This window comes from Pseudomonas mosselii, assembly GCF_003205295.1.
Lineage (GTDB): Bacteria > Pseudomonadota > Gammaproteobacteria > Pseudomonadales > Pseudomonadaceae > Aquipseudomonas > Aquipseudomonas mosselii_B.
This window is the reverse complement of the sequence record NZ_QJRP01000024.1, coordinates 1-56,227: the sequence shown is the minus strand read 5'-3', so window position 1 is coordinate 56,227 and position 56,227 is coordinate 1. Positions and strand designations below refer to the sequence as shown.

At 66.6% G+C, this 56,227-nt stretch carries 51 protein-coding genes (1 of these 51 cut by a window edge); 23 read left to right on the top strand and 28 right to left on the bottom strand.

Going from position 1 to position 56,227, the window contains the following annotated elements; all coding sequences use genetic code 11:
- The 7 genes from ihfA to thrS all read right to left on the bottom strand — a co-directional run.
- Positions 1–99, bottom strand: the 5' end (the start) of a protein-coding gene (gene ihfA, locus DMX06_RS19610) for an integration host factor subunit alpha (protein WP_009394049.1). It extends 204 nt beyond the left edge of the window; only the first 99 of its 303 coding nucleotides appear in the window; the start codon lies at positions 97–99; its stop codon lies beyond the left edge, outside the window.
- A gap of 4 nt (positions 100–103) precedes the next feature.
- Complete coding sequence (gene pheT / locus DMX06_RS19605) at positions 104–2,485, bottom strand: phenylalanine--tRNA ligase subunit beta (protein ID WP_110738973.1); 2,382 nt, start codon at positions 2,483–2,485, stop codon at positions 104–106.
- Positions 2,486–2,516: 31 nt separating this feature from the next.
- Positions 2,517–3,533: a phenylalanine--tRNA ligase subunit alpha gene (gene pheS / locus DMX06_RS19600; RefSeq protein WP_028691467.1), complete on the bottom strand. Its 1,017-nt coding sequence runs from the start codon at positions 3,531–3,533 to the stop codon at positions 2,517–2,519.
- A gap of 111 nt (positions 3,534–3,644) precedes the next feature.
- The gene (gene rplT / locus DMX06_RS19595) at positions 3,645–4,001 is read right to left on the bottom strand and encodes a 50S ribosomal protein L20 (RefSeq protein WP_003250671.1); all 357 of its coding nucleotides are present in this window, start codon (positions 3,999–4,001) and stop codon (positions 3,645–3,647) included.
- Positions 4,002–4,028: 27 nt separating this feature from the next.
- Entirely contained in the window at positions 4,029–4,223 is a 195-nt protein-coding gene (rpmI, locus tag DMX06_RS19590) for a 50S ribosomal protein L35 (protein WP_003250667.1), read from the bottom strand.
- A 63-nt stretch (positions 4,224–4,286) separates the two neighbouring features.
- Positions 4,287–4,838, bottom strand: a complete 552-nt coding sequence (gene infC, locus DMX06_RS19585; RefSeq protein WP_172670897.1) for a translation initiation factor IF-3 — start codon at positions 4,836–4,838, stop codon at positions 4,287–4,289.
- Complete coding sequence (thrS, locus tag DMX06_RS19580) at positions 4,838–6,760, bottom strand: threonine--tRNA ligase (RefSeq protein ID WP_110738972.1); 1,923 nt, start codon at positions 6,758–6,760, stop codon at positions 4,838–4,840. Before thrS ends, infC begins: the two co-directional genes overlap by 1 nt.
- A 333-nt stretch (positions 6,761–7,093) precedes the next feature.
- Here thrS and DMX06_RS19575 point away from each other — a divergent pair, with 333 nt between their 5' ends.
- Together DMX06_RS19575 and DMX06_RS19570 are read left to right on the top strand one after the other, a co-directional pair.
- Positions 7,094–7,399, top strand: a complete 306-nt coding sequence (locus DMX06_RS19575) for a hypothetical protein (protein ID WP_110738971.1) — start codon at positions 7,094–7,096, stop codon at positions 7,397–7,399.
- 163 nt (positions 7,400–7,562) lie between these two features.
- The gene (locus tag DMX06_RS19570) at positions 7,563–7,775 is read left to right on the top strand and encodes a cold-shock protein (RefSeq protein ID WP_007956027.1); all 213 of its coding nucleotides are present in this window, start codon (positions 7,563–7,565) and stop codon (positions 7,773–7,775) included.
- A 248-nt stretch (positions 7,776–8,023) separates the two neighbouring features.
- Here DMX06_RS19570 and DMX06_RS19565 read toward each other — a convergent pair whose 3' ends face one another.
- Complete coding sequence (locus DMX06_RS19565; protein ID WP_110738970.1) at positions 8,024–8,344, bottom strand: I78 family peptidase inhibitor; 321 nt, start codon at positions 8,342–8,344, stop codon at positions 8,024–8,026.
- 289 nt (positions 8,345–8,633) lie between these two features.
- Here DMX06_RS19565 and DMX06_RS19560 point away from each other — a divergent pair, with 289 nt between their 5' ends.
- Entirely contained in the window at positions 8,634–8,846 is a 213-nt protein-coding gene (locus tag DMX06_RS19560) for a hypothetical protein (RefSeq protein ID WP_110738969.1), read from the top strand.
- On the opposite strand, the gene DMX06_RS19555 is transcribed toward DMX06_RS19560, so the two are convergent.
- The 7 genes from DMX06_RS19555 to DMX06_RS19520 form a co-directional block, all read right to left on the bottom strand.
- Positions 8,818–9,828, bottom strand: coding sequence for a nucleoside hydrolase (locus DMX06_RS19555; RefSeq protein ID WP_110738968.1), 1,011 nt, complete (start codon positions 9,826–9,828; stop codon positions 8,818–8,820). The genes DMX06_RS19560 and DMX06_RS19555 overlap by 29 nt on opposite strands.
- A gap of 81 nt (positions 9,829–9,909) precedes the next feature.
- Positions 9,910–10,314, bottom strand: a complete 405-nt coding sequence (gene rbsD, locus DMX06_RS19550; protein ID WP_110738967.1) for a D-ribose pyranase — start codon at positions 10,312–10,314, stop codon at positions 9,910–9,912.
- Positions 10,311–11,219, bottom strand: a complete 909-nt coding sequence (gene rbsK, locus DMX06_RS19545; protein WP_110738966.1) for a ribokinase — start codon at positions 11,217–11,219, stop codon at positions 10,311–10,313. Before rbsK ends, rbsD begins: the two co-directional genes overlap by 4 nt.
- Before the next feature lie 9 nt (positions 11,220–11,228).
- Positions 11,229–12,254: a LacI family DNA-binding transcriptional regulator gene (locus DMX06_RS19540; protein WP_110738965.1), complete on the bottom strand. Its 1,026-nt coding sequence runs from the start codon at positions 12,252–12,254 to the stop codon at positions 11,229–11,231.
- A gap of 4 nt (positions 12,255–12,258) precedes the next feature.
- Positions 12,259–13,251: an ABC transporter permease gene (locus DMX06_RS19535; protein WP_110738964.1), complete on the bottom strand. Its 993-nt coding sequence runs from the start codon at positions 13,249–13,251 to the stop codon at positions 12,259–12,261.
- Entirely contained in the window at positions 13,248–14,801 is a 1,554-nt protein-coding gene (locus DMX06_RS19530; protein ID WP_110738982.1) for a sugar ABC transporter ATP-binding protein, read from the bottom strand. The genes DMX06_RS19535 and DMX06_RS19530 overlap by 4 nt, the downstream gene beginning before the upstream one ends.
- A 158-nt stretch (positions 14,802–14,959) precedes the next feature.
- Positions 14,960–15,904, bottom strand: coding sequence for a sugar ABC transporter substrate-binding protein (locus DMX06_RS19520; protein ID WP_110738962.1), 945 nt, complete (start codon positions 15,902–15,904; stop codon positions 14,960–14,962).
- 341 nt (positions 15,905–16,245) lie between these two features.
- Here DMX06_RS19520 and DMX06_RS19515 point away from each other — a divergent pair, with 341 nt between their 5' ends.
- From DMX06_RS19515 to DMX06_RS19505, 3 genes are all read left to right on the top strand, one after another.
- Positions 16,246–17,334: an asparaginase gene (locus DMX06_RS19515; protein WP_050705237.1), complete on the top strand. Its 1,089-nt coding sequence runs from the start codon at positions 16,246–16,248 to the stop codon at positions 17,332–17,334.
- Between the two features lie 231 nt (positions 17,335–17,565).
- Positions 17,566–17,808, top strand: a complete 243-nt coding sequence (locus DMX06_RS19510) for a DUF1654 domain-containing protein (RefSeq protein WP_050705218.1) — start codon at positions 17,566–17,568, stop codon at positions 17,806–17,808.
- Positions 17,809–17,814: 6 nt separating this feature from the next.
- Entirely contained in the window at positions 17,815–18,504 is a 690-nt protein-coding gene (locus DMX06_RS19505) for an endonuclease (RefSeq protein ID WP_050705217.1), read from the top strand.
- 6 nt (positions 18,505–18,510) lie between these two features.
- Here DMX06_RS19505 and DMX06_RS19500 read toward each other — a convergent pair whose 3' ends face one another.
- Entirely contained in the window at positions 18,511–18,936 is a 426-nt protein-coding gene (locus tag DMX06_RS19500) for a bifunctional (p)ppGpp synthetase/guanosine-3',5'-bis(diphosphate) 3'-pyrophosphohydrolase (protein WP_110738961.1), read from the bottom strand.
- A 400-nt stretch (positions 18,937–19,336) separates the two neighbouring features.
- Between DMX06_RS19500 and DMX06_RS19495 the strand changes: the two genes are divergently transcribed.
- Positions 19,337–20,746, top strand: a complete 1,410-nt coding sequence (locus DMX06_RS19495; RefSeq protein ID WP_110738960.1) for a purine-cytosine permease family protein — start codon at positions 19,337–19,339, stop codon at positions 20,744–20,746.
- Between the two features lie 55 nt (positions 20,747–20,801).
- Here DMX06_RS19495 and DMX06_RS19490 read toward each other — a convergent pair whose 3' ends face one another.
- On the bottom strand, positions 20,802–22,031 hold the full coding sequence (locus DMX06_RS19490; protein WP_110738959.1) for an acyl-CoA dehydrogenase: 1,230 nt from the start codon (positions 22,029–22,031) through the stop codon (positions 20,802–20,804).
- A 140-nt stretch (positions 22,032–22,171) separates the two neighbouring features.
- Here DMX06_RS19490 and DMX06_RS19485 point away from each other — a divergent pair, with 140 nt between their 5' ends.
- The gene (locus DMX06_RS19485) at positions 22,172–23,113 is read left to right on the top strand and encodes a LysR family transcriptional regulator (protein WP_050706105.1); all 942 of its coding nucleotides are present in this window, start codon (positions 22,172–22,174) and stop codon (positions 23,111–23,113) included.
- A 45-nt stretch (positions 23,114–23,158) separates the two neighbouring features.
- Positions 23,159–23,377 (top strand): DUF2970 domain-containing protein, encoded by a 219-nt coding sequence (locus DMX06_RS19480; RefSeq protein ID WP_110738958.1) that lies wholly within the window; start codon positions 23,159–23,161, stop codon positions 23,375–23,377.
- A 607-nt stretch (positions 23,378–23,984) separates the two neighbouring features.
- Here DMX06_RS19480 and DMX06_RS19475 read toward each other — a convergent pair.
- A complete protein-coding gene (locus tag DMX06_RS19475) occupies positions 23,985–25,061 on the bottom strand; it encodes an ABC transporter substrate-binding protein (protein ID WP_110738957.1) in 1,077 nt (358 codons plus the stop codon).
- Between the two features lie 217 nt (positions 25,062–25,278).
- Here DMX06_RS19475 and DMX06_RS19470 point away from each other — a divergent pair, with 217 nt between their 5' ends.
- Together DMX06_RS19470 and DMX06_RS19465 are read left to right on the top strand one after the other, a co-directional pair.
- Positions 25,279–26,931, top strand: coding sequence for a nitrite/sulfite reductase (locus DMX06_RS19470; protein ID WP_110738956.1), 1,653 nt, complete (start codon positions 25,279–25,281; stop codon positions 26,929–26,931).
- Positions 26,915–27,409 carry a DUF934 domain-containing protein gene (locus DMX06_RS19465; protein WP_028691443.1) on the top strand — a complete coding sequence of 165 codons (495 nt, stop codon included), beginning with the start codon at positions 26,915–26,917 and terminating at the stop codon, positions 27,407–27,409. Before DMX06_RS19470 ends, DMX06_RS19465 begins: the two co-directional genes overlap by 17 nt.
- A gap of 65 nt (positions 27,410–27,474) precedes the next feature.
- On the opposite strand, the gene DMX06_RS19460 is transcribed toward DMX06_RS19465, so the two are convergent.
- Positions 27,475–28,335, bottom strand: a complete 861-nt coding sequence (locus tag DMX06_RS19460; protein WP_110738955.1) for an AraC family transcriptional regulator — start codon at positions 28,333–28,335, stop codon at positions 27,475–27,477.
- Between the two features lie 307 nt (positions 28,336–28,642).
- Between DMX06_RS19460 and dkgB the strand changes: the two genes are divergently transcribed.
- The 3 genes from dkgB (at position 28,643) to DMX06_RS19445 (ending at position 31,473) form a co-directional block, all read left to right on the top strand.
- Positions 28,643–29,446: a 2,5-didehydrogluconate reductase DkgB gene (gene dkgB, locus DMX06_RS19455; protein WP_110738954.1), complete on the top strand. Its 804-nt coding sequence runs from the start codon at positions 28,643–28,645 to the stop codon at positions 29,444–29,446.
- Positions 29,447–29,505: 59 nt separating this feature from the next.
- Positions 29,506–30,687 (top strand): MFS transporter, encoded by a 1,182-nt coding sequence (locus DMX06_RS19450; RefSeq protein ID WP_110738953.1) that lies wholly within the window; start codon positions 29,506–29,508, stop codon positions 30,685–30,687.
- A gap of 144 nt (positions 30,688–30,831) precedes the next feature.
- The gene (locus tag DMX06_RS19445) at positions 30,832–31,473 is read left to right on the top strand and encodes a YceH family protein (RefSeq protein WP_110738952.1); all 642 of its coding nucleotides are present in this window, start codon (positions 30,832–30,834) and stop codon (positions 31,471–31,473) included.
- Position 31,474: 1 nt separating this feature from the next.
- Here DMX06_RS19445 and DMX06_RS19440 read toward each other — a convergent pair whose 3' ends face one another.
- Positions 31,475–31,666, bottom strand: coding sequence for a hypothetical protein (locus DMX06_RS19440; protein ID WP_110738951.1), 192 nt, complete (start codon positions 31,664–31,666; stop codon positions 31,475–31,477).
- Between the two features lie 182 nt (positions 31,667–31,848).
- Between DMX06_RS19440 and DMX06_RS19435 the strand changes: the two genes are divergently transcribed.
- The gene (locus DMX06_RS19435; protein WP_110738950.1) at positions 31,849–32,313 is read left to right on the top strand and encodes a nuclear transport factor 2 family protein; all 465 of its coding nucleotides are present in this window, start codon (positions 31,849–31,851) and stop codon (positions 32,311–32,313) included.
- Between the two features lie 670 nt (positions 32,314–32,983).
- On the opposite strand, the gene DMX06_RS19425 is transcribed toward DMX06_RS19435, so the two are convergent.
- Complete coding sequence (locus DMX06_RS19425) at positions 32,984–34,045, bottom strand: sigma-54 interaction domain-containing protein (protein WP_110738949.1); 1,062 nt, start codon at positions 34,043–34,045, stop codon at positions 32,984–32,986.
- Between the two features lie 328 nt (positions 34,046–34,373).
- Between DMX06_RS19425 and DMX06_RS19420 the strand changes: the two genes are divergently transcribed.
- From DMX06_RS19420 to DMX06_RS19400, 5 genes are all read left to right on the top strand, one after another.
- Positions 34,374–35,441, top strand: a complete 1,068-nt coding sequence (locus DMX06_RS19420) for an ABC transporter substrate-binding protein (protein WP_110738948.1) — start codon at positions 34,374–34,376, stop codon at positions 35,439–35,441.
- 15 nt (positions 35,442–35,456) lie between these two features.
- Positions 35,457–36,680: a lipase family protein gene (locus DMX06_RS19415; protein WP_110738947.1), complete on the top strand. Its 1,224-nt coding sequence runs from the start codon at positions 35,457–35,459 to the stop codon at positions 36,678–36,680.
- Between the two features lie 15 nt (positions 36,681–36,695).
- On the top strand, positions 36,696–37,895 hold the full coding sequence (locus DMX06_RS19410; RefSeq protein ID WP_110738946.1) for an LLM class flavin-dependent oxidoreductase: 1,200 nt from the start codon (positions 36,696–36,698) through the stop codon (positions 37,893–37,895).
- Between the two features lie 4 nt (positions 37,896–37,899).
- Positions 37,900–39,453, top strand: a complete 1,554-nt coding sequence (locus DMX06_RS19405; protein WP_110738945.1) for an ABC transporter substrate-binding protein — start codon at positions 37,900–37,902, stop codon at positions 39,451–39,453.
- A gap of 262 nt (positions 39,454–39,715) precedes the next feature.
- Complete coding sequence (locus tag DMX06_RS19400; RefSeq protein WP_110738944.1) at positions 39,716–42,274, top strand: TonB-dependent receptor plug domain-containing protein; 2,559 nt, start codon at positions 39,716–39,718, stop codon at positions 42,272–42,274.
- 147 nt (positions 42,275–42,421) lie between these two features.
- Here the strand turns inward: DMX06_RS19400 and DMX06_RS19395 are convergent, their stop codons facing one another.
- Genes DMX06_RS19395 through DMX06_RS19365 form a run of 7 tightly spaced genes read right to left on the bottom strand, consistent with a single transcriptional unit; the run spans position 42,422 to position 50,672 of the window.
- On the bottom strand, positions 42,422–44,206 hold the full coding sequence (locus DMX06_RS19395; protein ID WP_110738943.1) for a dipeptide ABC transporter ATP-binding protein: 1,785 nt from the start codon (positions 44,204–44,206) through the stop codon (positions 42,422–42,424).
- On the bottom strand, positions 44,203–45,030 hold the full coding sequence (locus tag DMX06_RS19390; RefSeq protein ID WP_110738942.1) for an ABC transporter permease: 828 nt from the start codon (positions 45,028–45,030) through the stop codon (positions 44,203–44,205). The genes DMX06_RS19395 and DMX06_RS19390 overlap by 4 nt, the downstream gene beginning before the upstream one ends.
- Positions 45,023–46,102, bottom strand: a complete 1,080-nt coding sequence (locus DMX06_RS19385; RefSeq protein ID WP_110738941.1) for an ABC transporter permease — start codon at positions 46,100–46,102, stop codon at positions 45,023–45,025. The genes DMX06_RS19390 and DMX06_RS19385 overlap by 8 nt, the downstream gene beginning before the upstream one ends.
- Positions 46,095–47,651 (bottom strand): ABC transporter substrate-binding protein, encoded by a 1,557-nt coding sequence (locus DMX06_RS19380; protein WP_110738940.1) that lies wholly within the window; start codon positions 47,649–47,651, stop codon positions 46,095–46,097. Before DMX06_RS19380 ends, DMX06_RS19385 begins: the two co-directional genes overlap by 8 nt.
- Before the next feature lie 9 nt (positions 47,652–47,660).
- The gene (locus DMX06_RS19375; protein WP_110738939.1) at positions 47,661–48,848 is read right to left on the bottom strand and encodes an LLM class flavin-dependent oxidoreductase; all 1,188 of its coding nucleotides are present in this window, start codon (positions 48,846–48,848) and stop codon (positions 47,661–47,663) included.
- 30 nt (positions 48,849–48,878) lie between these two features.
- Positions 48,879–49,610, bottom strand: a complete 732-nt coding sequence (locus DMX06_RS19370) for a class II aldolase/adducin family protein (protein ID WP_110738938.1) — start codon at positions 49,608–49,610, stop codon at positions 48,879–48,881.
- Positions 49,611–49,625: 15 nt separating this feature from the next.
- Complete coding sequence (locus DMX06_RS19365; protein ID WP_110738937.1) at positions 49,626–50,672, bottom strand: ABC transporter substrate-binding protein; 1,047 nt, start codon at positions 50,670–50,672, stop codon at positions 49,626–49,628.
- Positions 50,673–51,011: 339 nt separating this feature from the next.
- Between DMX06_RS19365 and DMX06_RS19355 the strand changes: the two genes are divergently transcribed.
- From DMX06_RS19355 to DMX06_RS19345, 3 genes are all read left to right on the top strand, one after another.
- The gene (locus DMX06_RS19355) at positions 51,012–52,244 is read left to right on the top strand and encodes an acyl-CoA dehydrogenase family protein (RefSeq protein ID WP_110738935.1); all 1,233 of its coding nucleotides are present in this window, start codon (positions 51,012–51,014) and stop codon (positions 52,242–52,244) included.
- Between the two features lie 162 nt (positions 52,245–52,406).
- Positions 52,407–54,188 (top strand): ABC transporter ATP-binding protein, encoded by a 1,782-nt coding sequence (locus tag DMX06_RS19350; RefSeq protein WP_110738934.1) that lies wholly within the window; start codon positions 52,407–52,409, stop codon positions 54,186–54,188.
- Positions 54,181–56,001, top strand: a complete 1,821-nt coding sequence (locus tag DMX06_RS19345) for an ABC transporter ATP-binding protein (RefSeq protein WP_110738933.1) — start codon at positions 54,181–54,183, stop codon at positions 55,999–56,001. The genes DMX06_RS19350 and DMX06_RS19345 overlap by 8 nt, the downstream gene beginning before the upstream one ends.
- Positions 56,002–56,227: the final 226 nt, after the last annotated feature.

Sequence of the window (56,227 nt, the reverse complement as noted above, 5' to 3'; positions counted from 1 at the left end):
TTCGAAAAACAGCTCGACCAGCTCCTTGGCCTCACGCTTGTTAAGCCCCAGCTCCTCGTACAGCCTTTCGGCCATCTCAGCTTTCGTCAGAGCACCCATGCCGTTATTTCCTTAACGTGGTGTTCAACCTTTGTTCAAGCGAGGTGAGGATGGTTTGCAGGGTTTCATTCACCTCATCGTCGTTAAGAGTGCGCGATGGATGTTGCCAGGTCAAGCCGACGGCCAGGCTTTTTCTATCAGGATCAATGCCTTTACCCTGGTAGACGTCAAACAGCCTGAGGTCTGTGAGCCATTCGCCTGCATTGTCACGAATTACTTCAAGCACGGAGCTCGAAGCTACATCACGACCTGCGATCAAGGCCAAGTCACGGCGGGTTTCCGGGAACTTGGACAGTTCGCTGAACTTCGGCAGGCGGCCTTCGACTACATCGCCGAGCACCAGCTCGAAGACGAACACCGGGCGGTCGAGGCCGAGGGTCTTGGCCAGCTCCGGGTGGATGGCGCCGAGGTAGCCGACTTCCTTGCCATCGCGCTCGATGCGGGCGGTCTGGCCTGGGTGCAGGGCTGGGTGCTTGCCGGCGACGAAGCTGAAGTCGCTCAGGGCACCGGAGTAGCCCAGCAGGGCCTCGACATCGGCTTTGACGTCGAAGAAGTCGATGCCGTCGCGACCGTTCGCCCAGCCTTCTGGCTGGCGGCTGCCGGTGACGACGCCGGCGATCATCGGCTGCTGCTTGAGGTCACCGAGCTGGCCGACGAAGCGCAGGCCGCTTTCGAACAGGCGCACGCGGTCTTGCTGGCGGTTGAGGTTGTGCTGCATCGCCTTGACCAGGCCCGGCCACAGCGAGGCGCGCATGGCGGCCATGTCGCTGGAGATGGGGTTGGCCAGCAGCAGCGGCTCGACGCCTGGGGTGAACAGCTCGAACAGTTTCGGGTCGATGAAGCTGTAGGTGATGGCTTCCTGGTAGCCGCGGGCGACCAGCAGGCGACGCAGGTTCGGCAGCTCGCCGCGGGTTTCCGGGCGGGCTTGCGGGGCCAGGCGGGCCTGCGGGTAGCGCACCGGCAGGTTGTTGTAGCCGTACAGGCGGGCCAGCTCTTCGATCAGGTCGACTTCCAGGCTGACGTCGAAGCGGTGGCTTGGAACGGTGACCGTCCACTGCCCTGCCCCATTGGCGCTGGTTTTCAGCTCCAGGGCGTTGAGCAGTTGCTCGACCTGGGGGGCGTCCATTTCCATGCCGAGCATCTGGGTGATGCGTTCGGCGCGCAGGGTGATCGGCGCGATGTTCGGCAGGTGCTGCTCGCTCACGGTCTCGACTACGGGGCCTGCTTCGCCGCCAACGATCTCGAGGATCAGGGCGGTGGCGCGCTCCATGGCTTCACGGGCCAGTTGCGAGTCCACGCCGCGCTCGTAGCGGTGCGAGGCGTCGGTGTGCAGGCCGTAGGAACGGGCCTTGCCGGCGACGGAGATCGGCTCGAAGAAGGCGCTTTCCAGGAACAGGTCGCGGGTCTTCTCGGTGTTGACGCCGCTGTGCTCGCCACCCATCACGCCGGCAATGGCCAGGGCGCGGGTATGGTCGGCGATCACCAGGGTGTCGGCGCGCAGGGCGACTTCCTGGCCGTCCAGCAGGACGAGCTTCTCGCCCTCCTCGGCCATGCGTACGCGGATGCCGCCATTGATTTCGGCGAGGTCGAAGGCGTGCATCGGCTGGCCGAGTTCGAGCATCACGTAGTTGGTGATGTCGACGGCGGCGTCGATGCTGCGCACGTCGCTGCGGCGCAGGCGCTCGACCATCCACAGCGGGGTCGGCTTGCTCAGGTCGACGTTGCGGATCACTCGGCCCAGGTAGCGTGGGCAGGCGGCCGGGGCGCTGACTTCGACCGGGCGCACTTCGTCGTGGGCGGCCGGTACGGCTGGCACCACAGGGCGGGTGACCGGCACGTCGTACAGGGCGCTGACGTCACGGGCCAGGCCCGCCAGGGACAGGCAGTCGCCGCGGTTCGGGGTCAGGCCGATCTCGATGCTGGCGTCGTCCAGGTTCAAGTACTGACGGATGTCCTGGCCCACCGGGGCGTCGGCGGCCAGCTCCAACAGGCCATCGTTTTCTTCGGTGATCTGCAGTTCAGCCGCCGAGCAGAGCATGCCGAACGACTCGACGCCGCGCAGCTTGGCCTTCTTGATCTTGAAGTCGCCCGGCAGTTCGGCGCCGATCATGGCGAACGGGATCTTGATGCCTGGGCGGGCATTCGGGGCGCCGCAGACTACCTGGAAGGTCTCTGCGCCGTTGCTCACCTGGCACACGCGCAGCTTGTCGGCGTCCGGGTGTTGTTCGGTGGTGAGGATCTCGCCCACCACGATGCCGCTGAACTGGCCGGCAGCGGGGGTCACGCTGTCGACTTCGAGGCCGGCCATGGACAGGCGGGCGACCAGTTCGTCACGGGAGACTTGCGGGTTTACCCAACCGCGCAGCCACTGTTCACTGAATTTCATGCTGTTCTCCTGAAAGTTGCGTCGATTGGGCCTAGCGGAATTGAGCCAAGAACCGCAGGTCGTTGTCGAAGAACAGACGCAAATCGTTGACGCCATAGCGCAGCATGGCCAGGCGCTCGGCACCCATGCCGAAGGCGAAGCCCTGGAACTCTTCCGGGTCGATGCCGGACATGCGCAGCACGTTCGGGTGGACCATGCCGCAGCCCATCACTTCCAGCCAGCCGGTCTGCTTGCAGACGCGGCAGCCCTTGCCGGAACACATCACGCACTGGATGTCGACTTCGGCGGACGGCTCGGTGAAGGGGAAGAACGACGGGCGGAAGCGCACGGCCAGTTCTTTCTCGAAGAACACCCGCAGGAACTCTTCGATGGTGCCCTTGAGGTCGGCGAAGTTGATGCCACGGTCGATCAGCAGGCCTTCGACCTGGTGGAACATCGGCGAGTGGGTGATATCCGAGTCGCAGCGGTACACACGGCCTGGGCAGACGATGCGGATCGGCGGCTGGGTGCTTTCCATGGTGCGGACCTGGACCGGCGAGGTGTGGGTGCGCAGCAGCATGTTGGCGTTGAAATAGAAGGTGTCGTGCATCGCCCGGGCCGGGTGGTGGCCGGGGATGTTGAGCGCTTCGAAGTTGTGGTAGTCGTCTTCGACCTCGGGGCCTTCGGCAATGCCGTAGCCGATGTGAGTGAAGAACTGCTCGATGCGCTCGAGGGTACGGGTGATCGGGTGCAGCCCACCGGTGGTCTGGCCACGGCCTGGCAGGGTCACGTCGATGCATTCGGCGGCCAGGCGAGCGTTGAGCTCGGCCTCTTCAAAACCGGCCTTGCGTGCGTTGAGCACGTCGGTGACGCGTTCCTTGGCGTCGTTGATCAGCGCGCCAACCTTGGGGCGCTCTTCGGCTGGCAGGTTGCCCAGGGTCTTCATCACCTGGGTCAGCTCGCCTTTCTTGCCGAGGAATTGGACCCGGATCTGTTCCAGGGTAGTGATGTCTTCAGCGCGTTCCACGGCCTCGAGGGCTTGGGCGACCAGCGCGTCCAGGTTTTCCATGTACAGACTCCAGATACGAAAATAGGGGAAGAGCTTTTGAAGGCTCTTCCCCTATCCGATGACGTTTTACACCCGACGGCGCAGGCGCCGCCGGATGATTGTCGTGGGTACTTAAGCCAGTACGGCTTTAGCCTTCTCGACAATCGCAGCAAACGCCGCTTTTTCGTTCACTGCCAGATCGGCCAGAACCTTACGGTCGATTTCGATCGACGCCTTTTTCAGGCCAGCAATCAGACGGCTGTACGACAGACCGTTGGTGCGGGCACCGGCGTTGATACGAGCGATCCACAGTGCGCGGAACTGACGCTTCTTCTGGCGACGGTCGCGGTAGGCGTATTGGCCTGCCTTGATGACCGCTTGCTTGGCTACACGGAATACGCGCGAACGTGCACCGTAGTAACCTTTAGCCAGTTTCAGAATTTTTTTGTGACGCTTACGAGCGATAACGCCGCGCTTAACACGAGCCATGAGTAACTTCCTCTATCTTAACCAGAATTAACGAACGCGCAGCATGCGCTCGACTTTTGCCACGTCAGACGGGTGCAGCAGGCTGGCACCGCGCAGTTGACGCTTACGCTTGGTCGACATTTTGGTCAGGATGTGGCTCTTGAAAGCGTGCTTGTGCTTGAAGCCGGAAGCCGTCTTCAGGAAGCGCTTCGCAGCACCGCTCTTGGTTTTCATTTTTGGCATGTTGGAACTCCGCATTCGAATAAAAATTACACAATAATCATCAGGCCTGCCGTGCCCGGGAGATTACTTCTTCTTTTTGGGGGCGATGACCATCATAAGCTGGCGTCCTTCCATCTTCGGATGCTGCTCAACGGTGCCGTATTCCACGAGGTCAGCTTCGACCCGCTTCAACAGCTCCATGCCCAGCTCCTGGTGGGCCATCTCACGGCCGCGGAATCTCAGAGAGATCTTGGCCTTGTCCCCATCGCTAAGGAAACGTACCAGGTTGCGTAGTTTTACCTGGTAATCCCCTTCTTCCGTCCCTGGACGAAACTTGATTTCTTTGATCTGGATCTGCTTCTGGTTCTTCTTGGCTTCGTTGGCCTGCTTCTTCTTCTCGAAGAGGTGCTTGCCGTAGTCCATCACCTTGCAGACGGGCGGTACCGCGTCTGCAGAGATTTCCACCAGATCCAGCTTCGCTTCATCAGCGATACGCAGCGCTTCATCAATCGAGACGATGCCAATCTGCTCGCCGTCAGCACCAATTAACCGAACCTCGCGTGCCGAGATATTCTCGTTGATCGGGGCTTTCGGTGCAGTTCGTTTATCGTTTCTCATTTCACGCTTAATAGTCATTACTCCGATTCTTGGCGACCACGCCGGGAAACCGCTTGCGACAGCAGCTCAGCGAACTGCGCGACGGGCATCGAGCCCAGGTCTGCGCCTTCGCGGGTGCGCACAGCGACGGTTTGCGTTTCGACTTCGCGATCCCCTATAACCAAAAGATAAGGGACCCGCAGCAACGTATGCTCGCGGATTTTAAAGCCGATCTTCTCATTTCTCAAGTCCGACTTGGCACGGAATCCGCTACCGTTCAGGGCTTTTTCCACTTCGAGGGCGAAATCGGCCTGCTTGTCGGTGATGTTCATGATCACCGCCTGGGTCGGCGCGAGCCAGGCCGGGAACACGCCGGCGTAGTGTTCGATGAGCATGCCGATGAAGCGTTCGAACGAACCGAGGATGGCGCGGTGCAGCATCACCGGGCGCACGCGGCTGTTGTCTTCGGCGATGTAGCTGGCGTCCAGGCGCTCGGGCAGGTTCGGGTCGTACTGCAGGGTGCCGCACTGCCAGTTACGGCCGAGGCAGTCGCGCAGGGTGAACTCGATCTTCGGACCGTAGAACGCGCCCTCGCCCGGTTGGTATTCCCACTCCAGGCCCGACTCGTTCAGGGCGTCGGCCAGGGCGCCTTCGGCGCGGTCCCACAGCTCTTCGGAGCCCACGCGCTTGGCGGGGCGGGTCGAGAGCTTCATGGCGACGTCGGTGAAGCCGAAGTCCTTGTATACGTCCAGGGTCAGCTTGATGAAGTCGGCGGCTTCTTTCTTCACCTGGTCTTCGGTGCAGAAGATGTGCGCGTCGTCCTGCACGAAGCCACGCACGCGCATGATGCCGTGCAGGGCGCCGGACGGCTCGTTACGGTGGCAGGCACCGAACTCGGCCAGACGCAGCGGCAGGTCGCGGTACGACTTGAGGCCCTGGTTGAACACCTGCACGTGGCACGGGCAGTTCATCGGTTTTACCGCGTAGTCGCGGTTTTCCGACGAAGTGGTGAACATGTTCTCGGCGTAGTTGGACCAGTGGCCGGAACGCTCCCAGAGGATGCGGTCGACGACCTGCGGGGTCTTGATTTCCTGGTAGCCGTTTTCACGCTGAACCTGGCGCATGTACTGCTCGAGCACCTGGTACACGGTCCAGCCGTTGGCGTGCCAGAACACCATGCCCGGGGCTTCTTCCTGCAGGTGGAACAGGTCGAGCTGCTTGCCGATCTTGCGGTGGTCGCGTTTTTCGGCTTCTTCGATGCGCTGGATGTAGGCGGCCAGCTGCTTCTTGTCGGCCCAGGCAGTGCCGTACACGCGCTGCAACTGCTCGTTCTTGGCATCGCCGCGCCAGTAGGCGCCGCTGAGCTTGGTCAGCTTGAACGCTTTGAGGAAACGGGTGTTCGGCACGTGCGGGCCACGGCACATGTCGACGTATTCTTCGTGGTAGTACAGGCCCATGGCCTGTTCATCCGGCATGTCCTCGACCAGGCGCAGCTTGTAGTCTTCGCCACGCTGGGTGAACACGTCGATGACTTCGGCGCGCGGGGTCATCTTCTTGACGACGTCGTAGTCCGTGTCGATCAGCTGCTGCATGCGCTTTTCGATGGCGGCGAGGTCGTCCGGGGTGAAGGGACGCTCGTAGGCGATGTCGTAATAGAAGCCTTCGTCGATCACCGGGCCGATCACCATGCGGGCGGTCGGGTACAGCTGCTTCACCGCGTGGCCGATCAGGTGGGCGCACGAGTGACGAATGATCTCCAGTCCCTCTTCATCTTTAGGGGTGATGATCTGCAGGGTGGCGTCGTGGTCGATCTTGTCGCAGGCATCGACGAGCTTGCCGTCGACCTTGCCGGCCAAGGTGGCCTTGGCCAGGCCAGCACCAATGGATGCGGCGACTTCAGCTACGGATACCGGCTGGTCGAACGTGCGTTGACTGCCATCGGGAAGAGTAATAATGGGCATGGCGCCTCCTCTCCTAGTGGTGACCCCTACCAAAGGTCACGTGGGTTGGGATGAGCCAGTACAAGATCCGCCCTGCCTTTCCCGCGGGAAAGCCTGCCTCACAGTGGCAGAGACCTTTCGGCCTGCCAGGGACGAACCAGAGTGACTGGAAGGTAAAAGTTGCAGGCCGCCAGTGGCGAGCCGCAAGCCGAGCATGCTAGCACGCGGGTTGCACCGGGTCGCAGAAATATTTGGAAATTACGCCGCCGGGGTGAACTTGTGCGGAAAATTTCCTATCAGACCTTCTGAAGCAACCTACTCTTGATGAGACCTTTACCCAAGGAGTGTTCGGTTATGCGACTTCAGTCCCTTCTGGCTGCCTGCGCCGCAAGCGCCCTGCTGCTGCCGCTGGCTGCCAACGCAGGCAATTTTCCCGCCGGCAAGGAGGCGCCCTACATGGCTCAATGCCAACAGGTGGCGAGCGGCCAGGGCGTGGACGCGGCGACGGCGAAGAAGCACTGCGAATGTGGCGCCAAAGTGATCAAGGAGAAATTCACCGACAAGGAAATCAATGACCTCACCACCGCGGAGGATGGCGTTGACGCCAATCTGATGCAGAAGGCCCAGCAGGCAGTACGGGCCACCTGCACCGCAAAATAGGCAGGGTTGACTGGCCATTGCACGCATCTTTTGCGCTGGATCAACATCCTGCGAAGGTAAAAGGCGCTAGATACGCAGAAATGGACTATAGTGTCGTCGGTGCTGCTGAAGCTACCGCGACACTGCACCCCGATAAAAAATCATGTTTCTGGAGATTCACCCCATGTCCAATCGCCAAACCGGCACCGTCAAGTGGTTCAACGATGAGAAAGGCTTCGGCTTCATCACTCCTCAAGGCGGCGGCGACGACCTGTTCGTACACTTCAAGGCCATCGAAACCGACGGTTTCAAAAGCCTGAAAGAAGGCCAAACTGTTTCCTTCGTAGCCGAAAAAGGCCAGAAGGGCATGCAGGCTGCGCAGGTTCGTCCGGAGTAATTTTCGGATAGCTGCAAAAAAACCCGCCACTTGTGGCGGGTTTTTTATTGGCTGCGCTGCAGCCCGTCGGAATCGGCTACCTTGAATGGTCAGGCTGGCCGCCCCGCCCTGTGGGAGCGGCCTTGTGTCGCGAAAGGGGCGCGTAGCGGCCCCGGGTTCTTCGCCACAACACAGATCGCCGGGGCCGCTTTGCGGCCCTTTCGCGGCGCAAGGCCGCTCCTACAGGGGGCGGCAGCGCCGGGCTTGGATCAACCGCAGTTGACGCGGGTAACCACACCCTTGTCGTCGACATTCAGGTTCAGCCGCTCGGAGCGGTATTCCAGGGTGATCATGTCGTGGGGCTTGAGGATGCGCGCCATCTGCGAGCCACTGGCCTTGCGCGCCTGCTCCATCAACTCTGGCGAGGCCAGCTTGCCGATGGTGAAGTCGGCGCCACTGGCTTCGCAGCGGCCGTCATTGCCGGCCGGGGTGGCCTGGGCACTGCTGCCGCCCGAGGAGCCACCAGTGCTGCAACCTGCCAGAACGGAAGCCACCAGCAAGGTCGCCAGGGAAGCGCGGGTACGGAACATGAATCCTCCTAAATAAATCCGGGAACTGCCTGATGCGACAATTCCTCCAGGCATTTGTTGCACAACCGCACGATTCTGCCTGACTCGGCCACTTGACGCGAAAGGCAATCGTGACCGGATTTTGCACCGAACCGCCGGTTCGGCCAACCGCGCCCCTTATGCTTAAGTCGCAGGTCCTGTCACGCAAAGGCATGATTTACTGCAAGTAAGCGGAGCGCGCAACGCCTCCCCTTCGAACGCCAGGACGCGGTATTCGACCTATCACCCAGGCCCCAGCGAGAACCGCCCCATGAGCAGCCACAGCATCGACGCCGATATCAAGGTCAAGTGGGACGAGGGCCAGAGCGCCTACAGCCCGAGCACGCCCGAAGAACTGATGCTGATCGCCGTCGACCTGCTGGTGCGCGACCGCGGCGGTGACGCGGCGCGCAGCTTCATCGAGCAAGTGCTCGAGCGCCACGCGCCGCATGAGGCTATTTCAATCGAGCCAGGCGGGCGCTGAGCAGATCGAAGAAGCCCTGGGCGTTGCCCTCCTTGATCCACGTCACGTTGGCCGGCTGCTTGAGCACGCCATACCAGTCGGCGACGGTCTGGCCGAAGGTCGGGCCTTCGCGGCTGTCGACCACCATGTGCACCTGCCGACCCTCGAACAGATCAGGCTTGAGCAGGTAGGCAATGACGCTGGCGTCATGCACCGGGCCGCCGGGCATGCCGTAGTTGTCCATGTCGAACTTGATGTAGGCGTTGAGGATATCCACCACCAGCTTGCTGGCATTGTTGTTCACTGCCGCCAGCTGCTTGAGGCGGGCGTCGCTGGTGAGCACCTTGTGGGTGACGTCCAGCGGCAGGTAGGTCAGCTTGACGCCGCTGGCCAGCACCACTTCGGCGGCGTGGGGGTCGGCGAACAGGTTGAATTCGGCAGCCGGAGTGATGTTGCCGCCGTTGAAGTGGGCACCGCCCATCACCACCACTTCCTTGATGCCGTTGACGATCTCGGGCTTCTGGATCAGCGCCAGGGCCAGGTTGGTCTGCGGGCCGAGCATGGCGATGGTGATGCTGTGGGGCTCGGCGGCGCCCAGGGTGTCGATCAGGTATTGCACGGCATTGCCGTTGGCCAGGGGCTTTTTCGGTTCGTGGACCTGGACGCCGGTCAGGCCTTCCTCGCCATGGACGTTGGCGGCGTAGATCGGCGTGCGCACCATCGGCCGCCCTGCCCCGGCGTACACCGGGATCTCTTCGCGGCCGGCCCATTCACGGGCCAGGCGGGCGTTGCGCGAGGTCTTTTCCAGGCGCACGTTGCCGGCCACGGTGGTGATGGCGCGGATCTTCAGCTCCTCGGGCGAGGCCATGGCCAGCAGCAGGGCCACCACGTCGTCGGCGCCGGGGTCGGTGTCGATGATCAGGTCACGGGGCGCGGCCATGACGGCGGTGGCGGCTAGCGCGGACATGAGGACGGCTCCTTGGAGCAGGGTTTTGAGGGACATTCAGCACTCCTTGTTGCTAGGGGATGGATTCAGGGGTGGCCGCTTTGCGGCCTATCGCAGGGCGCAGCCCTCGCATTCGGTCTAGAAGGTAACGCCTGCCACCAGGGCAATATTGCTGTAGGGCTTGCACTCCCCCGTACGCACCACGGCCCGGGCCTGGCGACACAGGGTCTTGAAATCGGCATGGCTGAGCACCTGGCGCTGGCCCAGCTCGCCGCCGGCATGCAGTTGCTCGACCTCGGCCAACCCCGGCGGCAGGGCCTGGAACACCTCTTCGGCCAGCACATGGCGTTCGACCTGCATCTCGCTCAGCACCACGCGCAGCACGCTGGCGAAATCCGGGATGCCCGGCGTCAGCGCCAGGTCGATCAGCTCCACGCCCGGCGGCACCGGCAAACCAGCGTCGCCGATCACCAGGATGTCGCCGTGGCCGAGCCCGGCGATGGTCCGCGACAGGGCGATATTCAACAGCGGCGTCTTCTTCATGGCGTCAACTCCTTCAGGTACGGGATCGACGGCTGCGCGCCGACACGGGTCACCGACAACGCGGCGGCACGCTGGCCAAAGCCGATCGCCTCATCCTCGGGCAGACCGCGCGCCAGGCCCGCGGCAAAGCCGCCGACGAAGGTATCGCCAGCCGCCGTGGTGTCCACCGGCTGCACCTGTGGCGCCGGGAAGTGCCGGCTGCCGGCGCCGTCGACCAGCAACGCACCGTCGCCGCCTAGGGTGACGATCACCTTGCCCGCGCCCAGCTGACGCAGGCGTTCAGCTGCCCGGCGGGCGCTGTCCTGGTCGTCGACCTGCACCCCGGCCAGGGCCTCGGCCTCGCTCTCGTTGGGGATCAGGTAGTCGATGTAGGCGTACCACTCCGCCGGCAGCGGCCCGCTGGCCGGCGCCGGATTGAGGATCACGGTCTTGCCCAGCTCGCGGCCACGGGCCAGGGTCCAGGCCACGGTGGCGGTGGGCACTTCGAGCTGGCAGATGATCACCTCGGCCCCCTGCAACAGCGAGTCGAAACGGCTCACCGACTCGGGCCCGAGCAGGCCGTTGCCGCCGGGAATGACGACGATGGCGTTCTGGCTGGCGGCATCCACCACGATCAGCGCCACGCCACTGGACACGCCCTCGCACAGGCTCACGCCCTGGCAATCGACACCCTCGCGCTTCAACGCCTGGCGCAACTGCTGGCCATAGGCGTCGTCACCGACGTTGCCGACCATCGCCACGCTGGCGCCCAGCCGCGCGGCGGCCACCGCCTGGTTGGCGCCCTTGCCGCCAGGCGCGGTGAAGAAGCTTTCGCCGGGCAAGGTCTCGCCGCCCCGGGGCAGGCGCTGGGCGCGAGCCACCAGGTCCATGTTGAGGCTGCCGACCACCACCACCTTGGCATTCATGGGTATTCCTTAACGGTAATCGTTGAACAGGTCCGGGCGCGGCCCGGTGGATTCACGCAAGACGATGCGCGGGGCGACGATGCGCTGCTCGGCGGCGCCATTGCGCTGCGGCGTGACGATACGCGACAGCAGCAGGCCGGCGGCGCTCTCGCCCAGCTCGCGGATCGACTGGCCGACGGTGGTCAGCGCCGGGTACACGTAGCGGCTCAGCTCGATGTCGTCGAAGCCGATCACCGACAGCTCGCCAGGTACGTCGATATTGCGCTCGGCGGCGGCGCGCAACACGCCGAAGCCGATCATGTCGTTGCCGGCGAAGATTGCCGTGGGTCGCTCGCCGTCGAGCAGGCGCGCCGCGGCGGCATGCCCTCCGGGGCTGGTGAAGTCGCTGTGCAGCACATGGCCGGGGGCGATGCGCACATCGGCCTCGGCCATCGCCCGGCGGAAACCGGCCAGGCGCAGCTGGCTGACACCGGTATCCACCGGGCCGCCGATGGTGGCGATCTCGCGGTGGCCCAGCTCCAGCAGATGGCGGGTGGCCAGGTAGGCGCCCTGCTCGTGATCGATGCGCACCAGGTCGGCCTCGACGCCGTCCAGGGCGCGGTCGACGATGACCATCGGCGTACGCACGCCGCCGAGGCTGTCGAGCAGGTCCTGATCCTCGCCCACCGAGGCGACGATCAGCCCGTCGATGCGCTTTTCCAACAGCACGCGCAGGTAGCTGCGCTGCTTCTGCGGGTTGTCGTCGGAGTTGCACAGGATCACGCAGTAACCGTTGCGCTCGCAGGCATCCTCGATACCCCGGGCCAACTCGGCGAAGTACGGGTTGACGCTGTTGGGCACCAACAGGCCGATGGTGGCGGTGCTGCGCGCCTTGAGCGAGCGGGCCACGGCGCTGGGCACGTAGTCGAGCTCGGCGATCGCCGCCTCGACCTTCAGGCGCACGTGCTCGCTGACCGGTCGGGTCTTGTTCAGTACATGGGACACGGTGGTGTAGGAAATCCCCGCCAGTGCCGCGACGTCTTTGATGGTTGCCATGGTTTCAGTTCCGCCGGTTCGCGCGCCGGCTGCGGTAAGTGTCGAGTACCACGGCGATGACGATGACCGCCCCGGTGATGATGCGTTTGGTCGGCTCCGAAGCGCCGATCTGGGCCAGGCCTGCGGCCAGCACCGAGATGATCAGCACGCCGAAGAAGGTGCTGATGACCGAGCCGCGCCCGCCCATCAGGCTGGTGCCGCCGATCACCACGGCGGCAATCACCTGCAGCTCGAGGCCGGAGCCGGCGTTGGGGTCGGCGGCTTCCAGGCGCGAGATCTGGAACAGCGCGGCGAGGCCGGCGAGCACGCCCATCAGGGCGAACACCAGGATCTTGTACGGGCGCGGGTCGATGCCAGCCAGGCGCACGGCCTCTTCGTTGGTGCCGATGCCGATCAGGTAGCGACCGAACACGGTGCGGGTCAGCACCAGCTGGGCGGCGACGATCACCAGCAAGGCAATGATGAAGGCCGGCGAGATGCCAAAGGCGATGGGGTTGGAGAACCAGGCGAAGGCATCGCCAATGTAGGCGGTGCGCGAGTCGGTGAACTGGTAGGCCAGGCCACGGGCCATCTCCAGCACGCCCAGCGAGACGATGAACGAGGGGATGCGCCAGGCCACGGTGATGCTGCCGGTGACGGTGCCGGCCAGCGCCGCCACGGCCATGCCCAGCAGCGCGGCGGGCAGCACGCTCCAGCCCCAGCCGAGGATCGCCACGCTGACCGTCGAGGCGGCCAGGGCCAGCACCGAGCCCACCGACAGGTCGATGCCGCCGATGATCAGGATGAAGGTCATGCCCACCGCCAGCACCATCAGGTCGGGGATCTGGTTGGCCAGGGTGCTGAAGGTGGCGTAGGACAGGAAGTGGCTGCTCAGCATCGAGAACAGCACGATCATCGCCAGCAAGGCGCCGGCCAGGCCCAGGTAGGTGCCCAGGCCGAAATAGGTGCCGCTGCGGCGCACGGGCGCGCTGCCCGAGGTGTTTGTTGTGGTTTTCATGCGTCCATCCTGGGGGCTGCGTCATGCAGCAGGGCATCACGTTTCTGGTAGCCGGCGAAGGCGGCGGCAAGCAGTTGGTCCTGGGTCCAATGATCGCGGTCGAAGGTGTCGATCAGGCGACCGGCGCTGAGCACGGCGATGCGGTCGCAGATCAGCATCAGCTCACGCAGGTCGCTGGACACTACGACAATGGCCTTGCCCTGGCGGGCGAGCTCGGCGAGCAGGCCATAGATGTCGAACTTGGCGCCGACGTCGATACCGCGGGTGGGCTCGTCGAACAGCAGCACCTGGCAGTCGCGCTCCAGCCAGCGGCCGATCACCACCTTCTGCTGGTTGCCGCCGGACAGCTCGCCCACGGCCTGGGCGGGGCTGGCGCTGCGGATGCGCATGGCGCCGATCTGGCGCTCGGCCAGCGCGCGCTCGGCGTCGCGGTCGAGCACGCCGGCGCGGGACACGGCGCCGAGGTTGCCCAGGGCAATGTTGGCGCTGATCGACTGGCTCAACAGCAGGCCTTCACCCTTGCGGTCCTCGGTGATCAGGGCGATGCCGGCCTTGACCGCGGCCTTGGGCGAATCGATGTTCAGCGGCAGCGGCGGCTGGCCGAGGGCGACCTGGCCGCTGTCGGCGCGGTCGGCGCCGTAGATCAGGCGCAGCAGCTCGGTGCGCCCGGCGCCGATCAGGCCGGAGATGCCGAAGATCTCCCCTGCCCTGACCTCGAACGACACCTCGCGCACCTTGTCGCCGCGGCTGAGCTTGTCGACCTTGAGCAGCGGCGCGCCGATGCTGCGCTGGCCGAGGTCGATATGCTCGCCCAGCTCGCGGCCGACCATCAGGTTGACCAGTTGCTCGCTGTTGTAGCGCTGGATCGGCTCGGCGCACACCAGCTTGCCGTCGCGCAGCACGGCGATGCGCTGGGCCACGCGCTGCAGCTCTTCAAGGCGGTGGGAAATATAGACGATGGCCACGCCGCGCTGGCGCAGGCGCTCGATCTGGGTGAACAGCAGCTCCACCTCGCGGGCGGTGAGCATGGCCGTGGGTTCGTCGAAGATCAGCACATGGCAGTCGCCGATAAGGTTGCGGGCGATCTCGACCATCTGCTGATGGCCGATGCCCAGCTCACCCACGGGGGTATCCGGATCGATGGCGTCGAGGCCGACCTGGGCCATGGCCGCGCTGGCCAGCTGGCGCAGGCGCTTCTGGTTGACCCAGCCGAGGCGGCTGGGCAGGTTGTCAAGGAACAGGTTCTCGGCCACGGTCAGGGTGGGCAGCAGGTTGAGCTCCTGCATGACCATGCGCACGCCGAGGCGCTCGGCCTCGGCGCGGTTGCCGGGGCTGTAGGGCTGGCCGCGATAGACCATCTGCCCGGTAGTGGGGATCTCCAGGCCGCTGATCAGCTTGGACAGGGTCGACTTGCCCGCGCCGTTCTCGCCGGTCAGGGCCAGCACCTCGCCGCCGCGCAGCTCGAGGGTGACGTCGCCGAGCACGGGCTGGGCGTAGGTCTTGCCCAGGCCGCTGACGGCTAGCACGGTTTCATTGGCCGGTACTGACATGGCCATTGTTCTCCTAGAAAAACCACGACTTCTTGATTCAACGACTGCCCCTGTGGGAGCGGGTTTACCCGCGAACACCGGCGCAGCCGGTGCCATCCATCGCGTGGTCTTCTTCGCGGGTAAACCCGCTCCCACAGGGCCTGCGCATCGCCAGGCAATTACTGGGTGATCAGCTCGACCGGCGTCTGGATGACATTGTCGGCATCCACGCCCGGCTGCTCGCCCTTGAGCATCTTCAATGCCGCCTGGATACCGAACACCGCCTGCTGGCTGGCCGCCTGGTCGAGGGTGGCGAGCACGCGACCATCCTTGAGCATCGGCTTGATGGCGTTGATGTTGTCGTAGCCGACCACCTGCACCTGGCCGGTCTTGCCGGCGGCACGCACGGCCGAGACGGCGCCCAGGGCCATGCTGTCGTTGCCGGCCAGCAGCGCCTTCAGATCGGGGTATTCGTTGAGCATCGAGGCGGCCACGGCGTTGCCCTTGTCGATCTCCCAGTTGCCCGATTGCACCGAGACGATCTTCATCTGCGCGGCTTCCATGGCGTCCTTGAAGCCGGCGGTGCGCTGCTGGGCGTTGGTGGTGGTCGGCACGCCTTCGATGATGCCGACCTGGTCACCGGCCTTGAGCTTCCTGGCCAGGTAGTCACCGACCTCACGCGCGCCCTTGCGGTTGTCCGGGCCCACGAACGGCACGCTGATGTTCTTGCTCTTGAGCACCGCGGGGTCGAGGCGGTTGTCGATGTTGATCACGGTGATGCCGGCGTCCATGGCCTTCTTGATCACCGGCACCAGCGCCTTGGAGTCGGCCGGGGCGATGACCAGGGCCTTGGCGCCGGTGGCGATCATCTGCTCGACGATGCGGATCTGGTTGCCGGTGTCGGTCTCGTCCTTGATGCCGTTGGCCACCAGGGTGAAATCGTTCGGGTGCTCTTTCTGGTAGGCCTTGGCGCCGTCTTCCATGGTGCGGAAGAACTCATTGGCAAGGGACTTCATCACCAGGGCGACCTTGGGCGCTTCTTCGGCGTGGGCAGTGGACAGGGAGAAGATCAGCGAGGAGAAAATGGCGAGGGCCAGCGGACGGCCGGGGAACGGCAGTTTCATGGAAATGACTCCGAATCTTGTGGTTTTTATCGGATCGCAAACGTTTGCGGTAAGCAACTATGGAAACAGGCGCCAGTTTTGTCAAATCCATTGCGTAGGCAGCCACAGCCACGCGCGTCGGATTATCCGCAATTCGTCCGAAAAACCGAACACCTTTCCTGCAAAAATTCGGTCAGCCGAACACTCGCCCCACCTATGACCCTGTGGTCGCGTCGGGTACCCCCAGTCAAAACAGGGGTTTCAAGATGAAATACGACGAACGGTAGTTGCTGGTACGAAATCTGCCTTTACCCCAGTGCGACATAACGCACATCTCCTCCAGGAAGAGAGAAGCAGAAATGATGAAAACCGCTATCAAGACCTTCGCACCGAGCGCCCTGGCGCTGCTGCTGGTACTGCCGACCACCGTTTCCGCCAAGGAAGCCGCGCAACAACAGAAACTCGCCAACGTGGTGATCCTCGCCACCGGCGGCACCATCGCCGGCGCTGGCGCCAGCGCCGCCAACAGCGCCACCTACCAGGCGGCCAAGGTAGGCATCGACAAGCTGATCGCCGGCGTGCCAGAGCTGAAGGACCTGGCCAACGTGCGCGGCGAGCAGGTGATGCAGGTCGCCTCGGAAAGCATCGGCAACGACGACCTGCTCAAGCTGGGCAAGCGCGTCGCCGAACTGGCCGACAGCAAGGACGTCGATGGCATCGTCATCACCCACGGCACCGACACCCTGGAAGAGACCGCCTACTTCCTCAACCTGGTCGAGAAGACCGACAAGCCGATCATCGTGGTCGGCTCGATGCGTCCGGGCACCGCGATGTCCGCCGACGGCATGCTCAACCTGTACAACGCCGTGGCCGTGGCCAGCAGCAAGGACGCCCGCGGCAAGGGCGTGCTGGTGACCATGAACGACGAGATCCAGTCCGGTCGCGACGTAAGCAAGGCGGTCAACATCAAGACCGAAGCCTTCAAGAGCCAGTGGGGCCCGCTGGGCATGGTCGTGGAAGGCAAGTCGTACTTCTTCCGCCTGCCGGCCAAGCGCCACACCGTCAACTCCGAGTTCGACATCAAGACCATCAGCAAGCTGCCGGCCGTGGACATCGCCTACGGCTACGGCAACGTGACCGACACCGCCTACAAGGCGCTGGCCCAGGGTGGCGCCAAGGCGATCATCCACGCCGGCACCGGCAACGGCTCGGTATCGTCGCGCGTGGTGCCGGCGCTGCAGGAGCTGCGCAAGGAAGGCGTGCAGATCATCCGTTCGTCCCACGTCAACCAGGGCGGCTTCGTGCTGCGCAACGCCGAACAGCCTGACGACAAGAACGACTGGGTCGTGGCCCACGACCTGAACCCGCAGAAGGCGCGGATCCTGGCCATGGTCGCGATGACCAAGACCCAGGACAGCAAGGAGCTGCAGCGGATCTTCTGGGAATATTGATCGGCGCTTGAAACTAGCCGGTGTGTTTTCTGCACCGGCCTCTTCGCGGGTAAACCCGCTCCCACAGGATTTGTGCTGGACCTGTGGGAGCGGGCTTACCCGCGAAAGGGCCAATATTCAAGGAACCAATCCCTCTACCACGGTCTTATACGGCTTTCATCCTACCTGCTGTTGCGAAACGGCTTACAGTGAAATACTGTATGCACATACAGCAAAACAAGGAACAGCCCCGTGGCCAAACCCGCCTCCGCGTCGCCAAGCCCTTATGAACTACTGGGTCAGCGCATCCAGAAGATCATCAACAGCCCCACCGCCCAGCGCAGCCGCGCCGCCCTGATCTTCCGCCTGGAGCACGAGTCGCCCGACGACTGGGCAACCTTGCTCGAGGAAATCGCCGAGAACGACAACGTCACCCTCGCCCACCGCGACGATGGCGGCGTGCAGATTTTCTGGACCGTGCCGAAGGAAGACTGACCGCGCATGAGAGTTTCGCTTTTCGCCGCCTGCTTGCTGCTGCTTGCCCCCCTCGCCCACGCCGACGCCCCACGCACCTTCCAGGAGGCCAAGAAGGTCGCCTGGAAGCTGTACGCGCCGCAGTCCACGGAGTTTTATTGCGGCTGCAAGTACAAGGGCAACAAGGTCGACCTGGCCTCCTGCGGCTACGCGCCGCGCAAGAACCTCAACCGTGCCTCGCGCATCGAATGGGAGCACATCGTCCCGGCCTGGCAGATCGGCCACCAGCGCCAGTGCTGGCAGGACGGCGGGCGCAAGAACTGCACGCGCCATGACAAGGTCTACCAGCGCGCCGAGGCCGACCTGCACAACCTGGTGCCGAGCATCGGCGAGGTCAACGGCGACCGCAGCAACTTCAGCTTCGGCTGGTTGCCCGAGCAGCATGGCCAGTACGGCAGCTGCCTGACCCAGGTCGACTTCAAGGCCAAGAAGGTCATGCCGCGCCCGTCGATCCGCGGAATGATCGCGCGCACCTACTTCTATATGAGCAAGCAGTACGACCTGAGGCTGTCCAGGCAGGACCGCCAGCTGTTCGAGGCCTGGAACAAGACCTACCCGCCGCAGGCCTGGGAGCTGCAGCGCAACCAGCAGGTGGCGTGCGTGATGGGCCGTGGCAACGAGTTCGTCGGGCCGGTCAACCTCAAGGCCTGCGGCTGAGGGCCCTCAGGCCAGCGTCTGCAGATAGGCGCTGGCCTGCTGGTAACGGCACAACCGGGCGAGGTCGGCCGGGCCCGGGCAAGGGATGCGCGAAAGGTCGCTGTTGTCGGCCAGGTCGGCGAGCTTGACCTGACGCGCCAGGGGGTCGACACCCAGGCGGATGACGAAGGCCTCGTAGCTCTCCCCTTCGCGGCGGCTCAGCGCCAGCAGTGCGGCGAGGATCTTCAACGGGAAACCTTCGCGGGCGAGGTCGGACAGGGTCAGCGGGGTGTCTTCGAGCACGTCGTGCAGCACCGCGACGATACGTTGCTCCGGGGTGATCACCCGCTCCATCACCCGCAGCGGGTGGAGGATGTACGCCGCACCGCCTTTATCGAACTGCCCTTCATGGGCCTTGATGGCCATCGCAATGGCCCGCTCCAGCGTCGCCATGAAGTGATCCCCCTTTGAACCCCCGCACTAGACAGCATAGCCGCTGCGCCCCTTCATTGCAGCGGACCTCTCGTGGGAGCGGGCTTGCCCCGCGAGCACCGGCGAAGCCGGTGCCACACGCCCAGTTATCGCGCATCGCGCACCAGAACGGTCCTCTCACAAACCCGAAGATCCTGCCCAGCCCTCGCCCGCCAAGGCCTCCGGCCACCTGGCACCCTCCTTGCTGCCGTCCCCCTCTTATCCTTTTGCCAGCCTTAGGTTTTTTAAGGTTCATGAGCACAAATTTACTAATTTCTCGATACCCGCCCGCCCCGCATCATCGCTCCAACAAGAACGCGTCGCCCCTTGCCGGCACGCACCCGGGCCTCCCCCGATGCCCCACCTTGCCTTGGAGTCAGTCATGACCAGTGCAGCCAATTCGGCACCCCTCATCGAGAAACACACGATCGGCTACGTGCCGCCGCAAGACCGCCATGGAAAGGTAAGGGATCTATTCACACTGTGGTTCGGCGGCAACATCGCGCCGCTGCCCATCGTCACCGGCGCCCTCGGCGTGCAGTTGTTCCACCTCAACCTGGTCTGGGGCATCGTCGCGATCCTCGTCGGCCATCTGCTCGGCGGCGTGCTCATGGCCCTGCACTCGGCCCAGGGCCCGCAGATGGGCATCCCGCAGATGATCCAGAGCCGTGCCCAGTTCGGCTCGCTCGGCGCCCTGCTGGTGGTGGTGATCGCCGGCGTGATGTACATCGGCTTCTTCGCCTCCAACATCGTCCTGGCCGGCAAGTCGCTGCATGGCGTGGTCGACAGCGTGCCGGTGCCGGTGGGCATCGTCATCGGTGCATTGGGCTCGGGCATCATCGGCATCATCGGCTACCGCTTCATCCATGTGCTCAACCGCATCGGTACCTGGGTGCTGGGCATCGGCATCGTGGTCGGCTTCGGCTACATCTTCAGCCATGTGCAGAGCGACGACTTCCTCACCCGCGGCGGCTTCAACCTGGCCGGCTGGCTGGCCACCGTGTCGCTGGCGGCGCTGTGGCAGATCGCCTTCGCCCCCTACGTGTCGGACTACTCGCGCTACCTGCCGGCCGACGTCAAGGTGTCCTCGACCTTCTGGACCACCTACCTGGGCTCGGCCCTGGGCTCGAGCCTGTCGTTCATCTTCGGCGCGGTCGCGGTGCTGGCGATCCCGGCCGGGATGGACACCATGGACGCGGTCAAGCTCGCCACCGGCACCCTTGGCCCGCTGATGCTGGTGCTGTTCCTGCTCAGCGTGATCAGCCACAACGCCCTCAACCTGTACGGCGCGGTGCTGTCGATCATCACCCTGGTGCAGACCTTCGCCTACCGCTGGATCCCCACCGCCAAGAGCCGCGCCGTGCTGTCGCTGATCGTCCTGGCCGCCTGCTGCGTGGTGGCGGTGTTCGCCTCGGCGGACTTCATCGGCCACTTCGTCGACATGGTGCTGGTGCTACTGGTGGTGCTGGTGCCGTGGACCGCGATCAACCTGATCGACTTCTATGTCATCCACAAGGGCGACTACGACATCGACTCGATCTTCAAGGTCGACGGCGGCATCTACGGCCGCTACAACCCCCAGGCGCTGATCGCCTACGCGGTGGGCATCGCGGTACAGATCCCGTTCATGAACACGCCGCTGTATGTCGGGCCGGTGTCCGTACACATCAACGGCGCCGACCTGTCGTGGCTGGTGGGGCTGGCGATCACCTCGCCGCTGTACTGGTGGCTGGCCAGCCGGGACAGTGCCTATCGTCGTCGGCAAATGAGCGCGAAGATGGCGGCAGCCTGATTCATCATCGCGGGGCAAGCCCGCTCCCACGGTGGGAGCGGGCCGATGGGTTACCTCAATGCCCGCTACGCAGCATTTCCTTGGGCACGTACTTGCCAATCTCGTACTTGCCGATCGCCGCCCGGTGCACTTCATCCGGCCCGTCGGCCAGGCGCAGGGTGCGCTGCATCGCATACATGTACGCCAACGGGAAATCACCGCTCACCCCGGCCCCGCCATGGATCTGGATGGCCCGATCGATCACCTTGAGCGCGACGTTGGGCGCCACCACCTTGATCTGGGCGATCTCGCTGCGCGCCACCTTGTTGCCGACAGTGTCCATCATGTAGGCGGCCTTCAGGGTCAGCAGGCGGGCCATGTCGATCTCCATCCGCGAGTCGGCGATCTTGTCGACGTTGCCCCCCAGCCGGGCCAGGGGCCGGCCGAAGGCGGTGCGCTCGACCGAGCGCTTGCACATCAGCTCCAGGGCGCGTTCGGCCATGCCGATCGAGCGCATGCAGTGGTGGATCCGGCCCGGGCCAAGGCGACCCTGGGCGATCTCGAAGCCGCGGCCTTCGCCAAGGAGCACGTTTTCATAGGGCACGCGCACATTCTCGAACAGCACCTCGGCATGGCCGTGGGGCGCGTCGTCGTAGCCGAACACCGGTAGCGGGCGGACGATCTTCACCCCGGGTGCGTCGGTGGGCACCAGGATCATCGAGTGCTGCTGGTGGCGCTGACCGTCGGGGTTGGACAGGCCCATGAAGATCATCACCTTGCAGCGTGGGTCGCAGGCGCCGGAAGTCCACCACTTGCGGCCGTTGATCACCCATTCGTCACCGTCGCGCACGGCGGTGGCGGCCATGTTGGTAGCGTCCGAGGAGGCCACGTCCGGCTCGGTCATGGCGAACGCCGAGCGGATCTCGCCGCGCAGCAGCGGTTCGAGCCACTGGCGCTTCTGCGCCTCGCTGGCGTAGCGCACCAGCACTTCCATGTTGCCGGTGTCCGGCGCCGAGCAGTTGAACGGCTCGGGCCCCAGCAGCGAGCGGCCCATGATCTCGGCCAGTGGCGCGTATTCGAGGTTGGTCAGCCCCGCGCCGTACTCCGACTCCGGCAGGAACAGGTTCCACAGGCCTTCGGCGCGGGCCTTGGCCTTGAGTTCCTCGACGATGGCGGTGGGCTGCCAGCGGTCGCCCTCGGCGACCTGGCGCTCGAACACCGGCTCGGCCGGGTAGACGTATGCATCCATGAATGCGCTGACACGCTCGCGCAGTGCCTGGACCTTGGGCGAATAGGCGAAATCCATCGGGGCTACCTTCAGTCAATGAAGAACATGAACCTGAGCCTAGAACAGCCACCCTTCATCCACCTAGTCTATTTTCTACGTGTATAAACATTCATAACCAATATATGATCCCCCGATAACTCCAACGAAGAGCGGCGCCCATGAACCTCAGCAAGGTCGACCTCAACCTGTTCATCGTCTTCGATGCCATCTACACCGAAGCCAACCTGACCCGCGCCGGGCAGATCGTCGGCATCACCCAGCCGGCGGTGTCCAACGCCCTGTCGCGCCTGCGCGAGACCTTCAACGACCCGCTGTTCGTGCGCACCGCCCAAGGCATGGTGCCCACGCCCATGGCGCAGAACATCATCGGCCCGGTACGCAACGCGCTGTCGCTGCTGCGCACCTCGGTGCAGGAGAGCCGCATCTTCACCCCGCTGCAGGCCAGCAAGACCTTCCGCATCAGCATGACCGACCTCACCGAGGCGGTGATCTTGCCGCCGCTGTTCCAGCGCCTGCGCCGGCTGGCGCCGGCACTGGTGATCGAAAGCTTCCTGTGCAAGCGCCGCGAGACCACCAAGGAACTGGCCGCCGGGCGCCTGGACTTCGCCGTCGACGCGCCGCTGAACACCGACCCGCAGGTGCGTCACGTCAAGCTGATGCAGGACCGCTACGTCTGCGCCATGCGCCCCGGCCATCCGCAGGCCGACGGCAAGCTGACCCTGGACAGCTACCTGGCCATGACCCACATCCATATCTCCAGCCGGCGCAACGGTCTGGGCTATGTGGACCTGGCCCTGGGCAAGATGGGTGTGCAGCGCCGTGTCGCGCTGCGCTCGCAGCACTACCTGATGGCCTCGCAGGTGCTGCAGCAGACCGACATGGTCATGACCGTGCCCGAGCGCTTCGCCCGACGCCACCAACTGCGCCACCAGCCACTGCCGGTGGAGGTGCCGGCGCTGGAGACCCACCTGTACTGGCACGAAAGCACCGACCAGGACCCGGCCAACCGCTGGATGCGCGAGCAGATCATCGAACTGTGCGAGCGAGTGGTGGCCCAGGACGAGCAGGAACAGGCGGATCCGGCCATGGCATCGGCCTGAGTCGCCTACACTGTGGGGGATTGCCTCTGAACCAGGGAGCCACTCATGGACGACCAGCAACACGGCAAGCCACCGACCTTCTGGCAGATGCTGCAGAGCATCCTCGCCGCCGCCTTCGGCGTGCAGAGCGGCAAGAACCGCGCCCGCGACTTCACCTATGGCAAGGCCAGCCATTTCATCGTGATGGGGACGATGTTCACGCTGATCTTCATCTTCGTGCTGATCGGCCTGGTGCAGCTGGCGATGCACCTGACGGCGCGCTAAAGCTAAGCGCAAGCCTCTTGTGCCGCGAAAGGGCTGCGGATCTTTGCCTCAACGTCAACATCCTGGGGCCGTTGCACGGCCCTTTCGCGGCACAAGGCCGCTCTCATGGAACAAACCGTAACTCATTGATTTAGCTAGCCCCTGTGGGAGCGGCCTTGTGTCGCGAAAGGGCCGCATAGCGGCCCCGGCAATATCAGCTTGGTGCGCAGATCTGGGGGCGCTTCGCACCCCTTTCGCGACACAAGGCCGCTCCCACAGGGGGACAGTTCCCTGCGCGACAGCGCAGCCCCCAAAGGGCTGGGCGATCTCCCACAGGGGTACGCATTAGCCGCCCCAAACGCAATCCGCCCGCGGATATCCCTTCCGCGGGCGGTTCAGGTGTTACTCACGGTCTCGAGCAGTATTGCGCTACTGATGGCTGACCCAGTACACCGCAGTGACCACCACCAGCACGATCAGACACAGGATCGCCCAGGCATCGACACTGCTGTCAGCTTTGCGGACCTTGGTAGAGTTTCCCATTGCATTGCCTCTTGTAGTGGTTATGGGAATGCACTTCACAAGCAGCAGTTAAGTCCAGCAATGCCCTTCCCTCAAGCAGGGTCTTTTAGTAGTCGACGGGTGACGTGAGAAAGGGGTAGCGGAATTCCGCCGGCCTGCCCTCGGCACTGAAACGCTGGAAATCGATACCATGGTTGTCCTGCTCCAGCAGCTTGAGCCAGCGTCGGGCCTTGTCCGGGTCGATCAGTTGCAAGGCCGGCACGCTATGCTCACGCTGGCCGTCGCGGCCCACCGCCAGCCCCTGGGCGTCATCATGCAACATGACCATGGCCCAGCCGCCCAGGGTGAAGTGCCCGCCCATCAGCACGCTCAGGCGCCCGTCGATCCGCGCCCGCAGGGCCTCGGGCGAGCTGTTGACCGCGCTGAACAGGGCATCGCGCCCCGGCACCTTGCCCCGGGCCTCGAACGCCTGCATGGCGCCGAACGCCATCTGGTCGTTGGCCGACCACACCAGGCGTGTTTCGGGGTAGCGCTCCAGCAGCATCTGCGCCTGCTCGAAGGCACGCTGGCGACTCCAGCCGCCGTACACCACCTGGCGCAGGCGCACCTGGGGGGACTCTGCCAGCGCCCGGCGCATGCCCTGCACACGCAACTGCGAGGCCGGCGTGGTCTTGACGCCGGCGAAGGCCAGCAGCTCGACCGCCTGCGCCTCGGCCGGCAGTTGCGCCGTCATGGCCTTGAGCATCTGGTAGCCGGCCTCCTCGTCATTGCTGACCAGGGTACCGAGCACTTCGGGGTATTTGTCCGGCTGCGCCTGGATGCTGTGCGCCTGGCTGTCGGTGAGGCCGTTGTTGACCAGAAACAGCTTGACCCCGGTGCCCCGCGACAGGCGGATGATCTCCGGGGCAACGTACTGCTCGTTGACCAGCACCAGGTAGTCCGGGCGCTGCGATCCTTGCAGCACTTCACGGGCCTGGGTAAGGGCGAGGTCGGCGCGGCGCTCGCTGTACTGCACGCGCAAGGCCATGCCCAGATCCTTGGCGGCGGCATGCATGAAGCGCGAGTAATCGACCCAGAACGTCTCGTTGGAATAGCCCGGGTTGAGGAACACCACGGACGCGGCCTGTGCGCTCGCTGCCAGTGGCAGGCTCAGGCACAGGCTCTGGCACAAGGCCTTGAGCATGCTGTTACTTCCCTGCAGAGCAAACCCCGGATTATAGCGCCGCGATGTACCGGCGCGGACAAATGCCAGTCAGTCTCACTTAGTCCAAATGGTTCTTTTCATATGCAAAAACATCACTTTAGCGCATAAACCCACTCTGCTATCGTGCCTCGGCTCCGACCCGGAGTGCGCGGCCGTGCGCGCGATTAGCTGCATGCTAGCCTGAGACAGGACTTATATGTACGTATACGACGAGTACGATCAGCGGATCATCGAGGACCGCGTCAAGCAGTTCCGTGATCAGACCCGCCGCTACCTGGCCGGTGAGCTGAGCGAAGAAGAATTCCGCCCTCTGCGCCTGCAGAACGGCCTGTATATCCAACGTTTCGCGCCGATGCTGCGTGTCGCCGTGCCCTATGGCCAGCTGAACGCCCGCCAGACCCGCATGCTGGCGAAGATCGCCCGCGACTACGACAAGGGTTACGCGCACATCAGCACCCGCCAGAACGTGCAGTACAACTGGCCGGCGCTGGAAGACATCCCGGAGATCCTCGCGGAGCTGGCCACCGTGCAGATGCACGCGATCCAGACCAGCGGCAACTGCCTGCGCAACGTCACCACCGACCAGTTCGCCGGTGTCGCCGCCGACGAGCTGGTGGACCCGCGTCCGTGGTGCGAGATCGTCCGCCAGTGGACCACCTTCCACCCGGAATTCGCCTACCTGCCGCGCAAGTTCAAGATCGCCGTCAACGGCTCCAGCGACGACCGCGCCGCCATCGAAGTGCACGACATCGGCCTGGAGCCGGTGCGCAACGCCGCCGGTGAACTGGGCTTCCGCGTGCTGGTGGGCGGCGGCCTGGGCCGCACGCCGGTGATCGGCTCGTTCATCAACGAGTTCCTGCCCTGGCAGGACCTGCTCAGCTACCTGGACGCCATCCTGCGCGTGTACAACCGTTACGGCCGCCGTGACAACAAGTACAAGGCGCGGATCAAGATCCTGGTCAAGGCCCTCACCCCGGAAGTGTTCGCCGAGAAGGTCGAGGCCGAGATGGCCCACCTGCGCGGTGGCAGCACCACCTTGACCGAGGACGAGGTGCAGCGCGTTGCCCGCCACTTCGTCGACCCCGAGTACCTGGCCCTCGACAATGTCGACTACAGCGCCCTGGACGCCGAGCACCCGGGCTTCGCCCGCTGGCGCTCGCGCAACACCCGCGCGCACAAGAAGCCGGGTTATGTTGCCGTGACCCTGTCGCTCAAGCCCACCGGCGTCGCCCCGGGCGACCTGACCGACAAGCAGCTCGATGCCGTCGCGGACTTTGCCGAACGCTACAGCTTCGGCTACCTGCGCACCTCCCACGAGCAGAACATCATCCTCGCCGATGTCGAGCAGCGCCAGCTGCACGCGCTGTGGCTGGAACTGCGCGAGCAAGGCTTCGCCACCCCGAACATTGGCCTGCTGACCGACATCATCTGCTGCCCGGGCGGTGACTTCTGCTCGCTGGCCAACGCCAAGTCGATCCCGATCGCCGAGTCCATCCAGCGCCGCTTCGACGACCTGGACTACCTGTTCGACATCGGCGAGCTCGACCTGAACATCTCCGGCTGCATGAACGCCTGCGGCCACCACCACGTCGGCCACATCGGCATCCTTGGCGTGGACAAGAAGGGCGAGGAGTTCTACCAGGTCTCGCTGGGCGGCAATGCCGCCCGTGACGCGAGCCTGGGCAAGATCCTCGGGCCTTCCTTCGCCCAGGACGACATGGCCGACGTGATCGAGAAGCTGATCAATGTGTACGTCGAGCAGCGCACCGAAGACGAGCGCTTCATCGACACCTACCAGCGGATCGGCATCGACCCCTTCAAGGAACGCGTCTATGCAGCGAATCATTAAGAACAACCAGATCGTCGACGAAACCTGGCACCTGCTGCCCAAGGACGTCTCGATCGACGAGTTGACCAACTGCGACGACTACATCGTGCCGCTGCAGCTGTGGCGCGACCATCCGAGCCTGCTCAAGGCCCGCGATGGCGGCCTGGGCATCTGGCTGGACAGCGACGAGGAAGCCGAGGAAATCGGTGAAGACGTCGAGCACTTCCAGGTCATCGCCCTGAACTTCCCGGCCTTCACCGACGGGCGCAACTACTCCAACGCGCGCCTGCTGCGTGACCGCTACAAGTTCAAGGGCGAGCTGCGCGCCATCGGCGACGTGCTGCGCGACCAGCTGTTCTACATGGCCCGCTGCGGCTTCGACGCGTTCGCCATCCGTGCCGACAAGGACCCGGAAGACGCGCTGCAGAGCCTGAAGGACTTCTCGGTGACCTACCAGGGCGCCACCGACGAGCCGCTGCCGCTGTTCCGCCGCCGCTGATCGCTCCTGGCCAAACGCAACAGCCCGCCATCCGGCGGGCTGTTGCGTTTGGGGCTGACCGTGCTTTAGCGCAACGGCACGTAGATATCCGTCTGCCACTGCTCCAGCGGCGTCTGCGGGTAGATGCTCAGATAATGGAAGAACAGCGGATGATCGCGCAATTCCTCGCCACTGGCCGGCAGCCAGTCGCGGTAGAGCGGATAGATCGTCTCGCCGATATGGTCCGGCGAGCCGACATGCCGCACCACCGCGCAGCGCCCGGCGGGCAAGCTCGACTCCCGCACACCCTGGGCGTTCGGCGCCACGGCCTCGTGGATTTCCCCGCAGATGGCGAAGCGGAAATCTTCCGGCGCGGTGGTGTCCGGGTTGTTGTAGGGGATGCCGAAGCTGCGACTGCTGGCCACGGGCGATTGCCCGCTGCTCATGCGCCAGTCGATGAAGTGGCGTACGGTTTCGCTGACCTGATTGGCCGGCCCACGGTGCTCGAGCGCCGCAAGGCGCACGGCGGCGAAATCGACGATTCGTACCTGCATGGTGATGCTCCTGGAAAAATGAGGGATGGCAAACACCGTATTCCATACCTGCCAGTCGGGCCGGCGGCGGAACGCACTGGGCGCATGCCCGAAGGCCCGGCGGAACGCCCGGCTGAACGCTTCCGGACTTTCGAAGCCCGCCTCCAGCGCCACCGCCAATACCGATTGGCCTGGCTGGCCGAGCAACCGGTGGGCCGCGCGGCGCAGACGCATCAACTGCACGTAACGGGCAACCGGCACGCCCACATAGGCGCTGAACTGCCGATGAAAGTGGAACGCCGAAAAGTGCGCCACCGCGCTCAGGGCCTCCACCGACAGATCGCCTTCCAGGTTGTCCTGGATATAGGCGAGCACGGCGTCGAAGCGGGACTTGTAATGGACGTTGACGGGCAAGGTCAGTGTGCTCCTGGAAATACGGCAGGCCACAGCTTCGTCGATCCGCGCTCGGGCCTGCCTAGCCGCCTTTGCTCAATCACAACCACCTGCAGGTTTGCCATGATGCCGGATGCGTCACCCTGCCTGATACCCCTATTGCCCGGCCGCCAATCACAACCCGCCCTCCCATTCATGACTCCAGGTCAAAGGACCTTGACTTACCGGCGTCTTAATCAATCCCGCCTAACGGCGCAAACTGCGCTCACCCGTCGAAGCCGACCCCACTGTCCGGGCTTCGACCCCCTCACTCGACAGGAGCAGATCCATGAGCATTCCATCCTTCGGCCTGGGCACCTTCCGCCTCACCGGCCAGGCCGTCATCGACTCGGTCAAGTCGGCGCTGGAGCTGGGCTACCGCACCATCGACACCGCGCAGATCTACAAGAACGAGGCCGAGGTCGGCCAGGCCATCGCCGAAAGCGGTGTGCCGCGTGACGAGCTGTTCATCACCACCAAGATCTGGGTCGATCACTACGCCACCGACAAGCTCATCCCCAGCCTGCGCGAGAGCCTGGCCAAGTTGCGCACCGACCATGTCGACCTGCTGCTGATCCACTGGCCGGCACCGGGCAACGGCGTCGAGCTGCCCGAGTACATGCAGGCCCTGGCCGAGGCCAAGCACCAGGGTCTCACCCGCCAGATCGGCGTCTCAAACTTCAATATCGAGCTGACCCGCCAGGCCATCGCCGTGGTCGGCCAGGGCGAGATCGCCACCAACCAGATCGAGCTCAGCCCGTACCTGCAGAACCGCAAGCTGACGGCCTACCTCCAGGAGCAAGGCATCACCACCACCTCCTACATGACCCTGGCCTACGGCAAGGTGCTGAAGGATCCGCTGCTGGCCGAGATCGCCGCCAAGCACAAGGCCACCGTGGCCCAGGTGGCCCTGGCCTGGGCCTTGCAGCTGGGCTATGCGGTTATTCCGTCGTCCACCAAGCGCGAGAACCTGGCCAGCAACCTGCTTGCCCAGAGCCTGCGCCTGGACACCGACGACATGGCGCGTATCGCTACCCTGGAACGCAACGGCCGCGAAGTCAGCCCGGACGGCCTGGCGCCGGCCTGGGACTGATACCCGCCGGGCATGGAAGCCCACTACCCCGCTCTCAACCGCTTTTTTCGGAGCTCCCAATGAGCACGCTTTCCCCCAGACGGGTGCTGTTCGCCCTGGCCATCGGCGCCTTCGGCATCGGCACCACCGAGTTCACCCCCATGGGCCTGTTGCCGGTGATCGCCGAGGGCGTGGGCGCCAGCATCCCCAGCGCGGGCATGCTGATCACCGCCTATGCCATCGGCGTGATGGTCGGCGCGCCGATCATGACCCTGCTGTTCAGCCGCTTCGGCAAGCGCGCCGCGCTGATGATGCTGATGGGCATCTTCACCGTCGGCAACCTGCTCTCGGCCCTGTCGCCGGACTACTACACCCTGCTTCTCTCGCGCCTGATCACCAGCCTCAACCATGGCGCCTTCTTCGGCCTGGGCGCGGTGGTGGCCGCCAGCGTGGTGCCCCGGGACAAGCAGGCCAGCGCCGTGGCCACCATGTTCATGGGCCTGACCATCGCCAACATCGGCGGCGTGCCGGCGGCCACCTGGCTCGGCCAGCAGGTCGGCTGGCGCATGGCCTTCGCCGGCACCGCGGTGCTCGGCGTGCTGGCCATCGCGGCACTGTGGTACGCCCTGCCCAAGGGCGAGCGCGGCAGCGTGCCCCATGTGCGCAAGGAACTGGCGGTGATCGCCCGCCCCAACGTGCTGCTGGCCATGGCCACCACGGTACTGGGTGCCGGCGCCATGTTCACCCTGTACACCTATGTCGCCCCGGTGCTGGCCGAGCTGACCGGCGCCTCCGACAGTTTCGTCACCCTCGGCCTGGTGCTGATCGGCGTCGGCTTCACCCTCGGCAACAGCTTGGGCGGCAAGCTGGCCGACTGGTCGCTGGACGGCGCCGCGCGGATCTTCCTCGGCGCGCTGGCGGCGATCATGCTGCTGATGCCGCTGGTGCTGGGCAGCCATGTCGGCACCGCGCTGGCGCTGCTGGTGTGGGGCGTGTTCACCTTCGCCGTGGTGCCGCCGCTGCAGATGCGGGTGATGATCGCCGCCGCCGAAGCGCCGGGGCTGGCATCGTCGATCAACGTGGGCGCCTTCAACCTGGGCAATGCCGTCGGCGCCGCCCTGGGTGGCGCGGTAATCAGCCTGGACCTGGGCTATGCGGCGGTGCCGATGGCCGGTGGCCTGCTGGCGGCGACCGGCCTGCTGCTGGTGTGGCTGGGCGGGCGCGGCAAGGCCAGCGACCCGGCATTGGGCAGCACTGCCTGACCGCTGTCGCCGCAGCGGGTCGGCTGCGCCATCGCTCATACCCTGAGTGATGCGTGCAGGCCTGGCCCGCGACGGCGGCAGTGATTGCTTAAGCCCGACGCTTTACCTAGGCTAGTGGCCTTTTCCTCGCAATGAGACAGGGCCATGTCAGAACACGAAACCACCGGCGAAGGCCGTTTCAGCAGCATCGAGATCCGCGTGCTCGGCTCGCTGATCGAGAAGCAGGCCACCAGCCCGGAAACCTACCCCCTGACCCTCAATGCCCTGGTCCTGGCCTGCAACCAGAAGACCAGCCGCGAACCCGTCATGAACCTGACGCCCGGCCAGGTCGGCCAGGCCCTGCGCAACCTGGAGGGCCAGGAGATGGCGCGCCTGCAGATGGGCAGCCGCGCCGACCGCTGGGAGCATAGAGTGGACAAGGCCCTGGAGCTGGTGCCGGCGCAGCTGGTGCTGATGGGGCTGATGTTCCTGCGCGGCCCGCAGACCCTCAGCGAGCTGCTGACCCGCAGCAACCGCCTGTACGCCTTCGAGGACGTAGATCAGGTCCAGCACCAGCTCGAACGCCTGGTCTCGCGCGAACTGGCCCTGCACCTGCCGCGCCAGGCCGGCCAGCGCGAAGACCGCTACACCCACGCCCTGGGCGACCCGGCCGAGATCGAGGCGATTCTCGCCGCCCGCCAGCAGGACGGCGGCAACCGCTCCGCCAGCGCGGCGGACGAGCGCATCGAGGCGCTGGAAGCCCGGGTCGCGGCGCTGGAGGCGCGCCTGGCCCAGCTCGAAGGTTGACTCAGGGCTTTTCAGCGTCGGGAAAGTTACGGCAGCTCTTGCGTTCGGCCAGCTCCCGCTCACTGGGGCGCTGGTCGACGAACACGGTGCGGCCGTCGGCGTAGATTTCCAGGTAGCCCCAGTGCAGGTCCTGCTCGGTCTGCCCGGGCTTGGGCGGGACGAGCCACCAGGGTTCGCGGCTGATCAGGTTCATGAGTGGGCTCCAGTGGGGCTGGGGGTCGCTTGTGGGGTAACTATAGACAGCCAAGCCTGGCACTCCCGCGCGGATTGTTCCTCCGAGCACAATTATGAAGTGTCCGGCGCACCGATTCTCCCTGCCCTGCGACAGGTCTAATCTCGGTCCTGCACACCCACTCCCCACAAGGATCGAGCACAATGACCCGCCCGCCACTGCCCCCCTTTACCCGTGAAACCGCCATCGAGAAGGTGCGCCTGGCCGAAGACGGCTGGAACAGCCGCGACGCCGCCAAGGTGGCCCTGGCTTACACCCTCGACACCCGCTGGCGCAACCGTGCCGAGTTCTGCAGCAGCCGCGAGCAGGCCCAGGCCTTCCTCACCCGCAAGTGGAACCGCGAGCTGGAGTACCGCCTGATCAAGGAGCTCTGGGCCTTCACCGACAACCGCATCGCCGTGCGCTACGCCTACGAGTACCGCGACGACAGCGGCCAGTGGTACCGCGCCTACGGCAACGAGAACTGGGAGTTCGCCGAGGACGGGCTGATGCGCAACCGCCACGCCAGCATCAACGAACAGCCCATCAGCGAGACCGAGCGCAAGTTCCGCTGGCCGCTGGGGCGCCGCCCGGACGATCACCCTGGGCTGAGTGACTTCGGCTTTTGAGGACCGACGCCGGATCTGCGGGGCCGCTCGACGGCCCCGCTTCAGGTTTGGGAAACGGACTACGCGGACCAGGGAAACAGTGAGTGCAGCGCTGTGCCAGACTGCAGGGCGACTCCACTCCAGGACAGCCCGATGAGGCCTCTTGATGCCCTTGAGCAACAGATTCCTCTGCTCGCCACCCTGGCCACGCACTCGGCCTACCTACGCGCCTTACAAGAAAGCCCATGCGGCATTCTGTGTGTCGACGACGGTGAACTGGTACGTGTCGAGGCTGATGGCGCCCGGACAGTGCTCGGCAAGGCCAGTCCCCGACGCAAGGTCAGGGTCGGTGAAGTGCTCAGCGTAAGCAGGGTCGATGGCAAGACGGCCGGCAGGCGTGTAGCATTCACGACACCTGTAGGAGAACAGCCCAGCCCTTTGGGCTGCGCTGTCGCGCAGGGAACTGTCCCCCTGTGGGAGCGGCCTTGTGTCGCGAAAGGGCTGCGTAGCGGCCCCAGGATTTGTGCATCAAGCTGGTATCGCCGGGGCTGCTGCGCAGCCCTTTCGCGACACAAGGCCGCTCCCACACGGATCGCGCCAGATTCTAGAAATTTAGCAAGACAGTTACTCCCATAGGGCCGGGCGATCTCATACACGGAAACGCGCATGGCCGTCATTCGCCAGCACTCGCTCAGCGTCCCCCCAATTCCCCGATCTTCTCCAACCGCGCCCGCACGATATTGCGGCTGATGTTCAGCAACCGCCCGGTCTGCAACTGGTTGCCATGGCAATAACGGTACGCCGCCCGGAACACGGTCTCCTCGATGTGCTCGTACAGGTCCGGGATGTTCTGTTCGAACAACGCCAGCAAGGCGCTTTCCAGGCTCACCGGTGCCACCGCGCCCGGCGCCGGCAACCCGGCCACCTCCGGCTGCCCCAGTGCCTGCGGGCGCATGTCCACCAGGTGCAGGTCCCCCGGCGCCACCTGCTGCTGGCGGCACACCAGCAGCGCATGGTGAATCGCGTTCTCCAGCTCGCGTATGTTGCCCGGCCAGCTGTGTGCCAGCAGCTTGCGCTCGGCCTCGACGCTCAGGCTGGCGCGCTCGTAGCCCAGGCGCCGGCAATGCTCCTCGATGAAGAACTCGGCCAGCGGCAGGATGTCCCCCGGCCGTTCGCGCAGCGGCGGCAGGCGGATGGTCGCCACGTGCAGGCGGTAGAACAGGTCTTCGCGAAAATGCCCGGCCACCACGGCGTCGGCCAGGTTGACGTTGGTCGCCGCCACCAGGCGCACGTTGATCGGCACCGGGGTGCGCGAGCCGAGGCGCACCACTTCACGCTCTTGCAGCACGCGCAGCAGCTTCACCTGCATGTTCAGCGGCAGGTCGCCGATCTCGTCGAGAAACAACGTACCGCCGTTGGCGGCCTCGAACCAGCCGGCCTTGTTCGAGGTGGCGCCGGTGAAGGCGCCCTTCTCGTGACCGAACAGCTCGCTCTCCACCAGGGTCTCGGCGAAGGCGCCGCAGTTCACCGCGACGAAAGGCTCGCGATGGCGGCGGCTGAGGTTGTGGATATGGCGGGCCACCAGCTCCTTGCCGGTGCCGGTCTCGCCGATGATGAGGGTGTTGGCTTCGCTGGGGGCCAGGCGCTCGATGCGGCTGAGCAGTTCCTGGGAGCGCGGGTCCTTGAACACGAGCACGGTGGCGCGCACGGATTTGGTCAGCTCGCGGGCATTGGGATGGGTAATCAGCGACATGGGGGCATTCCTGGCAGTGTGTGCGCGCCCTCATAGTGCATGAAACAATTTAGACCGAAAAATTATTAATAAATATTTATATATTCGATTAAAGAATATAAAGAAAACCAATCGTTGCAGTGCTGCTAGAGCAACAACCGGTCAGCAACGGCCTGCCTGCCGATCAGCACTTCGAACCGCGCGACAATGCCCTCGCTGTAGCGCGTAACCCTTGCCGCACAAGGGCTGCAGCCCTGCCAGCGGCGCCCTGGCATGTATTTCGCTCCTGCCTGACGAACGCCTGGGCCGCTCAAGCACGCGGCCCGCACACTGTCGGGAGCACAACATCATGAAAATTCTCTGGCGCCATGGCCTCGCCCTGCTCGGCCTGCTGTTGAGCCTCACCACCTGGGCCGGCGAGCCGCCCAAGTCCGTGCGCATCGCCATTGTCGCCTTCACCCAGGGAGGTGTGCCGGTGTTCGGTGGTATCCCCGGGCGGGTGATCGAGGATGGCTGGCTCGCCCAGCAGCTGGCCCAGCGCGGCATCAGCCTGGACTGGGTCGCCCTGCCCCATGCCGGCGCCGGCCCGCAGATCAACGAAGGCTTCAGCAACGACAGCCTGGACTTCGCCGTGCGCGGCGACTTGCCCTCGGTGATCGCTGGCGCCGGCAACGTGCCGGGCAAGCTGGTGGTGCCCGGCGGCAGTGGCAACAACGTGTACCTGGTGGTGCCAGCCAACTCCAACGTCCGCGGTATCCAGGACCTCAAGGGCAAGCGCCTGGCCCTGCACCGTGGTCGGCCGTGGGAATTCGCCTTCAGCAACTTCCTCGTGAGCCAAGGGCTGCAACTGAGCGACTTCAAGATCGCCAACCTCAACCCGCAGGTCGGCGCGGCGGCGGTGTCGGCGGGCAAGGTGGATGCGGCGGTGCTGCTCAACGAGGCCTATGCCCTGGAAGACAAGGGCGTGGCACGCATCCTCTGGTCGACCAAGCAAGGCGCCGACGACTGGCGACTGGTCTCGGACCTGTGGGCCACCGACCGTTTCGTCGAGCAGCACGCCGACCTCACCCAACTGGTGGCCACCGCCTGGGTCAAGGCCGCCTGGTGGATCTCCCAGGAACAGAACCGCGACGCCTACTACAAGCTGTCGTCCCGCGCGGGGGTGGCCGAGAGCGTGCTGCGCCGCGACGACCAGGACGACCCGGTGGGCTGGCAGGCGCGCTGGGCGCCGAAGAGCGATGCCCAGCTCAAGGCCCACTACCAGGCGCTGGCCCGCTATGCCCTGGACAACCGCCTGATCCGCACGCCCTACGACATCGGCCCGGACCTGGCCACCGGTTTCACCCGCCAGGCCCTGAGCGACCTGCAGCTTACCCATTACTGGCCGTCCCTCGACGCCCAGCTCAGCCAACACTGATCAAGAGATCTGCCCATGAAACTGCCCGTTACATTCGCCCTTGGCCTGTCGGCCCTGGCCTTGTCGATCGCCGCCGTGGCCGCCGACACCTTCGCCCCCAAGCCCGACCCGCAACAGGGCGACGGCCGGGTCTCGGCGTTCTACACCTGGAGCAAGGCCATCCCGGCCACCCCCGGCAAGCTGCTGCGCAGCGAACCGCTGGACAGCGCCCTGAGCCTGCCCAACGCCGCCAGCGCGCAACGCATCCTCTACACCTCGCTGGACGGTATCGACGGCAAGACGCCGATCGTGGTCTCCGGCGCGCTGTTCATCCCCAGGGGCAAGGCGCCCGCCGGCGGCTGGCCGGTGGCCAGCTGGGGCCATGGCACCGTGGGCGTCGCCGATATCTGCGCGCCGTCCTGGGCTGGCCGTTCGTACCGTGACGTGCAGTACCTCAACCGCTGGCTCGACGAGGGTTATGCCATCGTCGCCACCGACTACCAGGGCCTTGGCGTACCCGGCGGCCACCCGCTGCTCAACAACCGCATGGCCGCCTACGGCATCCTAGACGCGGCCAAGGCCGTGGTCGCCGGCGTGCCGGGCCTGGCCAACAAGGTGCTGATCGTCGGCCAGTCGCAAGGCGGCGCCGGGGCCTTCGCCGCCGGCGCCTATGCGGCTACCTACGCGCCGGACCTGGGGGTGAAGGGCAGCATCGGCACCGGGGTGATCTACACCATCGGCGCGAAGAACGTTGGCGAGCAGGATGTGAACAAGGTCGACCCGGCGCTGGCCTACGGTTTCTACACCCTGCTGGCGGCGCAGCAGTACGACCCGAGCATCGACCCGCGCGATTTCTACACCGACAAGGCCCTGCCGCTGTTCGAGCAGGCGCGCAGCAGTTGCCTGTCCGCCCTGGTCAGCGATGTGGTCGGCAGCGGGCTGACCCCGGCCAATGCAAAAAAAGACTACCAGGGCGACCAGCTCAAGGCCTGGATGGCCCAGGTGTCGTACCCGACCCTCAAGCTGGCGCAACCGATCTTCATCGGCACCGGTGCCGAGGACAAGACCCCCGCCGCCAGCACCCAGGTGGCGCTGATGCAAGATGCCTGCAAGGCCGGTTCCGTGGTCCAGGGCCACCTGTACAAGGGCCTGGGCCACAGCGAGACGGTCAACGCCTCGCTCAGGGACTCGATCCCGTTCGCCCGCCAGGTCATCAGCGGCCAGCCTGTCACCCCGATCTGCAACCCCAGTGTCCAGTAAGCCAGGAGCGCGATAATGAGCCTCGAATTCTTCACCCGCCTGCCGCTGCACGGCGAGACCCAGTTCCTCCCGGGCGACCCGCGCAACCGCGGCGACTGGCATGCCGGCGGCCCCAGCACCGGGGCCGTCTCGGGCTTCGCCGTGGGCGATCACTTCAGCTACATCGACTACCTCGGCCAGGTGGCCCGTGCCGCCGAGATCAACGGCTTCGGCGGCGCGCTGATGGTCAACGCGCCGACCGGCGAGGAACCGTGGACGGTGTGCTCGCTGCTGGCCCGCGAGACCCGCACGCTGAAGTTCGTCACCGCCTTCCAGCCGTACCACTACACGCCCTGGGTGGCGGTACAGCAGGCCGCCACCTACCAGCGCGCCACCGGCAACCGGCTGGTGTGGAACATCATCAACGGCGGCTCGGACGCGATCCAGCGCCAGGTCGGCGACTTCGAAGGGCACGATGAGCGCTACGCCCGCGCCACCGAGTTCATGGACGTGGTGCGCGGTTACTGGCACAACCCCGATTTCCACTACCAGGGCCGCTACTACAGCGCCGAAGGCGGTGGCCTGCGCGGGCCGTTGAAGAAAGCCGAGCTGCCGCTGATCTGCACCGCGGGTTCGTCCGAGGCGGCGCGGGAGTTCGCCGCCCGGCACGCCGACTTCTACCTGATGCGCGCCGAACATCCCGACGAAATCGCCGCGCTGATCGCCGATATCCGCGCACGCGCCTTGAAGCACGGGCGCGGCGATATCCGTTTCGGCCTGTCCATCGATGTCATCACCCGCGACACCGAGGAAGCCGCGCTGGCCGAGGCCAAACGCTTCTTCGACGAGGGCGTGGCCAAGGGCACGGTCAAGGCCCGGGCCGCTCATGCCGGGCTGCGCACCGCGCGCAAGCTGAGCTACGAGCACGAATACACCGAGCAGGGCGAAGCGCGGGCCTTCGATGACTTCTTCATCCACCCCAACGTGTGGACCGGCTTCGGCTATATCGGCATCCCGCCGGGTTGCGCGCTGGTCGGCAGCCACGCCAACGTGGTGGCGCGGATCCGCGAATACCACACCATCGGCATCGACCTGTTCTTCCTCGCCGGCTATCCGCACCTGGAAGAGGCCTACCGCATCGGCGAACACATCCTGCCGCATTTCCGTGACCAACGCGCCCCGCTCACCCGCCCCGCCACCTCGCCCGTGCAACTGCACGCCGCCAACGGAGCCTGACACCATGGCCACGGACGGTTACCCCATCAGCCGCCGGCGCCTGCTCGGCAGCGCCGGCATTCTCGCCGGCGGCCTGCTGGCCGGTTGCGGTCCAGGCGACGCCCCGGCCAGCGCGGCTCCCGACCAGCCGCGCCATGGCGGGCGCCTGCGCCTGGGCATCATCGACGCCAACCAGGCCGGCAACCTCGATGCCCACAAGCCCATCGGCGGCGGCATCGTGCGCGGCTTCGCGCTGTACAGCAAGCTGTGGGAATGGGACGAGCAGATGCAGCCGCGCCTGGCCCTGGCCGAATTCGCCGAACCCAACGCCGACGCCAGCAGCTGGACCCTGCGCCTCAAGCCCGGGCTGGAATTCCACCACGGCAAGACGATCGACGCCGATGACCTGATCTTCTCCATCCGTCGCCTCACCGACCCGCAGCTGGCCTCGCCCTACGCGGCGCTGCTGCACTGGGTCGACCGCGACAACCTGGTCAAACTCGACGCACGCACCGTGCGCCTGGAGTTCCGCGAGGGGCGCAGCTACCTGCCGTTGCCGGAAACCTGGGTGAACTTCGGCGGCATCGTGCCGGTGGACTATCACCCGGTGACCAATCCGGTGGGTGCCGGCCCCTACAAGCTGAAGAGCTTCACCCCGGGCCAGCGCTCGCTGTTCACCCGCTTCGACAACTATTTCAAGCCCGGCAAGCCCTACGCCGACGAGCTGGAGATCATCGACTTCAAGGACCAGACCGGGCGCCTGGCCGCCCTGCGCGCCGGGCAGATCGACCTGGCCAACGTGCTGGCCACCGAGCACCTGCAGGTGCTGCAGGCCGACCCGCGCCTGCGCCTGCTGACCTCGGTCAGCGGCAACTGGCTGTCGTTCGACATGAACACCTCCCGCCCACCGTTCGACGATCCGCGGGTGCGCGAGGCGTTCCGTCTGCTGGCCGACCGCGAGGAACTGGTGCGTCGCGCCCTCAACGGCCAGGGCCGGGTGGCCAACGACCTGTACGCGCCGTTCGACCCGACCTTCGACCACAGCCTTGGGCCACGTCCCCACGACCCGCAACGGGCCGTGCAACTGCTGAAGGAGGCGGGGCAGGCAGACCTGGAGGTGGAACTGGTGACCACGCCCGGGCCGGGCCTGGCCTCGGCGCTGGTGCTGGCCGAACAGGCGCGGCGGGTCGGGGTGACGCTCAAGGTCAGGCAGGTGGACCTGGCGACCTTCCAGGGTCCGCAGCGCGACGACTGGACCTTGAGCACCGGCGGCAGCATCGGCGCGCCGTTCCTGGCCAGCGCGATCCACACCGACGCGCCGTTCGCGGTGGCCAACAAGACCCACTTCCAGGATGCCGAGTTCAGCGAGGCGTTTCTCGCGGCCATGGCCCAGCCGGACCTCGAACGGCGCAAGACGCTGGTGCACCGGGCACAGCGGGTGCAGTACGAACGCGGCGGGATGCTGATCTGGGGCTATGCCGACCTGCTCGATGGTGTCAGCACCCGGGTCGGCGGCGCGCAGCCCGAGCGCTCGCTGTTCAGTACCTGGCGCTTCGAGAGTCTGTGGCTCAAGGGCTAGCACTGCCCCCTGTAGGAGCGGCCTTGCGTCGCGAAAGGGGCGCGCAGCGGCCCCAGATTCCAGCCACCATCGAAATTGCTGGGGGCTGCTGCGCAGCCCTTTCGCGACGCAAGGCCGCTCCCACCGGGGACAGTTCCCCGCGCGACAACGCAGCCCAAACGGCTGGGTGATCTCCTACAGCGACCGCGTCAACTCCTCAACCGCAGGCGCGGCTGCGCCCTCTCCTTTTCTATTCACACGATCAGAACGAGGCCCCGCCCCGATGCCGCGCATTGCCCTGCACCCCACTTTCCCCCTGACCCTGCTCGCCCTGGCCAGCACCGCGCTGCACGCCGAGGACACCGTGCTGCAGACCGTCACCGTCCAGGCCGGCCAGGCCGATGACGACGCCCTGCCGACCCGGCCGCCATCCTCGATCTACGGCGGCCTGGAAACCAAGGTGCTCGACACCCCGCGCTCGGTCACCCAGATCAACGCCGCGCAGTTGGCCCGCGACCCGATCCGCAGCGCCGACGACCTGGTCAAGTACGCCCCCGGCATCACACGGGGCGGCGGCCAGAACGCCGGCATCGCCCCGCAGATCCGCGGCCAGGCCTCGGAGGTGTTCCAGGACGGCCAGCGTGCCTACGGCGTGCGCCACCCGGCCAACTTCAACGCCGTCGAGGGCGCCGACATCGTCGCCGGCCCCTCGTCGGTGACCTACGGCTCGGTCAGCGGCAGCGGCGGCTATATCAACTACCTGAGCAAGAAGCCTGACTTCAATCAGTTCCGCACCCGGCTGTCGGGCGAGATCGGCAGCTGGATCCCCGACGGCGAATCCCGCGACGCGAGCAAGTTCAGCATCGACAACACCGGCCCGCTCAGCGACAGCCTGGCCTACCGGGTGAGCATCACCCGCCAGCGCCAGGAGGACTTCTACGACAATGTCGAGAACAACTTCGACGCCTTCTACGGCGCCCTCGCCTGGCGCAACGACAACCTGCGGGTGGACTGGAACGCCGCCTACGACGACTACTTCGACTACAACATCACCCATGGCTGGAACCGCGCCAGCCAGGAACTGGTGGACCACGGCAAGTACCACGCCGGGCGCGCCACGCCGATCATCCAGAATGGCAACACGCTGTGGTCGCCGGTGCTGGCCTCCGGCGCCAGCGACGCCCAGGTGCTCGGCTGGGTGCGGCGCCAGCACAATGCACAAGGGCAATACGCGGTAGTCGACGGCAGCTTGCAGGGCGCCAACCCCAACACCCAGGCCAGCCCGGGCAGCCTGCGCGGCTGGGTCTACGACCCGTCGCTGGCGGGCAACGGCCTGACCTCGCTGTCTTCGCAGGCCGGCCAGCGCGCCGAGGACGAGAATCGCTCGCGGCGCTTCACCACCCAACTGCGCGTCGAGGGCGAACTGACGCCGGCCATCACCCTGGCCAACAGCACCTTCTACCAGCGCTCCACCGACACCACCGATGCAGTCGGTGCGTTCCAGGTGCAGGGCAAGGACGACATCTTCGACAATCGCTTCGAATTCCGCGCCCGAGGCCAGTGGCAGCTGGGCGGCCTGACGGTGGTGGACGACAGCAACAGCGGCCTGATCTACCGCCGCGAGCACAACCGCTCGATCGCCGCCAACAACAGCTTCGGCTCGACCATCAACGCCTACGACCTGACGTTGGACCCGTCGCTGAAGAACCCCGGCGACCTGCTCGGCCTGGCCGGCCGCAACCCGGCCGGCGGCAATGGAGCCTGGATCGGCCAACCCGGCACGGCGCAGTTCTCAAGCGTCTACGGCTGGCTCAACCTGCCGGCCATGTACCCGGCCGGGCATGGCCTGTACGCCGAGTCCGTCGCGCCCTACACCGCCGAGAGCACCTGGACCACCAAGACCCTGTTCAGCCAGCACAACCTGCGCTTGGGCGAGCGCTTCGGGTTGAACATCGGCGCCAGCCGCAGCTGGATCGACGCGCGCATCGACAACCCCTTCACCCTGGCCGGCGGCAACCCGCGCAAGGACGCGGACAACTATCGGCTGTTCGCGGTGCAGGTCAGCCCCTACGTCAAGCCCAGCGACAACAGCACCCTGTACTACACCTTCGACCGCTCCCTGGCGGTGAACACCGGCTTCTTCACCAACGGCCTGGGCTGGGGCGGCGGTGCCGGAGCCAACCAGCTCAACCCGCTGGCGTTCCAGAGCCTGAGCGTGCTGCACGAGGTGGGGCTGAAGGTCGAGGCGGTGCCCGACCAGCTGTTCCTGACCCTGGCCGGCTACCGCCAGGCCCGCGACCAGGCACCGGACAGCAACAACAACATCGCCCGGCTGATCGTCAAAGGCGTCGAGGCCACCCTGCGCTACCAGGACCAGCATCTGCGCGGGGGCCTGAACCTCAGCCGGATCAGCGCCTACAACGAGTTCACCAGCCAGGCGGGGTTCGCCTCGGCCGGGTTCATCCCCGACAACGGCACGGTGTTCGGCGACAACAACAGCCTCAACCAGCGCCCTTCGGGCCGCTTCGACGCGGTGCAGATCCCCGAGTACAACGCCGGCGGCTATGTGGACTACCGCTTCGACTCGGGCTTTGGCGTGGAGCTGTCGGGGTGGTGGACCAGCAACTGGTACCTGAACCTGAGCAGGACGGTGAAGGTGCCCGACGCGTACAACCTGGACCTGGCGGTGTACTACCGCCAGCCGCAGTGGGGGGCGACGGTACGGGTGCTGAACCTCACCGACGAGCTGAACTTCGTCAGCGGGCTGGCGGGGTCGACCAATACCTTCCTGCAGCCGATGCCGGGGCGTACGCTGCTGGCGCAGGTGGATTATCAGTTCTGAGGGGGATCGTGTGTGGGCGGCCAGGTGCTTGGCGATAGCTTTGCAGCGCCTATGAGATCGAGCGCCGCGCGGGCGGCGCTCGATCTCATAGGCGCTGCAAAGCTATCGCCGAACACCCCGACGACCTCAGCCGCGCAACCTGAACAATCACCTGCCCCGATACACACTCGGTGAGTGCGCCAGCAACGCTTGGGTATAGGCCTCCCGTGGCCGATCCAGCACCCCCTCCACCGTCCCCTGCTCCACCACCCGCCCCTGGCGCAGCACCAGCACCCGATCGGCAATCGCCCGCACCACGCCCAGGTCATGGGTGACGAACAGCACGGCCAGGCCTTCGGCGCGCAGCTGGCTCAGCAGCTCGAGAATCGAAGCCTGCACCGACACATCCAGCGCCGAGGTGATCTCGTCGCACACCAGCAAGCGCGGTTCGCACACCAGCGCCCGGGCGATCGCCACACGCTGGCGCTCGCCGCCGGACAGGCTGTGCGGATACAGCTCGGCAACGCTGGCCGGTAACGCCACTCGCGCCAATGCCGCCTCGACCCGCCGCCGCGCCTCGGCACCGCGCACGCCAAAGAAGTGCGCCAGCGGCGTGGCCAGGGTCTGCAACACGGTGTGCCGAGGGTTCAGCGCCCGGTAGGGATTCTGGAACACGTACTGGATCTGCCGACGGACCTCGCCATCGCGCTGCCGGGCCGCCACGGCCAGCGCCTGGCCGGCATAGCGCAGCTGCCCGTGGACGTTCTCGCCCAGGCCGGCGATGGCCCGGGCCAGGCTGGTCTTGCCCGAGCCGGACTCGCCCACCAGCGCCAGGCACTCACCCGCACCGACGCGCAGCGACACGTCGAACAGCACCTGGCGGTCGTAGGCCACATCGAGCGCCTGCACTTCCAGCAACACCGGCCCCGAAGGCGCGGCCAGCGCAGCCACGGGCATCTGGTCCGAGACATCCAATGGCACCTGATGCGGCAGCAGGCAGGCCACCTGCTGGCCGCCTTCGAGGCGCACCAATCCCGGCTCGATCACCACGCACTCCGCTCGCCGTAGCGGGCAACGCGGGGCAAAGGCACAACCGTGCGGGCGCTGCCCGGGGGCCGGCGCGTGGCCGGCGATCGCCTGCAACGGCTGGCGCCGGGCGACATCGGGGATGGCGGCAAGCAGCGCGCGGGTATAGGGGTGCGCCGGGCGGGTGAACAGCGCCTCGCGCCCGGCCACTTCCACCAGGCGCCCGGCGTACATCACCAGCACCCGGTCGACCAGGTCGCGGACCACCGCCAGGTCGTGGGTCACGTACAACGCCGCCACGCCCTGGCTGCGACACAGGCGCTTGAGGGTCGCCAGCACATGGGCCTGGGTGGTCACGTCCAGGGCGGTGGTCGGCTCGTCCAGCACGATCAGCCTGGGCCGTAGCACGAACGCCAGGGCCAGCATCACCCGCTGCTGCTGGCCCCCGGACAGCTGGTGCGGGAAACGCTTGAGGAAGGCATCGTTATCAGGCAGGCCGACATCGAGCAGGGTCTGGGCGATGCGTCGGCGCAGGTCCTCGGCCGGAGTGCGTGGCTGGTGGGCCAGCAAGGTCTCGCGCAACAACCGGCCGATGCGCAATGCCGGGTTCAACGCGGTCGCAGGGTCCTGGGCGACATAGCCGACCAGGCCGCCGCGGGCCTGGCGCAGGGCCTCGCCTGCGAGTTCGAGCAGCGACTGCCCCGCCACTTCGACACGCCCGCTGACGATCCTGGCGCCGCGCCGGGCATGACGCAGCAACGCGGTAGCCAGGGTGGTCTTGCCCGAGCCGGATTCGCCCACCAGGCCGACGATCTCCCCCGCCGCCAGGCCGAAGGACACCCCCGCCAGCACATCCACCTGCCCCGCCAGTTCCACCCGCAGGTCATCGACCCGCAGCACGCTTTCGATCTCGACGGCGGCGTTCATGACTGTTTCTCCCCAATCCGTGCACTGACCCGGCCGATGCCTTCGGCGAGGATGTTGGTGCCATAGGCGAATACGCCAATCAGCAACGCCGGCGCCAGCACCGCCCAAGGTTGAATCAGCAGGCCCGCCTGGTTCTCGTTGATCATCAGGCCCCAGTCGGCCGCCGGCGGCGCCACGCCATAACCGAGAAACCCCAACCCCGACAGCATGCCCACGGCCCAGGTCAGCATGTTGCCGAAGTGCACCAGGAGCGGCGTGAGGATGTTCGGCAGGATCTCGCCGAACAGGATGCGCCAGCGCGGATAGCCCATCATCTGCGCCGCCTCGACGAACTCCTGCCCGGCGACCGTGACCGCGCTGCCGCGGGCCAGGCGAATCACCCCCGGGGTGAAGGCGATGGCCACGGTGAGCACGATCAGCCACGGGGCGCGGCCGAGCATGGAGACGATCAGCAGTACCAGGATCAGGTCGGGGAACGCCAGCGACACGTCCGCCGCCCAGCTGATCGCCTGGTCCAGGCGCCGCCGCGAAAAACCGGCGAGCAGGCCCAGGCTGCCGCCCACCAGCAAGGCGACGAGCGAGGCCGCCAGCGACATCCACAACACCGACAGGCCGCCGCTGAGCAGCCGTGACAGCAGGTCGTGGCCGAGGAAATCATGGCCCAAGGGCGCCCCCGCCACGGGCGGGCCGTACACCGGGCCGACCATCGCGGTGGGCTCGAACGGCGCCAGCCACGGCCCGCACAGGGCCAGCAGCGCCACCAGCGCAGTGATCAGGGCGCCACGGCGCACCTGTGGGTCGGCGAGCAGTCGGGCATCAGTCATGGGGCGCCTCCTGGGCGGGCATGCCGCGCGCGCGCCGCCACCAGGGCAGCAGGCCACGACGGTTGCGACGGATCAGGCGCACGCGGCGGGCGGTGCGCAGTTTGGGGGTGAGCAGCACAGTCAGCAGGTCGGCCAGCAGGTTGATCAGCACCACCGCCAGGGTGATCACCAGGACGATGCCCTGGATCATCGGCAGGTCGCGCATCTGGATCGCTGCGTTAAGGGCGGTGCCGATGCCGGGGTAGCTGAAGACCACCTCGGCCAGCAACGCGCCGCCGACCAGCACGCGCAAGGTCAGGGCAACGCCCTGGATCGCCGGTACCAGGGCGTTGGGCAAGGTGTGACGCCAGACGATGCGCCGCTGGGCAATACCGCGCAGGCGCGCGGCGATCACGTAGTCCGACTCCAGCGCCTCGATCATCGAGGCGCGTACCAATCGCGTAAGGTACGGCAGGCTCGACAGCGCCAGGGCGATCACCGGCAGCACCAGGTAGTTCAGTTGCGTCCACAGCGGTCGCTGCGGATCGAGGATCGACACCGCCGGCAGCCAGCCCATGCCGGGCATGGAGAACAGCAGCACCACGCCGATGGCCAGCAGGAAGCCTGGCGTCGCCTTGAGCAGGATCAGCAGCGACAGGGCCCAGCGGTCCAACCCACTGTCGCGGCGCAGCGCCAGGGTCACCCCCAGCAGCACGGCCAGCGGCACCACCAGCGCCAGCACCCCGGCCAGCAGCGCCAGGGTGTGGCCCAGGCGGCCGAACAACAGCGTGGCCACCGCCACCTGGGAGTCCAGCGACACGCCCAGGTCGCCGCGCAGCGCGGCGCCGAGCCAGCGGGCGTATTGCTCGAGCAGCGGCCGGTCGAGGCCCAGTTGCCGTTGCAAGGTGAGGATGCTGTCCAGTGGCGCGTCAGGGCCGAGGATCACCCGCGCCGGGTCCGAGGGCAGCGCCTGGGTGGCGATGAACACCACCAGGCTGATGACCCAGGCGGTGAGCAGGCCCTGGCCCAGGCGGCCAAGGAACCAGGCCAGCCAGGCCGGCGTGCGGGGTGGGCGGTGCAGGTGGTCAGGCATGGTTCAACCAGAGCTCGTCGAAGCGCCAGGAGGCGAAGGTGGTCTGTTCGGGGGTGAGGCCGCCGACCCGGGCGGACGCGGCGTCGAGCACGTCGCTGAAACCCCAGATCAGCAGGCCGCCGCGCTCGTGCTGGATGGACTGGGCCTCGTGCACCAGCGCCCGGCGCCGGGCCAGGTCGGGCTGGCCCAGGGCCTCGCGGAACAGCGCGGCGAAACGTGGGTCATGGAAGTTGCTGCGGTTATAGATGGCCTGGGGCGCATCGTTGTGCAGGCCGGAGGCGAGAAAGCCACGGGCCGGGGTGGCGCCCGGCGACAGTTGCCACTGCTCGCGCTGCGGGCCGTTGAACAGCGAGCCGTCGACCTGGCTGACCTTGACCTGTACCCCGGCCTTCTGCGCCTGTTGGGCGAACACCAGCGCGGCGTTGACGCCTGAACCGGCGGGCGTGGTCAGTTCCAGGCGCAGGTCGGCCTGGCCGGCGTGGCGCAGCAAGGCGCGGGCCTGGTCGAGGTCGTGGGGGCGCTGGGCGATGGCGTGGTTGTAGGTGGGGTCGTGGGGCGAGTACAGGTCGTTGGCCACCCGGCCGAAACCATTGAGCCCCCGGGCCACCAGCTCCTGGCGATCGACCAGCAGGCGCAGGGCCTGACGCACACGCACATCCTGCAGCGGCGCCTTGGCCAGGTTGAGGTTGAAGCCGGTGAACGAGGTGGTCGGCGAGGCGTACAGGCGCAGGCGCGGGTCGGCCTTGAGCAAGGCGCTGTGCTCGGCCTGCACACCGCTGGCCACGTCGATCTGCCCGGCGCGCAAGGCCGCGGCGCGGGACACCTGGTCCTTGAATTCGATGATCTCCAGCTCGTCGGCGTAGGGCCGGTTGGGCTTGTAGTAGTTTTCGAAGCGGCTGTAGAGCGAGCGTTGGCCGGGGATGAAGCTTTTCAGCCGGTAAGGACCGGCGCCCACCGGATTGCTCACCGGGTGGTAGTCGGTGGGCACCACGCCGCCGAAGCTGATCAGCGTTTCGTCCAGCGGGAAGAAGCTCTGCCCTTCCTTGAAGCGGATCTGCACCGTGCGCTCATCCAGTTTGCGCAAGGCCCGGCGGTCGATGGCGCCGACCAGCCCGGCGAACGGCGAGGCCAGTTGCGGGTCGGTCAGGCGCAGGATCGAGAACAGCAGGTCGTCGGCGCCCACGGTCTTGCCGTGGTGGAATTCCAACCCCGGCTTGAGGCGGATGGTCCAGGCACTGGCGTCGGCGTTGGGCTCGGCGAACTCGGCCAGGGCCAGGCGCGTGCTGACGTCGGCGTTCCATTCCCAGGGCTTGGCGTACAGCGCCCAGCCGCGGATGATGCCGCCGCCCACCGGCTTGTGGGCGTCCAGGTTGCCCGACTGGTCGCCGTCGATGATGCCGACGCGCAGGCGCCCGCCACGGACAGGCGTGCTCGACGGCGCAATCGGGCCTGCGGCCGGTGTACCGCTGTCGCAGCCGCCGAGCAGCAGGCCGCCGCCGACGGCCAGGCTGGTGCCGAGAAAGCCCCGGCGGGTGAACAGCTCGCTCATCGTGCCCCCTTATGCCGGTTCGGCCACGGTCGCTTTCGGCGCCACGCCCAGGCGCGGCACCTCGAAACCGTGGTCCAGGTCGAGCAGCGGGAACAGCAGGTCGGCGACCCGCTGCGCCTCGTCGATCAGCGGGAAGCCCGAGAGGATGAACGCCGAGGTGCCCTGCGCCTCGTACTCGCGGATGCGCTCGGCGACCTGCGCGGCACTGCCGACCAGATAGGTGCCGGCAGCGGGGCCGAGGATGTTGAAGCCGAACAGGCTCGGGCCGAGCCAGACGTTGGGGTGGATCTCCAGGTCGCGGGCGGCGGGCAGGCGGCCGGCACGGATGCTGTCGAGGTTGCGCTGGATGCGCGGGTCGTCGCTGACGAAGGTCTCCAGGGTTTCGCCCGGTGGCAGCTGGCGCTCGATGGACGCGCGGGCGGTGGCCAGCGAGGTGCGCTGCAGCAGCTTTTCAGCGTGGGCCCAGGCCTCTTCCTCGGTTTCGCGGACGATGACCTGCAGGCGCGTGCCGTAGGTCAGCTCGCGGCCGATCTTCGCCGCCTCGGCGGCCACCCGGCGGAACTTGTCGCCAAGCTTCTGCGGGGTGTCGGCAAAGCTCAGGTACACGTCGAGCAGTTGCACCGAATGGGCCACCCCGGCAGCCGAGGTCCCGGCGCCCCACAACGGGATGCCGGGCTTCTGCTTTGGCGGATGCCAGCCGCCCAACGGATGGCTGGCCGCTGCCGGCGCCCGTGGCGCGAGCTTGACGTAGCGTCCGGCGTAGCCGTCGGTGTCGCCGGCGTAGAAGCCCTGGAACGCCCGCCAGTACTCGAGGCTGAAGTCGTAGCGCTCATCGTGTGGGTAATGCACGCCGAGGGTCGCCAGGCCCGCGTCATTGCCGTTGACCACGTTGAACAGCAGCCGGCCATTGGAGAACTGGTCGAAGGTCAGCGCCCACTTGGCCAGCACCGCCGGCGACAGTTCGCCGGGATGCTGGGCGACGAGGAATTTCAAGCGCTCGGTGGCATCGATCAGCGCCGCCGACACCGCCAGGCTCTCGTTGGGGCTGGAGCCGAGCAGCGAGCCGTAGTAGCCCAGCCGGTCGGCCGCCACGGCCAGTTGCTTGAGATGCTGGAAGTCGGTGCGCCAGCGGCCCTCGGGCTCCCAGGGATAGGGGCCGTCGGGGGTGGTGAGGTACCAGAGGATCTTGACCGCCATGGGCGTGCTCCTTGCGCAAAAAGTGAGGGATCAGTTGCGACGGTCGATGCCGGGCACCAGGCCCAGTTCGCTGGCGCGCTCGTACAGGCCGCTCATCTTCCACTGCTGGGTGAGCACGCCCGGGCCATAGGGACGCGAGCCGCCGAGGGCGTCGGCAAGCAGCTGGATCTGCGCGCCCTCCTCCAGCAGCAGGATGAATTCGGCGGTGGCACGCAGGCCCTGCTTGCCCCACACGGTGGCGCCGCCGTTGGCTTCGAGAATGGCCAGGTTGAACGGGTTGGCGGCGATCTGCTCGAGGATGAAATCCACCTCGGCCTGGCGGCGGTCGATGTACACCGGCAGCTCGCGGGCCAGCTGGTAGCGCTGCACCGGCACGTAGTGAAACGGCAGGCTGCGGTGGGTCTGGGCCCAGGCGCCGAGGTAGGGGCTGTGCACGTGGGACACGGTGGTGATGTCGGCGTGGGTCTGGAACAGCTTGGTGTAGCGGCCCAGCCCTCCCTTGCCCTTGCCAAGGAGGACATTGCCGGCGAAGTCGCTGACCGTCGCCTCCAGCGGCTTGCGGTGGTTCCACGGGCCGCCGTAGTTCACCGACACCAGCAGTTCCTCGCCGGGCACCCGCTCGATGAAGCCGACGGTGCCGTTGGCGGTGATGGTGCGGGTTTCGCGAAACACGCTGAAGGCCGCTTCAGCCTCGGCCAGCACCTGGTCGGTGAAGGCCTGCAGCTCGGCGGTGAAGGGGCGTTCGTTGATCAGTACGGTCATGGTCGGTCTCCGGTATCAGGCGCGGCGCTGGGCCAGCAGGTCGTGGGCGGCTTGCAGGGGGCGGTGGTCGACCCAGTCGGCGAGGTCGAAGTCGCGCTCCAGGAAGCCATGCAGGTTGAGGAAGGTTTTCTGGGTGTCGAGGAACGCCAGGCGCTGGGGCGACAAGTCCGGTGCCAGGGTGGTGTGGAAGTCGCCGCGATAGGCGTCGGCCACACCCTGGCTGCCGGCGCGGGTCTCGTCCTCGAGGATGGCGTTGAGCGCATCGCGGTTGCCGGCGGCCCAGTCGGCGGCGCGCAGGGTCTGGGCGAGGAAGCGCGTCACCAGGTCGAAGTGCTCGTCGAGCAGGCGCTGGTGCACGGTGATCGGCCGCGGCGTGCCGTTGTTGATGCGGTGGCGCGGGTCGGGCAAGGCATCGAGGTCGATGCCCACCACCAGGCCCAGCCGGCGGGCGGCATCGGCGGCGGCGGCGCCCTTGACGTACACCGCGTCCACCTCGCCGCGCACCAACGGATCCAGGCCCGACCACAGCCGTTGCAGGCCCAGTTGCGGGGTGCCGGCGTCGAGTGTGTCGAGCAGCGCCACCTCCACCAGATGCACGTCATCGAAGCCCAGGCCCGCCGAGGCCAGCGCGCCTTTGTAGCCATGCAGGCTCATGGCCCGGGCGATGCTGCCGGGGCGGTTGTCGCCCCAGGCCGGCAGGGCCAGGCGCTTGCCGCGCAGGTCTTCAGGGCGGCGAATGTTGCTGTCGGGGCGGACCAGGATGGTCTGCCACTCCTCGATCCAGGTCAGGCCGATCAGCCTCGATGGCGCACCGGCAGCGCGGGCGGCCAGGGCCGGCAGGTTGCCGCCCTCGCGGAACAGGCCGGGAAGCTGGTGATCGTAGTGGTGATGGCCGAGCTGGCGGGCCTCCTGCAGGGTATCGATGGGCAGGCCGTCGGCGGCGAATTCATCTTGCAGCCAGCCGAGCTTGTAGGCGATGCCCGAGGCGGTGGGCACCGGGCAGCGGGTGAACCAGAGGCGCTCCAGGGTTTCAGGTTTGGGAGTGGCTTGAGGGAGGGTCATGGGTGGCTCCTTGGACGTCGTGCAAGGACCATTGCAGCGCTCGTGCCAAGGGCTGGGATGCCCGGAATACCGGGCTTTTCGGTGATGGCCAGGATGGCGACTGCTGACCAGGATGCAGGATTGCGGAGCGGGTGTTGCCTGATCAGCAGAAGTGACGATCAGAGGTGCTGCCGGAGCAGCAAGGGTGCGCTGAAAGCCCGGTACTGCGTGGGCTTCAGGGCTGTGGCAAAGAAGTTGCTCTGGCGTTTGCAGGCATCGCGGGGCAAGCCCGCTCCCACAACCGATTCGTGGGAGCGGGCTTGCCCCGCGATGGGCCATACACCGCCATCGAGGTAACCCATGACCACCATCGAACACCCACCAGCCCGGCGCATCACCGACGAATCCGAAGCCATCGACATCGCCCGCCAGGTCGCCGGCGAAATCGCCACCCTCGCCGCCGACCCGGGCAACAACCGGCAACTGCCCCGCCGCCAGGCCGAGCTGCTGTCGAGCAGCGGCCTCACCACCATCGGCGTACCCACGCAGTTCGGCGGCCTCGGCGCCTCGGTCGCGACCATCGTCGAGACCGTGCGCCTGGTCTCCACCGCCGACGGCGGCGTCGGCCAGTTGCTGCAGATCCACAACGTGATGCTGCGCGGCGTGCTCGGCGGCTACCCCGACGAGGTCCGCGACCGCGTGCTGGCCGATGTGCTGGCCGGCAAGCGCCTGGGCAATGCCCTGGCCGAGGTCGGCGGCAAGAACAAGTTCGCCCTCAAGACCCGCGTCGAACGCCGCGCCGACGGCAAGCTGGTGCTCAACGGCAGCAAGTTCTATTCGACCGGCGCCTACCTGGCCGACTGGATCTCGCTGACCGCCGCCAGCGAGGACGGCGGCGCCGGCGTGCTGCTGCACCGCGACACCCCCGGCCTGACCCTGGTCGATGACTGGGACGCCTTCGGCCAGCAGCACTCGGTGAGCGGCACGGTGAAGTTCGACGAGATCGTCCTCGACGAGCGCTTCGTCACCTTCCGTAGTGGGCCGATGAAGCGCACCGGCCTGACCTTCCCGCAGATCCTCCACGCCGCCATCGACAGCGGCATCGCCGCCGGCGCCCTGCAGGCGGCGCTGGACTACCTGCGCGAGCACGCCCGGGCCTGGGTCGAGAGCGGCGTCGAGCGGGCCAGCGACGAGCCGCACATCATCCGCCAGGTCGGCGAGTACGCCGTGGCCCTGCGCGGCGCCGAGTCGGTGCTGCGCGAGGCGGCGCGGGTGTTCGACGCCCATGAGCGCGACCCGGCGGACAAGGCGCTGGAGGATGAGCTGATCCTCTCCGTGGCCACCGCCCGGGCGCATGCCGACGCGGCGGCGCTGAAGATCGCCAGCGACCTGTTCTCGCTGCTGGGGGCCAGCGCCTCGCTGAGCAAGTGGAACCTGGACCGGTTCTGGCGCGACGCCCGGGTGCACACCACCCACGACCCGATCCGCTGGCGCCTGCACAACGTCGGCAACTACTACCTCAACGGAGTGGATCCGGGGGAGTACACGGCGGTGCTCAATGCCAAGCAAGCGCAAGGCGCTACACGTCGCTGAGGGGTTGCGCCCTTGGGGCTGCTGCGCAGCCCTTTCGCGGCACAAGGCCGCTCCTACAGAGACCGCGCGATTCCTGTAGGAGCGGCCTTGTGCCGCGAAAGGGGCGCGCAGCGCCCCCGGCGACCTCGAAGACCTCCCGCCACCACCAGATCCGAGCCCTGCATGACCTCCAGACACCCCCTCCTGCGCGCCCTGGCCATCTACCGCGAGATGCCCTGGCGCTTCACCCTGGTCACCACCCTGTACATCGCCGGCAACCTGGGCCTGGCCTGGCAGCAATGGCTGATCGGCCACGCGGTCGACGATGTCGGCGCCGGCCGCGCCGTCACCCGCCTGGCCGACGGCAGCCTGGACGCCAGCCTGGGCTGGCACTGGCTGTGGGCCCTGCTGGCCATCGCCCTGGCCCGCGGCCTGCTGCAGTACGCCGCCGCGGTGCTATCGCTGGTGCTCAGCCAGGCCCTGCTGACGCGCCTGCGCGAACGCATTCTCGAACAGGTCCAGGCCCTGCACCTGGCCTACCACTGGCGCCATGGCATGGGCGAATTGGTGACCCGCACCACTCGCGATGCCGACAAGGTGCGCGATGCGCTGATCACCTTCTGGCGGCAGATCGTCGAGACGCCACTGGTGGTGCTGGCCGCGGTTGGCCTGCTGGGCTGGTACGACCCGCTGCTGGGCCTGGTGCCGCTGCTGCTGACCGGCGCCGGGCTGTGGCTGTTCGTACGTCAGACCGAGCGCCTCGTCACCCTTGATCGGGCGGTGGCCTCGGCTTATGACCAGGTCAGCCAGGATCTGGCCGAAGGTATCGGCGGGGTGCGGGTGATCAAGGCGTTCGGCCTCGAGCAGCGGCGCGTCGCTCGTTTCGCCGAGCAGGTGACACTGTTCAGCGGCCATGCCCGTGCGGCGCTGGCCTACGCCAGCTCGCGCATTCCGTTGCCGCAGGCGGTGGTCGCCCTCGGCCATGTATGGATCCTGGTGTACGGCGCCCAGCAGGTGGCCGCCGGCCGCCTGGGCATCGGTGAGCTGGTGACCTCGCTGCTGGTGGCCACCACCCTGGTGTTTCGCATCGAAGGCATTGGCCGGGTCATGCAGACCTTCGCCGATGCTCGTGCCAGCGCCGAGCGCATCTGGCAACTGCTCGACGAGCGGCCCGCCATCATCAGCGGTCAGTGCGCACTGCCCGAAGGGCCGTTGGGCCTGAAGCTGGAGCAGGTGCGCGTACGTGCGCCGGATGCCGGCCGCGACCTGCTGCACGGCTGCTCGCTACAGCTGCGCCCCGGCGAGGTGGTGGCGCTGGTCGGCGCCACCGGCAGCGGCAAGAGCCTGCTGGCCAGCCTGCTGCCGCGCCTGGCCGAGGTGGACGGTGGCAGCGTGCGGGTCGGCAGCGACGCTCACGGCTGGCACGATGTGCGCGACCTCGACCTGGCGGCTTTGCGCCGCCGGGTGCAGGTGCTGCCCCAGGAAAGCTTCCTGTTCTGCGACTCGCTCGCCGCCAACCTGCGCCTGGCCGCGCCCGACGCCACCGACAGCGAGCTGCGCGAGGCCCTGCGCCAGGCCGCCGCCGAGGACGTGCTGGAGCGCCTGCCCCACGGCCTGGATACGCCACTGGGCGACCGTGGCGTGACCCTTTCCGGCGGCCAACGCCAGCGCCTGTGCCTGGCCCGCGCCCTGCTCGGCGCGCCCGACATCCTGTGCCTGGACGACGCCACCAGCGCCCTGGACGCCCAGAGCGAGCGTCGCGTGCTCGACAACCTGCGCCGTCAACGCAGCCAGGCCGGCCGCACGCCGACCTTGCTGTTGATCACCAGTCGGCTGTCCACCCTGCTGCTGGCCGACCGCGTGCTGCTGCTCGACGGCGGGCGCATCGGCGCCAGCGGCAGCCACGCCGAGCTGACGGCAAGCAACGCCCACTACCGCGACCTGCTGGGGATCGAGCATGGCTGAAAGCGATATCGATATCGAACAACGCCTGGCCCGCCAGGCCCTCGACCGCGGCATGCTGGGCCGTTTGCTGCCGCTGCTGCGGCCGATCCGTGGGGCGATCCTGAGCGTGATCGGCCTGGAGCTGCTGCTGGTGTTCACCGTGTTCCTGCGGCCGTGGTTCGTCCGCGAGCTGCTCGACCGCGGGCTGATCCAGAACGCCGGCCACTGGCTGCTGGACGAACGCCTGGTGCTGTGGCTCGGCCTGGGCCTGGCCGCCAGCTGGCTGGGCCGCTTCCTGCTGGCGGGCGTCTCGCAGTTCATTGCCGGCGGCGCCGCCATCGGTGTGCTCAACGCCCTGCGCGTGCAGGTGTTCGCCCATGTCCAGGCGCTGTCGGTGAGCTACTTCGACCAGACCCGCGCCGGGCGCATCATCGCCCGCGCCGACCGCGACGTCGACGCGCTGGAGCCGTTGCTGGTGCAAGGCCCGCCGGAGCTGCTGGGCGCCCTGCTGCGCTGCGGCCTGGCCGGGGTCATGCTGTGGCGCATCGAGCCGAGCTTCTTCTACAGCCTGGCGGCCACCGTGCCGCTGCTGGCGCTGGCCACCTGGCGTTTCAAGCGGGTGTCGCAGCGCAACTGGGCCAAGGTCGCCGAGCAACGCAGCCGCTTCACCGCGCACCTGGTCGAGAGCGTCAGCGGCGTGCGGCTGATCCAGCAGTGCGGATGCGAGGCCAGCAACCAGCGGCGCTACCGGCACCTGCTGGAGGCCTTCAACCAGGCGCTGATCCACGGCAGCCTGCGCACCGGCTGGTTCGCGCCGTTCACCGCGCTGCTGGGCACGGCGGGCATGGCCGTGCTGTTGCTGGTGGGCGCCTTCGGCCTGGCCGAAGGCCGGGTGAGCGTCGGCCAGGTGGCCGAAAGCCTGTTCTACGTGTTCCTGTTCCTCGGCCCGCTGCAGGAGCTGTCGGACCTGTTCGAGCGCTACGCCACCGGCAGCGCCTCGGCGCAGCGCATCTTCCTGCTGCTCGACACCCGTGCCCAGGTGCTCGACCCCGCACAGCCTCGGACGCTGGGCCGGGCCCGTGGCCAGGTGGACTTCGAACAGGTCGGCTTCGCCTACAACACCAGCGCCCGCCCGGTGCTCGACGGGCTCGAGCTGCATATCCCGGCGGGCGAAGTGCTGGCCATCGTCGGCCCCTCGGGGCATGGCAAGAGCACCCTGGTGCAGTTGCTCACGCGCTTCTACGACGTGCAGCGCGGCGCGGTGAAGCTCGACGGCACCGACCTGCGCGAGCTGGCCCAGCGCGACCTGCGGCGCAACGTCGGCGTGGTGCTGCAGGACAACGTGCTGTTCAGCGGCACACTTCTCGACAACCTGCGCCTGGCCCGGCCCGGGGCCGACGATGCCCAACTGATCGCCGCCGCCCGCGAGCTGGGTGCCGACGAGGTGCTGGAGCGCCTGCCGCTGGGCTACCACACCGAAGCCGGCCCGCTGGGCAGCCACCTGAGCCACGGCCAGCGCCAGCTGGTGTGCCTGGTGCGTGCCTATCTGGCCGACCCTGCGGTGCTGGTGCTCGACGAAGCGACCTCGGCGGTCGACGTGCACACCGAGCGGCGCATCCAGCAGGCGCTGCGCCGGCTGTGCCAGGGCCGCACGGCGATCATCATCGCCCACCGCCTGGCGACCATCCGCGACGCCGACCGGATCGCCGTGGTGCGCCATGGGCAGGTGGTCGAACTGGGCCGGCATGCCGCGCTGGTGGAGGCCGGCGGGGTGTATGCAGGGTTGTACGCGGCGTATCTGCGCAGTGCCGGGGAGGTCGCCATCGAACACTAGGCTGGCAGGGGTGCAACACCTGTGGGAGCGGCCTTGCGTCGCGAAAGGGCTGCGCTAGCAGCCCCGACCATTTGAGCCATTGAGTTGAAATTCTGGGGCCGCTGTGCGGCCCTTTCGCGACGCAAGGCCGCTCCCACAGGGGGGATTGCGTTTCCCTGCTGCTCACCGGGCAACGGCTGCTGCCCAACTGCTGCCACAGCAGCACCCCACCCTCGCCACCCCACGC

Excerpts from the sequence above, each read along its gene's own strand:
- pheT (WP_110738973.1), bottom strand. The coding sequence starts at position 2,485 with ATGAAATTCAGTGAACAGTGGCTGCGCGGTTGGGTAAACCCGCAAGTC.
- pheS (WP_028691467.1), bottom strand. The coding sequence starts at position 3,533 with ATGGAAAACCTGGACGCGCTGGTCGCCCAAGCCCTCGAGGCCGTGGAA.
- rplT (WP_003250671.1), bottom strand. The coding sequence starts at position 4,001 with ATGGCTCGTGTTAAGCGCGGCGTTATCGCTCGTAAGCGTCACAAAAAA.
- rpmI (WP_003250667.1), bottom strand. The coding sequence starts at position 4,223 with ATGCCAAAAATGAAAACCAAGAGCGGTGCTGCGAAGCGCTTCCTGAAG.
- infC (WP_172670897.1), bottom strand. The coding sequence starts at position 4,838 with ATGACTATTAAGCGTGAAATGAGAAACGATAAACGAACTGCACCGAAA.
- thrS (WP_110738972.1), bottom strand. The coding sequence starts at position 6,760 with ATGCCCATTATTACTCTTCCCGATGGCAGTCAACGCACGTTCGACCAG.
- DMX06_RS19575 (WP_110738971.1), top strand. The coding sequence starts at position 7,094 with ATGCGACTTCAGTCCCTTCTGGCTGCCTGCGCCGCAAGCGCCCTGCTG.
- DMX06_RS19570 (WP_007956027.1), top strand. The coding sequence starts at position 7,563 with ATGTCCAATCGCCAAACCGGCACCGTCAAGTGGTTCAACGATGAGAAA.
- DMX06_RS19565 (WP_110738970.1), bottom strand. The coding sequence starts at position 8,344 with ATGTTCCGTACCCGCGCTTCCCTGGCGACCTTGCTGGTGGCTTCCGTT.
- DMX06_RS19560 (WP_110738969.1), top strand. The coding sequence starts at position 8,634 with ATGAGCAGCCACAGCATCGACGCCGATATCAAGGTCAAGTGGGACGAG.
- DMX06_RS19555 (WP_110738968.1), bottom strand. The coding sequence starts at position 9,828 with ATGTCCCTCAAAACCCTGCTCCAAGGAGCCGTCCTCATGTCCGCGCTA.
- rbsD (WP_110738967.1), bottom strand. The coding sequence starts at position 10,314 with ATGAAGAAGACGCCGCTGTTGAATATCGCCCTGTCGCGGACCATCGCC.
- rbsK (WP_110738966.1), bottom strand. The coding sequence starts at position 11,219 with ATGAATGCCAAGGTGGTGGTGGTCGGCAGCCTCAACATGGACCTGGTG.
- DMX06_RS19540 (WP_110738965.1), bottom strand. The coding sequence starts at position 12,254 with ATGGCAACCATCAAAGACGTCGCGGCACTGGCGGGGATTTCCTACACC.
- DMX06_RS19535 (WP_110738964.1), bottom strand. The coding sequence starts at position 13,251 with ATGAAAACCACAACAAACACCTCGGGCAGCGCGCCCGTGCGCCGCAGC.
- DMX06_RS19530 (WP_110738982.1), bottom strand. The coding sequence starts at position 14,801 with ATGTCAGTACCGGCCAATGAAACCGTGCTAGCCGTCAGCGGCCTGGGC.
- DMX06_RS19520 (WP_110738962.1), bottom strand. The coding sequence starts at position 15,904 with ATGAAACTGCCGTTCCCCGGCCGTCCGCTGGCCCTCGCCATTTTCTCC.
- DMX06_RS19515 (WP_050705237.1), top strand. The coding sequence starts at position 16,246 with ATGAAAACCGCTATCAAGACCTTCGCACCGAGCGCCCTGGCGCTGCTG.
- DMX06_RS19505 (WP_050705217.1), top strand. The coding sequence starts at position 17,815 with ATGAGAGTTTCGCTTTTCGCCGCCTGCTTGCTGCTGCTTGCCCCCCTC.
- DMX06_RS19500 (WP_110738961.1), bottom strand. The coding sequence starts at position 18,936 with ATGGCGACGCTGGAGCGGGCCATTGCGATGGCCATCAAGGCCCATGAA.
- DMX06_RS19495 (WP_110738960.1), top strand. The coding sequence starts at position 19,337 with ATGACCAGTGCAGCCAATTCGGCACCCCTCATCGAGAAACACACGATC.
- DMX06_RS19490 (WP_110738959.1), bottom strand. The coding sequence starts at position 22,031 with ATGGATTTCGCCTATTCGCCCAAGGTCCAGGCACTGCGCGAGCGTGTC.
- DMX06_RS19485 (WP_050706105.1), top strand. The coding sequence starts at position 22,172 with ATGAACCTCAGCAAGGTCGACCTCAACCTGTTCATCGTCTTCGATGCC.
- DMX06_RS19480 (WP_110738958.1), top strand. The coding sequence starts at position 23,159 with ATGGACGACCAGCAACACGGCAAGCCACCGACCTTCTGGCAGATGCTG.
- DMX06_RS19475 (WP_110738957.1), bottom strand. The coding sequence starts at position 25,061 with ATGCTCAAGGCCTTGTGCCAGAGCCTGTGCCTGAGCCTGCCACTGGCA.
- DMX06_RS19470 (WP_110738956.1), top strand. The coding sequence starts at position 25,279 with ATGTACGTATACGACGAGTACGATCAGCGGATCATCGAGGACCGCGTC.
- DMX06_RS19465 (WP_028691443.1), top strand. The coding sequence starts at position 26,915 with ATGCAGCGAATCATTAAGAACAACCAGATCGTCGACGAAACCTGGCAC.
- dkgB (WP_110738954.1), top strand. The coding sequence starts at position 28,643 with ATGAGCATTCCATCCTTCGGCCTGGGCACCTTCCGCCTCACCGGCCAG.
- DMX06_RS19450 (WP_110738953.1), top strand. The coding sequence starts at position 29,506 with ATGAGCACGCTTTCCCCCAGACGGGTGCTGTTCGCCCTGGCCATCGGC.
- DMX06_RS19445 (WP_110738952.1), top strand. The coding sequence starts at position 30,832 with ATGTCAGAACACGAAACCACCGGCGAAGGCCGTTTCAGCAGCATCGAG.
- DMX06_RS19440 (WP_110738951.1), bottom strand. The coding sequence starts at position 31,666 with ATGAACCTGATCAGCCGCGAACCCTGGTGGCTCGTCCCGCCCAAGCCC.
- DMX06_RS19435 (WP_110738950.1), top strand. The coding sequence starts at position 31,849 with ATGACCCGCCCGCCACTGCCCCCCTTTACCCGTGAAACCGCCATCGAG.
- DMX06_RS19425 (WP_110738949.1), bottom strand. The coding sequence starts at position 34,045 with ATGTCGCTGATTACCCATCCCAATGCCCGCGAGCTGACCAAATCCGTG.
- DMX06_RS19420 (WP_110738948.1), top strand. The coding sequence starts at position 34,374 with ATGAAAATTCTCTGGCGCCATGGCCTCGCCCTGCTCGGCCTGCTGTTG.
- DMX06_RS19415 (WP_110738947.1), top strand. The coding sequence starts at position 35,457 with ATGAAACTGCCCGTTACATTCGCCCTTGGCCTGTCGGCCCTGGCCTTG.
- DMX06_RS19410 (WP_110738946.1), top strand. The coding sequence starts at position 36,696 with ATGAGCCTCGAATTCTTCACCCGCCTGCCGCTGCACGGCGAGACCCAG.
- DMX06_RS19405 (WP_110738945.1), top strand. The coding sequence starts at position 37,900 with ATGGCCACGGACGGTTACCCCATCAGCCGCCGGCGCCTGCTCGGCAGC.
- DMX06_RS19400 (WP_110738944.1), top strand. The coding sequence starts at position 39,716 with ATGCCGCGCATTGCCCTGCACCCCACTTTCCCCCTGACCCTGCTCGCC.
- DMX06_RS19395 (WP_110738943.1), bottom strand. The coding sequence starts at position 44,206 with ATGAACGCCGCCGTCGAGATCGAAAGCGTGCTGCGGGTCGATGACCTG.
- DMX06_RS19390 (WP_110738942.1), bottom strand. The coding sequence starts at position 45,030 with ATGACTGATGCCCGACTGCTCGCCGACCCACAGGTGCGCCGTGGCGCC.
- DMX06_RS19385 (WP_110738941.1), bottom strand. The coding sequence starts at position 46,102 with ATGCCTGACCACCTGCACCGCCCACCCCGCACGCCGGCCTGGCTGGCC.
- DMX06_RS19380 (WP_110738940.1), bottom strand. The coding sequence starts at position 47,651 with ATGAGCGAGCTGTTCACCCGCCGGGGCTTTCTCGGCACCAGCCTGGCC.
- DMX06_RS19375 (WP_110738939.1), bottom strand. The coding sequence starts at position 48,848 with ATGGCGGTCAAGATCCTCTGGTACCTCACCACCCCCGACGGCCCCTAT.
- DMX06_RS19370 (WP_110738938.1), bottom strand. The coding sequence starts at position 49,610 with ATGACCGTACTGATCAACGAACGCCCCTTCACCGCCGAGCTGCAGGCC.
- DMX06_RS19365 (WP_110738937.1), bottom strand. The coding sequence starts at position 50,672 with ATGACCCTCCCTCAAGCCACTCCCAAACCTGAAACCCTGGAGCGCCTC.
- DMX06_RS19355 (WP_110738935.1), top strand. The coding sequence starts at position 51,012 with ATGACCACCATCGAACACCCACCAGCCCGGCGCATCACCGACGAATCC.
- DMX06_RS19350 (WP_110738934.1), top strand. The coding sequence starts at position 52,407 with ATGACCTCCAGACACCCCCTCCTGCGCGCCCTGGCCATCTACCGCGAG.
- DMX06_RS19345 (WP_110738933.1), top strand. The coding sequence starts at position 54,181 with ATGGCTGAAAGCGATATCGATATCGAACAACGCCTGGCCCGCCAGGCC.